Source organism: Falsiroseomonas sp. E2-1-a20 (assembly GCF_051433195.1).
Taxonomy (GTDB): Bacteria; Pseudomonadota; Alphaproteobacteria; order Acetobacterales; family Acetobacteraceae; genus Falsiroseomonas.
Window position 1 is genome coordinate 1 of the sequence record NZ_JBHMFT010000011.1, and the last position, 54699, is coordinate 54699.

A 54699-nucleotide genomic window follows, 5' to 3' on the forward strand; every position below is an offset into this window, starting at 1 on the left:
TGTGCGGCATCACCCCGTGTGGAAGCGCGCCCATGTCGAGAAAGCTGGTTGCGGAGTTCATCGGCACCTTCTGGCTGGTGCTGGGCGGATGCGGCAGTGCCGTGCTGGCCGCGAAGTTTCCGGAGGTCGGCATCGGCCTGGTCGGCGTCGCGCTGGCCTTCGGCCTCACCGTGCTCACCATGGCCTACGCCATTGGCCACATCTCCGGCTGCCACCTGAACCCCGCGGTGACGCTCGGCCTGGTCGCCGCCGGGCGGTTCCAGGCGAATGAGGCGGTGCCCTACATCCTGGCGCAGGTGGCAGGCGCCACCATCGGCGCCTTCCTGCTCTGGGCCATCGCCTCCGGCGCACCCGGCTTCGACCTCGCCGGCGGGCTTGCCGCGAATGGCTTCGGCGAGGCCTCGCCCGGCCGCTACAGCCTGCTCGCCGGCTTCACGACGGAGGTCGTGATGACGCTGCTGTTCCTGCTCATCATCCTTGGCGCCACCTCCGCCCGCGCGCCGGCCGGCTTCGCGCCGATCGCCATCGGGCTAGGGCTGACGCTGATCCACCTGATCAGCATCCCGATCACCAACACCAGCGTGAACCCCGCGCGCAGCACCGGGCCAGCCCTGGTTGTGGGCGGCGTGGCGCTGCAACAGCTCTGGCTGTTCTGGGTGGCGCCGATCATCGGCGGCGTCGTCGGCGGCCTGCTGCATCGCTGGCTGTCGACCGAGGAAGCGCTGGACCGCGCCGACCGCACCGCCGCCATCCGCGCCGCCGCCAGCACCGCCGCCGAAGCACTCGCCCCCGCCCCGGCGCGGGAGCCGCGTTGAGAGGGGCCTACCCGCCGGCCGCGAGGATGCGCGCCAGCCCCTCGCGGTAGGTCGGGCAGCGCCAGGTGATGCCGAGCGCCGCCCGGGTCGCGCCGCTCGCCACGCGCCGGTTCTCGGACCAGAAGGACAGCGCCATCGGCGACATGCCGGCGCGCGCGACCTCGAACGGAATCTCGGGCGGCGGCGCCACGCCCAGCAGCCGCGCCGCCTCCGCCACCACCTCCGCATTGCCCGCCGGTTCGTCATCGACCAGGTGCAGCACGCGCACGCCCGCCGGGTCCTGCCGGGCTGCGGCCACCACGGCCAGGGCGATGTCGTCCACATGGATGCGGCTGAAGGAATGCCCGGGCTTCACCACCCGCCGCGCCGTCCCCGCGCGCACATCCTCCAGCGCGCTGCGGCCCGGCCCATAGATGCCGCCGATGCGGAACAGGTCGAGCGCCCGTCCCGCCGCCGCCACGCGCCACGCCGCCTCCGCCGCCAGCCGGCGCTGGGACCGCGCCTGGCCCGGCGCCGGCGGCGTCGCCTCATCCACCTCGGCGCCGCCGCGGTCGCCATAGACCCCGGTGGTGGACAGGTAGCCGATCCAGCGCAGGCCGGTTGCGGCGCCCACCGCACCCGCATGGGCGGCGAGCACCGGGCACCCCTCCGCCTCCGGCGCCGCCGTCACCACCAGGTGCGTCGCTTGCGCAATGGCCCCGCCCGCCTCGTCGAAACGCACCATCGCAACGCCCTCCGGCGCCGCCGCGCGGCCCGGATCGCGCGCCGTGCCGGTGACGGCAAAGCCCGCCGCCACGGCCTCCGCCGCGATGGCGCTTCCGGCATAGCCCAGCCCCGCAATCACCATCCGCATCCCGGCACTCCTCCTACCGCCGCCGCGCGAACTGGCGCGGCGACCCCGCGATGCGTAGGATCACCCGGCATGCGACGCCAGCCCCGCCCCCTCCTCCTCGGCGCCCTCGCCGCCACCGTCACCCTGGCTGGCCTGGCCGGCTGGCTGGGCGTGACCCCGCGGGAAGCGCTGACCGCCGAGACTCCCCCTCGCCTCGCCGCCGGACCGGCCTTCGAACGCTGCGTCGGCCTGCTGCGCCGCGACCCACAGGCCGCCCTGGCCCATGCCGACCAATGGGCGCGGGAGGGTGGCGGCGAGGGTGCCGCGCATTGCCAGGCGCTCGCGCTGCTCGGCTTCGGCCAGCTCGACCAGGCGGCGCAGCGGCTGGAGACCCTGGCCAGCCAGTCCCGCGCCGCCAACCCCGCCCGCGCCGCCATCTACGCCCAGGCGACGCAGGCCTGGCTGCTGGCCGGCGAGATCAACCGCGCCTTCGCCAGCGCCACCCTCGCCCTGACCCTGGCGCCGGACGATGTCGATCTGCTGGTCGACCGCGCCGTGGTGAACGGCAACCTGTCCCGCTACGGCGAGGCGATCGAGGATTTGGACCGCGCCCTGACCCTCGACCCGACCCGCGCCGAGGCGCTGGTGTTCCGCGCCGCCGCGCATCGCCACCGCGACGAGAAGGTGCTGGCCGCCCGCGACATCGACCTCGCCTTGTCGCTGCAGGCCGACAATGCGGAGGCGCTGCTGGAACGCGGCATCCTCCGCCAGTTGCAGGGCGATGCGGCCGGCGCTCGGGCGGATTGGGAACGCGCGGTGCGCGTCGCCCCAGGCTCGCCCAGCGCCGACCTCGCCGCGCAGAACCTGGCGCTGAACGAGGCCGGGCTGAACGAGGCGGGACCGGCGCGGCGCTGATGCGGCCTGTGCGATGACCGGTGCCATCACCGCGCTGCTCGCCTGCCAACTGGCGGGCGAGGTCCTGACCCGAAGCCTGTCCCTTGCCATCCCCGGCCCCGTGATCGGCATGGTCCTGCTGCTGGCCGTGCTGCTGCTGCGCGGCCGCCCGGCGCCGGCGCCACTGGCGGAGGTCTCGGACGGGCTGCTGAACAATCTCGGCCTGCTGTTCGTGCCCGCCGGCGTCGGCGTGGTGCTGCACCTGCCGCTGCTGGCGCGGGACTGGGCGCCGCTGTCACTGGCCATCCTCGCCGGCACGCTGCTCGCCATCGCGGCGACCGGCCGCCTCGCCCAGGCCCTGCTGCGGCGCTTCGGGTGACCGACCTCGCCGAGATCTGGGTGTACCTGGCGCGGGAGCCGCTGGCTGCGCTGACGGCGACGCTGCTCGCCTGGCTCGCGGCCCTGCGGGTGCAACGCTGGTTCGGACGGCATCCGCTGGCGAACCCGGTGCTGATCTCGGTGGCGCTGCTGGCCGGCGGGCTGCTCGCCACCGGCATCGAGTACCGGGACTATTTCGCGGGCGCGCAGTTCGTGCATTTCCTGCTCGGTCCGGCGACCGTCGCGCTGGCCATCCCGCTGCACCGGCATTTTGCCAGTGTCCGCAAATCCGCGGTCGCCATTCTGCTGTCGGTCGGCCTGGGCGGCGCCTTCGCGGCGGCCGCCGGCGTCGGCATCGCGCTCGCCTTCGGCGCGGCGCCGGAGGTCGCGGCGAGCCTGGCGCCACGCTCCGTCACCACCCCCGTCGCCATGGGCATCGCGGAGCGCATCGGCGGCCTGCCCTCGCTGACCGCCGTGGTGGTGATCCTGTCCGGCATCACCGGCGCCGCGCTCGGCCCGCTGGTTCTGAACCTGGTGCGGGTGCGGGACTGGCGGGCGCGGGGCCTCGCCATCGGCACGGCCTCGCACGGCATCGGCACGGCGCGCGCGCTCAGCGTGGATGCAACGGCGGGGGCCTTCAGCGGGCTGGCGATGGGGCTGAACGCGATTGCCTCGGCGCTGCTGGTGCCGCTGCTGTGGCGGATATTTGTCGGCTAGAAATCCAGGTCGTCGTAATGCGCCGGCGGCACCACGCCCGTCACCCGGTCGCCCAGCAGCGGCCGGAAGGAAGGCCGCGACTTCACCCGGGCGTACCAGTCCTTCGCCGCATCCGACAGGCTCCAATCCACGTCGCCGATATAATCCAGCGACGAAAGCTGCGCCGCGGCCGCGAGGTCCGCCAGACCGAGCTGCGGCCCCGCGAGCCAGGCGCGCGTTTCCGCCAGCCAGCCGATGTATTCCAGATGCGGCTTGAGGTTCGCGTAGCCGGCGCGGATCGCCGTGGCATCCGGGTTGCCGCGGCCGAACAGCCGCTTCATCTGCTTCTCGAACACCAGGTTGCGCGTGACCTCGGCGTAGAATTTCTGGTCGAACCAGGCGACCAGCCGCCGCACCTCCGCCCGTTCCCCCAGCGTCCGCCCGAGCAGCGGCAGGTCGGGATAGGCTTCGTCCAGGTATTCGCAGATCGCGTAGGAATCGGCGATGGACAGCCCGTTCGATTCCTGCAGCAACGGCACCGTCCCGGCCGGATTGATCGCCAGGAACTCCTCCCGCCGCTCCCAGACGCGCTCGATCCGCAGGTCGAAAGGCAGGCGCTTCTCGGCGAGTGCGAGACGGACCTTGCGTGCGAAAGGAGACAGGGGAAGGTGGTAGAGGGTTCGCATGCAGGCCTAGATCTGAGACGCCCGGGAATATCGCACGCGCCGCCCCCAGGGCCAAGCGGCGGCGCTCAGCCCCGCACCGGGGCTGCATCCAATGCGCCGGCAATGGCCGCCCACATCGGCTTGCGCCGCAGCGCCTCGTCGAAGGGCAGCGGCCTGGCCTGCGTGCCGTCGCGCCGCCGATGCTCCGGCAGCCGCCCCTGCCGCACCCAGGAGTCACGATCGCTCAGCCCCCAGGCGACCACCGCGCGCACCGCCGGCTCGGCCAGCGTCGCATCCAGGAACCGCCGCACCAGCGCCGCCGCGGCCTGGTCCCGCGCCGCCACCGCCGCCGGCAGCGCGGCATCGTTCACGTCGAGCTCCGTCACCTCGATGGTCAGGCCGAGCGCGGCGACTTCCGCCAGGAAGCCGCGCCACTCCCGCGCCTCGAAGGGCTGCCCGGCCTGGAGATGCGCCTGCATCCCCAGCACATGCACCGGCACGCCGGCGCGCAGCAGGCCGCGCAGCAGCGCCAGCACGCCCACGCGCCGCCGCCGCGACCAGAAGGTCGCGTGCTCGCAGCCGAAGTCGTTATAGGCCAGCCGCGCCGCCGGGTCCGCCGTATGCGCCAGGTGAAACGCAAGCGCGATATGATCCGGCCCGAGCCGTTCCAGCAGAGGGGTGCGCCGCAGCCAGTCCGGCCGCCCATCCTCCGGCGCCACCGCCTCGTTCACCACGTCCCAGGTGCCGATCGCGCCGCGCCAGTGCCGCACCGTGGCATCGACATGCACCGCCATCGCGGCTGCCGTCGCCCGCGCATCCAGCCCGCCGAGCCAGGCCGGCTCGCTCTCATGCCAGACCAGCGTGTGCCCGCGCAGCGCCATGCCATGCCGGCGGGCGAAGGCCACGAGGATATCGGCGCGCCGGAACCGCCGGTCGCCGGCCTGCGGTTCCAGCTCGGCCCATTTCATCTCGTATTCCGCGACGAGCAGCCCGCATTCGGCGCGGATGAGGCTTTCCATCGCCGGATCGACAAGCTGGCGGGTGCTGACGGCCGCCCCGAAGGCCAGCCCCTTCGCCGCGGCGCGTTGATGCAGGCCCGCACCATCGATGCCCACCGGCATCGCCGGCACCGGCTGCGCCGTAGCGCAGCCGGTCGCCGCGCCGGCCGCAAGCGCCAGCGCAGCCCGCCGTCGCAGCGTCACTCCGCCGCGACGGCCAGCGCGTCTTCCATCGGCTGCGGCAGGTAGCGGGCATAGTCCTTCGGCACGATGTGCCAGAACTTCGCCGCCTCCGACGCCCAGTCGTTCAACAACCGCGAGGCGAAGGGGCTGCCCGTCTCCTCCACATGCCGCTCGACATGCTCGCGCAGCGCCGCCGCCCAATGCGCGGAGGCGCCGACGCGGCACCAGCGCAGCGATTCCGGATTCACCCGCTGCTCGAAGGTGTTCTCGGCGTCGTAGAGGAACGCCATGCCGCCGGTGAAGCCGGCGCCGAAATTGTCGCCGACCGGGCCGAGGATGACGATGGTGCCGCCCGTCATGTACTCGCAGGCATTGGCGCCGGCGCCTTCCACCACCGCGAGCGCGCCGGAATTGCGCACCGCGAAACGCTCCCCCGCCTGGCCCGCCGCGAACACCGCACCGCTGGTCGCGCCGTACAGGCAGGTGTTGCCGATGATGGTGTTCTCGTTCCAAACAAGCGTGGAGGACGGCGCCGGACGCACCACGATGGTGCCGCCCGAAAGCCCCTTGCCGACATAGTCGTTGGCGTCGCCGAACACCTCCAGCTTCAACCCGCGCACCGCGAAGGCGCCGAGCGACTGGCCGGCGGACCCGCGCAGCCGCACCGTCAGGTGGCCGCGCTGCAGACCCTCCATGCCGAACTTGCGGACGATCTTGCTGCTGATCTTGGTGCCGATGGCGCGGTGCGTGTTGCGGATGTTGTAGGCGAGCTGCATCTTCTCGCCGCGCTCGAACAGCGCCGCCGCGTCGCGGATCATGTCGGCATCCAGCGTCTCCGGCACCTCGTTCCGGCCCTCCATGGTGCAGTAGGCCGGATGCGCGCCGGCATCCGCCTTCACCAGCAGCGGGTTCAGGTCAAGGTCGTCCAGGTCCTCCGCACCCCGGCTGACCTGGCGCAGCAGGTCGGTGCGCCCGATCACGTCGGTCAGCTTGCGGAAGCCGAGGCTGGCGAGGATTTCCCGCACTTCCTCCGCCACGAAGCTGAACAGGTTGATGACCTTCTCCGGTGTGCCGGCAAACTTTTGGCGCAGCGCATCATCCTGCGTGCAGACGCCGACCGGGCAGGTGTTGGAATGGCACTGGCGGACCATGATGCAGCCCATGGCGACAAGGCTCGCGGTGCCGATGCCGAATTCCTCGGCGCCCAGCATCGCCGCGATCACCACGTCCCGCCCGGTCTTGAGGCCGCCATCGGTGCGCAGCTTCACGCGGTGCCGCAGGCGGTTGAGCATCAGCACCTGGTGCGTCTCGGTCAGCCCCATCTCCCATGGCAGGCCGGCATGCTTGATCGACGACACCGGGGATGCCCCCGTGCCGCCGGAATGCCCGGAGACCAGGATCGCATCCGCCTTCGCCTTGGCAACGCCCGCCGCGATGGTGCCGATGCCGGACCGCGCGACGAGCTTCACGCAGACGGTGGCTTCCGGGTTGATCTGCTTCAAATCGTAGATGAGCTGCGCCAGATCCTCGATGGAATAGATGTCGTGATGCGGCGGCGGGCTGATCAGCATGACGCCCGGCGTCGAATGCCGCAGCTTCGCGATCAGTTCCGTCACCTTGAAGCCGGGCAACTGCCCGCCCTCCCCCGGCTTGGCGCCCTGCGCGACCTTGATCTCGATCTCGCGGCAGTTGTTCAGGTACTCCGCCGTCACGCCGAAGCGGCCCGAGGCGATCTGCTTGATAGCGGAATTGGCGTTGTCGCCATTGCGCCGCGGCCGCGCACGGATCGGGTCCTCGCCGCCCTCGCCGCTGTCGCTGCGCGCGCCGATGCGGTTCATCGCGATCGACAGCGTCTCATGCGCCTCCGGGCTCAAGGCACCCAGCGAGATGCCAGGCGCCACCAGCCGCTTGCGGATCTCCGTGATGCTCTCGACTTCCTCGAGCGACACGGCCACGCGGCCATCGGCACGGAAATCCAGCAGGTCGCGCAGCGCCACCGGCGGCAGCTTCCGCACACCCTCGGAATAGCGCTTGAAGGTCTGGTAGCTGTCGCTTTCCACCGCCTTCTGCAGCGTGTGGATCAGGGACCCGTCGAAGGCGTGGTTCTCGCCACGCTTGCGCAGCTTGTACAGCCCGCCGACCGGCAGCGTCACCGCATCCGCATCCCACGCCTTCGCATGCAGCGCGAGGACGCGCCGCGCGATGCCCGAAAGCCCGATGCCCGAAATGCGCGAGGCGATCCCGGGGAAGAACTCCGCCACCAGGGCGCGGGATAGCCCGATGGCCTCGAAGTTCATGCCGCCGCGGTAGCTGCTGATGACGGAGATGCCCATCTTGGACATCACCTTCAGCAGCCCCTTGTCGACCGCCTTCTTGTAGCGCGCCACGCAATCCTTCAGCGACAGCTCCGGGAACAGCCCGCGCCGGTGCCGGTCCGCGATGCTCTCCTGCGCCAGGTAGGCATTCACCGTGGTCGCGCCGGCGCCGATCAGCACGGCGATGTAGTGCACGTCGATGGATTCGGCGCAGCGCAGGTTCAGGCTGGTGAAGGTGCGCAGGCTGTTGCGCACCAGGTGCGTGTGCACGCCGCCGACCGCCAGGATCATCGGGATGGCGGCCCGCGCCGGCCCCTGCTCGGCATCCGAGAGGATCACATGCGCGCAACCGCTGCGCACGCCTTCCTCCGCCTCCCGCTTGATGCGCTCGATCGCGTTGCGCAGCCCCGCCTCACCCTCCGCCACGGCGAAGGTGCAGTCCACCACGCAGGCGGTGTCGCCCATATAGGCGCGCATCGCGGCGAATTCCGCGTTGGACAGCACCGGGCTGTCCAGCATCAGCATGTCGCACTGCGTCGGGTCCTCGTCGAGGATGTTCCCGAGATTGCCGAGCCGCGTCTTCAGCGACATCACCCGCGTCTCACGCAGGCTGTCGATCGGCGGGTTCGTCACCTGGCTGAAATTCTGCCGGAAATAGTGGTGCAGCCCGCGGTACTGGGTGGACAGCACGGCGATGGGCGTGTCGTCGCCCATGCTGCCGATCGCCTCGCTGGCTTCCTCCACCATCGGGTGCAGGATCGTCTCCAGCTCCTCCAGCGTGTAGCCAACCGCAAGCTGCCGGCGGCGCAGTGCCTCCCCGCTCAGTTCCGCCTGCTCATCGGCGCCGGCCTTGACGATGCCGTCGATGCGCGTGGTGCGGCTGGTCCAGTCGCCGAACGGCTTGCGCGACGAAAGCGCATCCTTCAATTCCGTGTCGCCGTAGAAGCGCCCGGTCGCGAGTTCCACGCCGACGCACTGCCCCGGCCCGACACGGCCCTTCGCCCGGACGCGGTCCTCCGCGATCTTCACCATGCCGGTCTCGGAGCCGATGACCAGGATGCCGTCCTGCGTGATGGTGTAGCGCATCGGCCGCAGCCCGTTGCGGTCCAGCCCGCCGATCACCCACTTGCCATCCGTCGCCGCGATCGCCGCTGGCCCGTCCCACGGCTCCATCACCGCGTTGCAGTACAGGAACATCTCGCGATGCGCCGCCGGCATCGTCGCGTTGCTGCCGAGGCTTTCCGGAATCAGCATGGACTTCGCCATCGGCGCGTCGCGGCCGCCGCGCACCAGCAGCTCGAACACGTTGTCCAGCGTCGCGGTATCAGACCCACCCGCCTGCACCACCGGCTTGATGTCATCCATCGCGGCATCCAGCAGCGGATGCGCCAGCCGCGTCTCGTGCGACTTCATCCAGTTGATGTTGCCGTGGACGGTGTTGATCTCGCCGTTATGCGCCAGCATCCGGAACGGCTGCGCCAGGCGCCAGGTCGGGAAGGTGTTGGTGGAATAGCGCTGGTGGTAGATCGCGAAGCGGCTGGTGAAGCGCGCATCCAGCAGGTCCGGATAGAAATCCGCCAGCGACGCCGCCAGGAACATGCCCTTGTAGACGATGGACCGGCAGGACAGGGAGCACAGGTACAGCTCCGGAATCTGCGCCGCGATCGCCTGCTTCTCGATCCGCCGGCGGATCACGTACATGTCCCGCTCGTACAAATCCTCGTCGACGCCGCGCGGGTTCCACAGCAGGATCTGCTCGATCTCCGGCCGCGTCGCATTGGCCTTCTCGCCGATGCACGCGACATCGATCGGCACCTGGCGCCAGGAATAGATGTTGTAGCCGGCGGCCAGGATCTCGGTCTCGACGATCTGCCGGCAGCGCTCCTGCGCGCCGAGGTCGGTCTTCGGCAGGAACACCATGCCGACCGCGATCCGCCCCGGCCGCAGCCGGTCGCCGCCGCGCTCCACCACCTCGGCGAAGAAATCCTGCGGGATCTCGATATGGATGCCGGCGCCGTCGCCGGTCTTGCCATCCGCATCCACCGCGCCGCGATGCCACACCGCCTTCAGCGCATCGATGCCGGCCTGCACCACCTTGCGGTGCGCCTTCCCATCCAGCGAGGCGACGAGGCCGACGCCGCAGGCATCGTGTTCCGTCAGGTCGATATGCCCGGCATCGCGCAGCGTCGCGGTGTTGGCCAGGTGGTCCGCCACATAATCCTGCATCGCCGTCACTCCGCCGCCACGGCGAGCGTGCTCGCCTTCTGCTCGATGTAGTGGTGCATGGTCTCCGCCGCGTCGCGCCCGTCGCGGATCGCCCAGACCACCAGGCTGGCGCCGCGCACGATGTCGCCGGCGGCGAAGACGCCGGGCAGCGCCGTCATCATGGTGCGATGGTCCACCTTCAGCGTGCCCCATTTCGTCACCGGCAGCGCCGGCTCGTTGAAGGCCGCCGGCAGATCCTCCGGATCGAAGCCCAGCGCCATGATGACGAGGTCGGCCGGCAGGTCGAACTGGCTGCCCGCGATCGCCTCCACCTGCTGCCGCCCCGTCGCATCCGGCAGGCCGAGATGCATCCGGTGCGCGCGGACGGCGGTGACGGAGGCATCGCCGAGGAAGGCCTCCGGCGCGCCGAGCCACTCGAACACCACGCCTTCTTCCTCGGCGTTGTACACCTCCCGCATCGAGCCGGGCATGTTCGCCTTGTCGCGCCGGTACAGGCAGGTGACGGAGGCAGCCCCCTGGCGCACCGCGGTGCGCACGCAATCCATCGCCGTGTCGCCGCCGCCGATCACCACCACGCGCTTGCCGGCCGCGTTCATCGCGCCGGATTCCATCGCCGGCACAACCTCGCCGAGGCCGGCGCGGTTCGACGCGGTCAGGAATTCCAGCGCCGGCACGATGCCGGGCAGGCCGATGCCGGGCGCCGCCATGTCGCGCGCCTTGTAGACGCCGGTCGCGATCAGCACGGCGTCGTGCTTCACGCGCAACTCCTCGAGCGTCACGTCGCGGCCGACCGCGATGTTCAGGTGGAAGTGGATGCCACCTTCCTCGAACTGCTTCGCGCGCCGCAGCACCACCTCCTTCTCCAGCTTGAAGTTGGGAATGCCGTAGATCATCAGGCCGCCGACGCGGTCGTAGCGGTCGTAGACATGCACCTGGTAGCCGCGCACCCGCAGCCGCTCCGCCGCCGCAAGCCCGCCCGGGCCGGCGCCGATGATGCCGATGCTGCGGTCCAACTCGCGCCGCGGCTTCGGCGGCTTCACCCAGCCCTGCGCCCAGGCATTGTCGGTGATGTACTTCTCGACCGAGCCGATGGTGACGGAACCGAAGCCCTTCTCGATGACGCAGTTGCCCTCGCAGAGCCGGTCCTGCGGGCAGATGCGGCCGCAGATCTCCGGGAAGGTATTGGTCGCCGCGGCAACCTCATACGCCTCCTCCAGCCGGCCTTCCGCCGTCAGCTTCAGCCAGTCCGGGATGTTGTTGTTGAGCGGGCAGTGCACCTGGCAGAACGGCACGCCGCACTGGCTGCACCGGCTGGACTGTTCCGCCGCCGCCTTCGGCGCGAACTCCTCATAGATTTCACCGAAATCCTCGCGGCGCAGCGTCGCCGGCCGCTTGTCCGGCTGGTGCTGGTCGAGGCGCACGAATTGCAGCATCCGATCGGCCATGGCGGCGCGAAGCTCCCTGGGGCGGACGCCTCCCTACACCACGACTTTTCCAGATGCGAGTCCATTTTGCGATGCAAGGACAGCCATGCTGTCCTTTATCCGGGATTGTCCTTCCGAAAGGTTACCGTCCCCAACCCCGATAAGGCCAGATCGGGCCGATGTGGCCCTTCAGGCCGCCGCCACATCCCGACGGCCGCCGCCGACCCGGTAGCGCCGCAGATAGGCCGGCACCACGGACTCCACCGACTTGGGCTCGATGCCCAGCGCGTCCAGGCCAGGATGCTGGCCGGACACCACGTTGTCCTTGCCCAGCAGCAGCAGCTGGTCGCTGGTGAGCGCCGGGTTCGGCAGCTTTTCCAACAGCCGCGCCTGGAAGCGCATGAACCCCATCGGCATCTCGACCATCCGGCGCCGACGTCGCGTGGTGTCCAGGATGAAGCGCAGCACCTCCCGCATCGTCATCGCGCGCGGGCCGCCCAGTTCGTAGGTCGCGCCCTGCGCCTCATCCCGCTCCAGCGCCGCCATCACCGCATCGGCCACGTCGCCCACATACACCGGCTGGAAGCGCGACCCGCCGGAGACCACCGGCATGAAGGGCAGCATCTGTGCCATGCTGGCGAAGCGGTTGAAGAACTGGTCCTCCGGCCCGAACACCACGGAAGGCCGCAGGATGGTCGCATGCGGAAAGGCCGCCAGCACCGCCGCCTCCCCCTGCGCCTTGCTGCTGGCATACAGGCTCTCGCTGCCCACATCCGCGCCGATCGCCGAGACATGCACCATCCGCCGCACCCCGGCCGCCGTCGCCGCCTGCGCGATCAGCCCCGGCGCCTCCCCCTGGATGCGCCGGAAGTCGCCGGGCCGGCGTTCGTAAAGGATGCCCACCAGGTTCACCGCCACATCGCCCCCCTCCAGGGCGCGCGCCAGCGCCGGCGCGTCGGTCACGGAAACCGCCAGCGGCACGATCTGCCCGACGCGTCCCTGCGTGGTGAGGAACCGCGTGCCGGCCGGGTCCCGCGTCGCCACCCGCACCACGTAGCCCTGCGCCGCCAGGCGCTGCACCACGTAGCGGCCGATGAAGCCGGCGCCGCCGAACACCGTGGCCAACCTGCGATCCCGCCCCACCTGCATCATCCGCACTCCATCCGCCGTTGCGCGGAACATATGGGCGGCCGCAGCGCCAGCCAAGGCGAGCTTCGGTGCCTGGTCACGGCATTGCAAGAAACCGCCGCGACCCCGCTTGACGCGTCACGCCCCCCCCCGTAAATCCCGCGATGTCGCAGGACGCCCCCATTGCCCAGGTGGCGGAATTGGTAGACGCGCTGGCTTCAGGTGCCAGTGACCGCAAGGTCGTGAAGGTTCGAGTCCTTTCCTGGGCACCACTCCTCCAGACTATCCGCAGGCAGCACGGATATATCCCGCGGGATGCGCGCGTCCCGCCGACGCAAGCCTACAGCCCCAACGCGTCGCAGGCACCGTTCAGCGCCGGAATGTCGATCAGGAATGCGCTGTTGTTGGGATCCTGCCGCGCCAGGAAGCAATCCCCCACCACCTGCGCCGCCCGCAGGTCGAGAACCGGCGCCGCCGTGTCCAGGCCCGTGCGCCAGTAGGCCGTCGACGTCAGGCTGAGCACGCGGGTCCCGGGTGCCGAAAAGACGCAGTTCAGCAATCCGCCGCCATACAGGCCAGCAACCGCCTCGGCGGATCGGAAAACCTCCACCTGTTCCGCGGCGGAAAGCTGGTCCGGCGCGATGGCGCGGAAGCCGCGCGCGGCAAGCTGTTCGAACACCTCCTGCTCGTTCAGCAGGTTGCGGAACCAGGCCTTGATGCCGATCCTCCGGATGTACAGCCGGTTGCCCGCCACCGGCTGCGCCGGCGCGCGCCCGACATCGGCGGCCTGGCGCAGCGCCGTCATGACCGGACGGTGCAGCCAGCTCGGGCTCTGCGCCACGAAGATGCGGTCGACGCGAATCCATCCCCTCGGCGGCACCGGCACAAGATCGCCCTCCGGCACACCCAGCGCGACCAGGAACCTGCCGAATGTCGCGTGCACCGCCTCCGACACCAGGATCTTCGGCCGCGGCGCCGGCAGCGCGAAGTAGAAGGCCAGCTTGGGCAGAAGTTCGAACATGAAATGCGTGTAGTTGTGGTCGCGCGCGTTGATCAGGTGGAACACCGGCTCCCGCAGGTGAAGCGCGGGCGCCCCCCGGTCCCCGCCCCTGCGCCGCAGCCCCTCCGGCCGCAGGGTGAGGCCATGCTGGGACAGCACGGCGGGATGGTCCTGCGGCGCCGCCGCGAAAGCCTCGGGCCGATCGACGATGCTCGTGACCAGCAGGCGCCCGTCGCGGTCGATCACCTCGCCCCGGCCCATCACGGCAGCGTCCGACAGTGCCGTCAGGTGGATCTCGGGCCAGCGCAGATCGAAGCCGCGCAGGGCTTGCGGCGCAGGCCCATGGCGGAAGGTCGGCAGGCGCGTTGCCGGCTGCTCGATGGCAGGCGCGACCGACAGGCTGCGGTGGCTGCCCTGCAGAAGCGTGGCCAGTTCGGCAACCGGCTCGATGGCGTCCATCGGCAGCAGGCGCAGCACCTGCGGAAGCCTCATGACCGGACGGCCAGCGTGAAGTCCGGAAACGCATGATGCTGCACCGCCGCCGCGGCGATCCGAGCGCCGGCCGGCAACAGCGCGCACAGCAGCAGCGGGCCATCGAGGCCGGACAGGTCCAGGAAACCGGATGGCGGATTACCTTCGAAGAAGGCGGCGGCCAGGGTGCGTCCTTCCGGAAGCGGCGCAGGGTCGCCCGACAATCCGGCGCGCGCCTCGCAATGCAGGTCGGGGTGCGTGTTCCGGAAGGCATTGTCGAAGACCAGGCTGTCGCCGCAGCTCCAGCCGATGGCCGCCATCCGTCGCGTCGCGAATTTGTGGTTCAGCCGGTGCATCGCCGCGTGGGCCAGGGCGGCCAGGGCGAAGCGGGGCGCCTGCCGGCGGAGATCCTCCGCGAACAACTGGCTGAAATAGCGATCCAGGGTCGAGGTCGGCATGCGGAGCCCGGCGGCTTCCAGCCTGAGTCCGGCCGCGAACTGCGACAAATCCAACGCGATCTCCAACGCGGACGCCGCCGCCCGAAAGCTTGTGTAGCCAGCCTGGTCGCGCACCCGCAAGCCCCACGCCGCCGCCCGGCCGGCGCCCCCTGCCGGTTGCCACATCGCGTCCCCATGCCCTACTCCCAACCGCGGTCCGCCCATTTCCGGCGCGACGCCACCTGCGGCCCCAGCCGGGACCGCAACCTGTTCAACCGGTTTTTCAGGGGTCAGGGCGCACGTGTCTGACAGAATCGGCCCGTCCTGGGCGCCACCGACTGGGGTTTCCGCGACGTGGGCTGCACCCTGTTCTCCCGAAACGCCGTGATCCGCCTGCATCGGCACGACCTGCCGGAGGGCCTGAGCTTCGGGTCCTCCGTCGCCATCGACACGGAAACCATGGGCCTCGACCCGCGGCGGGACCGGCTTTGCCTGGTGCAGCTCTCGGACGGCAACGGCACCGCGCATTGCGTCCAGATCGTGCCGGAGCGCCTCGGCGGCCGTGGCGCGGACTGCCCCAATCTCAAGCGCCTGCTGGCGGACCCGGAGGTGCTGAAGATCTTCCACTTCGCCCGCTTCGATGTCGCCGCGCTGTACAACGCGCTGGGAATCATGGTGGCCCCGGTCGTCTGCACCAAGATCGCCTCCAAGCTGGTGCGCACCTACACCGACCGGCACGGCCTCAAGGACCTCTGCCGCGACCTGCTCGGCGTCGATCTGTCCAAGCAGCAGCAGACCAGCGACTGGGGCGCGGCAGAACTGAGCCCCGAGCAACTGAGCTACGCCGCGTCAGACGTGCTGCACCTGCACGCGCTGTGGGCCCGCCTGAAGGCGCTGCTGGAACGGGAGGGCCGCCTGGACATCGCCATGGCCTGCTACCACTTCCTCCCCATGCGCGGACGCCTCGATCTGCTCGGCTACGAAGACCCGGATATTTTTTCGCACTGACCTTTTACCTCCGGGTTTCCTTGGCACGTTTCTTGTCCGCCGGCCGGCGCGGGCGCATCTTCGCGTTGACCCTCTGCCCAGTGAGGCCCATAGGACTCCCGTGAGATTGCCGCCGCCCATTGCCGTCCGGCCCACCGACACGCCGAGCGCCGCCGCCCGCGCCGCGGCGCGGCGGGTGCTGGCGCCATCGCGCGCCCGCCGTGCCCCGAGCGCCGGGCAGCTCGCGCGCCGGCGCATCCTGGTCAGCATCGCCAAGCGCGTCCTGCCGCTGGCGGCCGTCGGCCTGCTGGCGGCGGTCGCCCTGTGGCCGGAGCTGGACCAGGCGGCGGACAACGCCCGCGTCTCCTTCCGCCGCGTGCTGCAGGCGGCACCGGACGCGCTGCGCATCGTCGACCCGCGCTACCAGGGCGTCGATGACCAGGATCGCCCCTACACCGTCACCGCCAGCGTCGCCACGCAGGGCGGCACGGAGAATGTGGTGGCGCTGGACGCGCCGCGCGCCGACCTGCTGATGGGCGACGGCGCCTGGGTGTACCTCGAATCGCGGGAGGGCCGTTTCGACCGCCCGACCAACAAGCTCGACCTTGCCGGCCGTGTCACCGTGCACCACGACGATGGAACACAGTTCGTGACGGACCGTGCCGCCGTGGACCTGAAGGGCGGCTCCGCCACCGGCGATGATCCCGTCGCCGTGCAGGGGCCGTTCGGCACCCTGACGGCGGAGGGCTTCCGGCTGTACGAGCGTGGCCAGGTGGTGCTGTTCACCGGCCGCGCCCGCGCCGTGCTGGAAGGCGGCCAATGAAGCGGCTCGTCCTTCTTCTCGCCCTGCTGGCCTCGCCGGCCGTGGCGCAGAACCTCGACCTGAACCAGGGCGGTCCGGTCGAGATCACCGCGAATGACGGCATCGAATGGCGCCAGCAGGACCAGGTGGTGATCGCCCGTGGCAATGCCCGCGCGGTGCGCGGCGGCGTCACGGTGGATGCCGAGCGCCTGATCGCCCGCTACCGGCCACGCGGCACCGCGCAGGGCGGCTCGCCCCCCGCCGCCGGCCCGGCCGGCGACAGCCCGCTGTCGGGCGGCGAGATCTGGCGCCTGGAAGCCGAGGGCAACGTCCGCGTCACCAGCGCCACCGAACGCGCGGAAGGCCAGCGCGCCGTCTACGACATGGACCAGGCCGTCATGGTCCTGTCCGGCCGCGGCCTGTCCCTGACCACGCCGGAACAGACCATCACCGCCCGCGACAGCCTGGAGTATTGGCCGCAGCGCCGCATGGCCGTGGCGCGGGGCGGCGCCGTGGTGGTGACGTCCGACGATCGCCGAATCGCCGCGGATACGCTGGTCGCCTACTTCCTGGATGCGGCACCGGCCGCGACGCAGGCTGCTGCACCCGCCGCCCGGCCGCCCATCGCCGGGCTGCCGGCCGCCAACGAGGGCAGCCGGATCGACCGCGTCGAGGCCTATGGCGGCGTCGACATCCGCACGGCGGACGAGATCGTGCGCGGCGACCGTGGCGTCTACAGCCCGCAGACCGGCCTCGCGCGCCTGGTCGGCGGCGTGCGAATCACCCGCGGGGAGAACCAGTTGAACGGCCAGGAAGCCATCGTGAACCTGCGCACCGGCGTCTCGCGCCTGGTCTCCGCGCCGGGCACGCGCGTGCAGGGCCTGATCCTGCCGGGCCAGCAGCAGCCGGCGCAGGCGGAGGTCCCGCAGCCGCAGCGCCCCGCCGCGCGCCGCCCGGCGCCGCCGCCTGCGCGCGGAGCGTCACCCCAATGAACAGCTTCGACCGCAACGCGGACCTCAAGCCCTCCCCCGTCCGGCTCGCCGCGGAAAGCACCGGCCTGGTCGCGACCGGCCTCGGCAAGCGCTACAAGAAGCGCCCGGTGGTGCGCGGCGTCTCGATCAGCCTGCGGCGGGGCGAGGCCGTGGGCCTGCTCGGCCCGAACGGCGCCGGCAAGACCACCACCTTCTACATGATCACCGGCCTGGTGCAGCCCGACGAAGGCACCGTGACCATGGATGGCCACGACGTCACCTTCCTGCCGATGTACCGCCGTGCCCGCCTCGGCCTCGGCTACCTGCCGCAGGAAGCCTCGATCTTCCGCGGCCTGTCGGTGGAGGACAACATCCGCGCGGCGCTGGAGGTGGTGGAGCCAGTCCGCGACCGGCGGGAACAGATGCTGGACAGCCTGCTGGCCGAGTTCGGCATCGGGCACCTGCGCCGTGCCCCCGCCCTGGCGCTGTCGGGCGGCGAGCGCCGACGGGTCGAGATCGCCCGCGCCCTGGCAACGCAACCCTCCTACATCCTGCTCGATGAGCCGCTGGCCGGTATCGACCCGATCGCGGTGGGCGAAATCCGCGACCTGGTCAAGCACCTGAAGAACCGCGGCATCGGCGTGCTGATCACCGACCACAACGTCCGCGAGACGCTCGAGATCATCGACCGCGCCTACATCCTGCACGACGGCCAGGTTCTGATGGAAGGCAACCCGCGGGACGTCGTGGCGCATGAGGGCGTGCGCCGCGTCTACCTCGGCGAGAGGTTTTCGCTCTGAGGCGCACTCGCACAGGGCCGGGCCGGCTGGCGGCGTGATTCGCGCGCCAGAACAAAAGGCTAGGCCAGGGTCGGCGCTTCTACCGGCGCGGATCCTGGGCTAGACTCGGGATATGCAACGGATCGCGCATTCCAGGGACGGGGGCTGAGGGTCGTGGCGCTCGGCCCACGCCTGGACCTGCGGCAGTCCCAGTCCCTGGTGATGACGCCGCAGCTGCGCCAGGCGATCAAGCTGCTGCAATCCAGCAACGTCGAGGTCACCGCCTTCGTCGAGGAGGAGCTGGAGCGCAACCCGCTGCTGGAGCGCGACGAGCGCACCGACCCCCGCACCGTCGCCGATGAACGCGCCCCGGAACCCGCCGCGCCCGAACCCGCGGACAGCCACGCCGCCGCCACCTCCGGCGATATGCCGGCCGAGGGCGCGGCGCCGCTCGATGCCGATTGGGGCAACGTCTATGACAGCGACGGCGGCGGCGGCTTTGTGGAAGGCGGTGGCCGCGGCGGCGCCACCGGCTTCGACGACACGCTGTCCGACATCGAGGATCTGGCGGATGGCCGGAAATCGCTATGCGAGCATCTCGGCGAACAGGTCCGGCTGAACATCGGCGACCCGCAGGACCGCCTGATCGCGGCGCAGATGCTGGCGCTCGTGGACCCCGCCGGGCGCATGACCATCACGGATCTGCAGATCGCCAATGCCATGGGCTGCGCCGAGGGGCGCGTCGCCGCGGTGCGCGCGCAGCTGCAACGCCTCGACCCCGTCGGCATGTTCTGCCGCGACCTGCGCGAATGCCTGGCCGTGCAGCTGGCCGACCGCAACCGCCTCGACCCCTGCATGGACCGGCTGCTGGACAATCTGGACATGCTGGCCCGCCGCGACCTGCGCGGCCTGATGCGGGTCTGCGAGGTGGATTCGGAAGACCTCGCCGACATGATCGCCGAGCTCAAGCGGCTCGACCCCAAGCCGGGCGCGAGCTTCGATGCGCCGCCGGCGATGCCCGTGGTGCCCGATGTGCTGATGCGGCGCATGCCCGATGGCGGCTGGGCGGTGGAACTCAACCCGGAAACCCTGCCCCGCGTGCTGGTCAACCGCGGCTTCCACGCGCGCGCCGTGGTCGGCGCCAAGTCGCGCGACGACCGCGCCTTCATCGCGGACCGGCTGCAGACCGCGACCTGGCTGGTGAAGTCGCTGGAACAGCGCGCCAACACCATCCTGAAGGTCGCCGCCGAGATCGTCCGCCGGCAGGACGCCTTCTTCCGCCTCGGCGTCGGCCACCTGCGGCCGCTGATCCTGCGCGACGTAGCCGAATATGTCGCCATGCATGAAAGCACCGTGAGCCGCGTCACCGCGAATAAATACATTGCCACACCGCGCGGCACCTTCGAGCTGAAGTATTTCTTCACCACGGCGATTGCCGGAACGCTGGGCGGCGAGAGCCATTCCGCCGAGGCGGTGCGCTTCCGCATCCGCGAGATGATCGGCGCCGAAACCACCGAAGATGTGCTGTCCGATGACGCCATCGTCGAACGTCTGCGCAAGGAGGGAGTGGACATCGCCCGCCGAACGGTGGCCAAATACCGGGAAGCGTTGCGCATTCCCTCATCGGTGCAACGCAAGCGGGAGAAGGCCGTCCCGGCCTGATCCGCGGCACGGACTTCGCCGCCTTTCCCTCCGGGCGCGGCCTTCCCAACACGGGAAAGGAGCGAGGCTCGCATGCATATCACCGTCGCAGGCAAGCAGGTCGAGACCGGGGAAGCGCTGAAGACCCATGTGCGGGACGGGCTGACGACAATATCACGCAAGTATTTCGACCACGCGGTCGAAGCCAACGTGACGTTCAGCCGCGACGCCAAGGGCCACGCCTTCCTCTGCGACATCAACCTGAAGGCCGGCCGCAACCTGTTCCTGCGTGGCGAGGGCGAGGGCGCCGATGCGCACCGGGCCTTCGAGGTCGCGGCCGAACACGTGGCCAAGCGCCTGCGACGCTACCGCCGCCGCATGAACGACCACGCCCGCAGCCTGGCCTCGGAACGCAACCCCGAGCAGGGCGAGCCCGCCCGCCAGGTCGTGCTGCGTCCGGAGGAGGATGAGGAAACCGCCGACCCGGCGATGGCCGAGGGCGGCGACAGCCCGGCTGTGGTGGCGGAAACGCCCGCGGTGATCGACCGCCTGACAGTGGGCGAGGCCGTCATGCGCATGGATTTGGCGCATGTGCCGGTGCTGATGTTCCGCAACCGCGCCACGAACGGCCTGAACGTGGTCTACCGCCGCGGCGACGGCAACATCGGCTGGATCGACCCCAAGACCACCTGACCTGAAGGCCCTCTCCCCCCTGGGGGAGAGGGTTGGGGTGAGGGGGTCCCCCTCAGTGAACCAGCATCGGCTCCATGTCATGCTGCCGGATCGCCGCCGCGGCCAGCGCCGCATCCGGGGCCGCCCCGATCGGCGTGCCATCCGCCGCATGGATCGAGAAGGCGAGCGCGCCGTTCAGCACCACCGGCCGCAGATAGGCAACCGCATCCGCGCCAAGGCGGGCGAAATCCAGGTTGGACAGACTGCGCAGGCTCGCAGGGGTCAGGGTCACGCGGCCCTCTTCGGCGCCGCCATCGAAGTCGGACATGATCTTCTCCTTTCGGCGCGGCCATCATGGCCCGCACCCGTCAACGCACGAAACGGCTCAGCTTTCCTTCACCCGGGTCTCGCCGGCCACCTGCCCCACCACCGGACGCTGCGGCCCGTTGCCGCGGGTGGCGATCTGGATGGTCTTCACCCGCACCTCCGGCACCGGCCGGCGCAGGTCGACATGCAGCAACCCGTTGTCGAGCCAGGCACCCTCCACCTCGATGCCCTCCGCCAGCACGAAGGCGCGCTGGAACTGCCGCGCGGCGATGCCGCGATGCAGGAAGATGCGACCTTCGGAATCATCCCGTTGCCGGCCGCGAATCACCAGTTGGTTGTCCTCCTGCGTGATCTGCAGATCATCCATGGAAAACCCGGCGACCGCGAGCGTGATCCGCAACCGCGTCTCCGCCGTCTGCTCGATATTGTAGGGGGGATAGCCATCGGCGCTTTTCTGCACCCGGTCGAGCATCTGTTCGAGATGATCGAAGCCGAGGAACAGGGGCGAACCGAACAGGGATGAACGTGACATCGGACTCGGGTGCCTCCTCGCTCAGGAGCGAAGCCTTGGTTGCAGGGCCCAAAGGCACCCCGCGTGTTACCAATTTTGGCAAGGCCGGCCGCCGTTGCAAGGGGTGGCGGCGGGGGCTACCTCTCGGCCCTGTCCATCCCCGCCGCGGCGGGTCAGCAGGTAAGATGACGCTCCAGACCGAATTGCTGCCCATCCTGTTCGTCCCCGACCCCCGCCTGCGCGCCAAGGCCCGGCCCGTCGCGCCCGACGACCAGCGCATCGCCGACCTCTCCGCCCGCATGCTGGCCACCATGTACAAGGCCCCCGGCATCGGCCTGGCGGCACCGCAGGTGGGGGAAATGCTGCGCCTGGTGGTGCTCGACCTGCATGAGAACGACGTCCCGGCGCCCATGGTGCTGGTGAACCCGCAGGTGATCGCCAGCACGGACGAGCTGGCGGCGCGGGAGGAAGGCTGCCTGTCCCTGCCCGGCCAGTTCGCCGAGGTGACGCGCCCCGCCCGCGTCAAGGTCCGCTACCAGGACCTCACCGGCGCCAGGAAGGAAATCGAGGGCGACGGCCTGCTCGCCGCCTGCCTGCAGCACGAGATCGACCACCTGGACGGCGTGCTGTTCGTCGACCACATCTCCCCGCTCAAGCGCAACATGCTGCTGCGGAAGCTGGCCAAGGAGCTGAAGCTGAAGGCGCAGGAAAAGGCGTGACCGCCGGCCGGCCGCTCCGCCTTGCCTTCATGGGCAGCCCCGAGTTCAGCGTCCCTGCGCTGCGGGCGCTGCACGCGGCGGGGCATGAGGTGGCCGCCGTCTACACCCAGCCGCCGAAGCCCGCCGGGCGCGGCCAGCGCGAAACCCCCTGCCCGGTCCACCGCGCCGCGCTGGAACTGGGCCTGCCCGTCCGCACCCCGGCCCGGCTGCGGCGCGACGCCGCGGAACACGCGGCCTTCGCGGCGCTGGGCCTCGATGTCGCGGTGGTCGCCGCCTATGGCCTGATCCTGCCCAGGCCGATGCTGGACGCACCGCGCCGCGGCTGCCTGAACATCCATGCCTCGCTGCTGCCGCGCTGGCGCGGCGCCGGCCCGATCCAGGCGGCGATCCTGGCCGGCGACGCCGAGACCGGCATCACCATCATGCAGATGGAGGAAGGGCTGGACACCGGCCCGATGCTGCTGGCCGAGGCGAGCCCGATCGGCCCGCGCACCACCACGCCCGAACTCCACGACGCCCTGGCCGGGATCGGCGCCCGGCTGATCCTGCGCGCCCTGGCGGAAAACCCGCCGGCCGTTCCGCAGCCCGAGGCGGGCGTGACCACCGCGCCGAAGCTGGCGAAGGCCGATGGCAGCCTGGACTGGACGCAGGACGCCGTGGCGCTGGACCGCCGCATCCGTGCCCTGACCCCCTGGCCCGGCTGCTTCTTCCAGGCCGGTGCCGAGACCCTCCGGGTGCTCGCCGCCGAACCCGCCGAGGGCAGCGGCCCACCCGGCACCCTGCTGGATGCGCAAACCGTCGCCTGCGGCACCGGCGCACTCCGCCTGCTGCGCCTGCAACGCCCCGGCCGCGCCGCGCAGCCCGCCGCCGAGTTCCTGCGCGGCTTCGCCCTGCCCACCCACCTCGCCTGATGCCCCGCTACGCCCTGCTGCTGGAATTCGACGGCACGAATTTCTGCGGCTGGCAGCGCCAGGGCGCGCTGCTGTCGGTGCAGCAGGTCCTGGAGGAAGCGGCCGCGCCGCTGAACCACGGCATCACGCCCACCGCGACCGGCGCCGGCCGCACCGATGCCGGCGTGCACGCCGAAGGCGCCGTCGCCAATCTCGACCTGGCGCTGGACCTGCCGCCCGAACGCGTGCGCGACGCGCTGAATTTCCGAACCCAGCCCCACCCGGTGGTGGTGCGGGCGGTGGCGCGGGTGGCGCCGGACTGGTCGGCGCGCTTCGATTGCCTCGGCCGCGGCTACCGCTACCGCATCCTCAACCGCCCCGCCCGCCCGGCGCTGGCCGCGGCCAAGGCCTGGCACGTCAAGCGCCCGCTGGACGCGGCGGCGATGCATGCGGCGGCGCAGACCCTGGTCGGCCGCCACGATTTCTCCGCCTACCGCGCCGCCGCCTGCCAGGCCAAGTCCGCGCTGCGGACGCTGGACGTGCTGGACGTGGCACGGTGCGGGGAGGAGGTGGTGATCACCGCCGAAGCCCGCAGCTTCCTGCACCACCAGGTCCGCAACCTGGTCGGCACGCTGGTCGAGGTCGGCCAGGGCCGCCGCCCCGTCCCCTGGCCGCGCCAGGTGCTGGAAGGCCTGGACCGCGCCAGGGCCGGCCAGACGGCCCCCCCGGACGGCCTGACCTTCCGCTTCGCCCGCTATGACCCGGAACCGGCCTGGTCGAGATAGGCAGCGGCTGATCCACGCGCGGGCCTTTGCATTGAAGTCATGGCCAGGCCAGCGCACGTCAAAGTGTGCGAAAGCATATTGACTGAATACTGTATGGAGCGTAACGCTCTACAACCAGAGGTCGTTGAACAACCGCCAGCACCCATCAGGCGCAGGCGATTGTCCCCGGGGTGCAACCCCATCATGACAACCCGAGGTGGCATGGCCCGTGCAAAAGCCGGCCGGCCTCGCCTTCACCCGAACAAGCCCCACAGCCCTGGCACCCGCCATGGCCGCAGACCATCACGGCGCACGCGGTTCGGGGATTCAGTCATCTCTTCGCCGTCTCCGCTCAGGAGACACCCATGGCCATTCTCACGGTCGGTCCGACCTCGACCTATGCCTCCATCGCCGATGCGATGGTCGATGCCCTTGCCGGCGACACCCTCTCGATCGAGGCCGGCTACGGCACCGAAACCGCGACGATTTCCACGAACAACCTGACGGTCGACGGCACCGCGACCTCCACCGGCATCGTCCTGCAGCTCGGCGCCGGCGTCGCGCTGTTCGCCCTGACCGGCGACGCGCCCATCGCCATCCTGGACGGCCCGGACGGCACCGACATCGTCGGCAATGACGGCGACAACGTCATCACCGTCTCCTCCGGTGTCGATGCCGTCAATGGCGGCGCCGGCGTCGACAGGCTGATCGTCGACTACAGCCTCGCAACCGGCGACGTCACCGGCAACTCGACCTCCAACTTCACCGAGGCCGGCGGCGGCGGTCGCTCCGTCGTCATCACCGACGGCACGATCGAGAATTTCACGGTCCTGACCGGCGCTGCCGCGGACACGCTGACCACGGGCGACGGCGATGACATCATCGACGCCGGCGACGGCGCCAACACCGTCACCGCGGGCGAAGGCAACAACACGCTGACCGGCGGCGCCGATGCGGATACCTTCACCGTTGGCGACGGTGACAACCTGATCAATGCCGGCGACGGTGCCAACACGATCATCGCCGGCCAGGGCGTCAACACCATCGTCGCCGGCGACGGGGTCAACACGATCACCGCGCTGGATGGCGGCAACACCATCACCGGCGGCGACGGCACCAACATCATCACATCCGGCGCGGGCGCCGATGTCATCACCGCCGGCAGGGGCCCGATGACCATCGTGGCCGGCAGCGGCTCGGACCTGATCACGGTCAAGGCCCCCCTCGGCGGGACCATCAATGCGGGCGCCGATGATGACCGCCTGGTCCTGGATCTCCGGGATGAGGACACGAGCATGTTCGTCGTCATCGAAGGCGGGACCCTCGCGACGGGCTACAGCGGCTATCTCGGCAATACGGGTCAGGTCTACGTCGAGTTCGTCGGCGTCGAGAACTTCACCTACCTGGGCGGTTTGTCCAACGATAGCGTCATCAGCGGCGACGGCATCGACATCCTGGAAGGCAACGGCGGCAACGACTCCCTGACCAGCGGCGGTGGCAATGACAGCTTCACCGGCGGCGCCGGCAACGATGCGCTGAACGGCGGCGCGGGCATCGATACCGCCTTCTATTCCGGCGCCCGCAGCGACTACACCATCACCTTCGACATCGACGGCAACCCGACGCAGGTCGTCGACAACCGCATCGGCACCCCCGACGGCACCGATACGCTGATCGACATCGAGATGCTCAACTTCGCCATCAACAGCCTGCCCAGCGGCGAGGTGCTCATCAGCGGCTTGCCGACCGAGGACCAGACCCTCACCGCCAGCAATACCCTGGTCGATCCGGACGGCCTGGGCCCGGTCAGCTACCAGTGGCAGTCGGGCGGCACCAACATCGCCGGCGCCACAGGCGAAACGCTGACGCTGGGCCAGGCACAGGTCGGCACCGTCATCACCGTCATCGCCAGCTACACCGATGGCCAGGGTGCCAGCGAGAGCGTTCCGTCCACCGCCACCACCACGGTCCTCAACGTCAACGACCTGCCCATGGGCGTGGTGACCATCATCGGGACCCCGGCGGAAGGCCAGACCCTGACCGCCACGGGGGAGCTGGACGATGAGGACGGGATGGGCGCGATCAGCGCGCAGTGGCGCGCCGACGGCGTCGACATCGCCGGCGCCAACGGCGAAACCTTCACCCTGACCCAGGCGCAGGTCGGGACGGTCATCGACCTGGTCCTCAGCTACACCGATGGCCAGGGCACGCCAGAACAGGTCTTCTCCACCCAGACAGCCGTGGTCGGGAACGTCAACGACGCGCCGACCGGCACGGTGACCATTGCCGGCACACCGACCGAGGACCAGGTGCTCACCGCCAGCAACACCCTGGCCGATGCAGACGGCCTGGGCCCCGTGTCCTACCAGTGGCGGTCGGGCGGCATCGACATCATCGGTGCCACCGGCTCCACCCTCATCCTGGGCCAGGCCCAGGTCGGCACGACCATCACCGTCGTCGCCAGCTACACGGACGGCCAGGGCACCGACGAAAGCCTCGCCTCCATCGCCACCGACCCCGTCGCCAACGTCAACGACCTACCCACCGGCGCGGTCACCATCACCGGCACCCCGGCCGAGGGCGAGATCCTCACCGCCAGCAACGCGCTGGCCGACGAGGACGGCATGGGCACCGTGACCTACCAGTGGCGCGCCGATGGCACCGATATCGCCGGCGCCAACAGCGCCACCTTCACCCTGACGGCGGCGCAGCTCGGCAGCGCCATCACCGTCCTGGCCAGCTACACCGACCAGCAGGGCACGGATGAGGCCGTCGCCTCGCTGCCGACCCCGGTCGCCGCGCCGCCGCCCGTGCCCTTCTTCCAGTTCACCATGACGGAGACCGATGTCGCCGGGCAGACCCAGGCGGTTGCCTATGCCGGCCCCGTCGCCGGCCTGACCTACGCCTTCACCGGCAGCGCGGCGAACGAGGCGGTGTTCGGCACCGCCTCCAACGACTTCATCCACCTCGGCGCCGGCGACGATGCCATCAACGGCGGCGACGGGGACGACGTGCTGGATGGCGGCACCGGGTCCAACTTCCTGACCGGCGGCGCCGGGCGGGACATCTTCTTCCTGGATGGCCGCAACGGCGAGACCACCTGGTCCACCATCACGGACTGGCAGGGCGGGGAGGAACTCGCCTTGTGGGGCTGGGTCAATGGCGTCAGCCAGGCGACCTGGCTGGAGAATGCCGGAACCGAGGGCTACCGCGGCGCGACGCTGCACGCGGACCTCGACAACAACGGCGTGATCGACACCTCCGTCACCTGGGCCGGGCTGACCCAGGCGGACCTGCCGACCCCGTCGCAGCATGATGGCCTGCTCTGGTTCGCCTGAGCCGTCCGACGCCTTCCGCAGGCCAGGCTGGCGCCCTTCCGGGTGCCAGCCTGGCCGCGGGCTTCAGCGCGTGGTGGGCAGGTCCAGCCCGAAACGCGCCGCCAGCTTCTCCAGCGCCTCCGGAATTCCCGGATGCAGCACGACACCCTCCGCCATCGCCGCAGCCTTGCGCGCCATCGCCCGCTCCCCCGGCAGCCGCGGCGCCGGCCAGCCGGGCCGCGGCGGGTTCGTGTGCACGGCCTCCGCCATCCATCCCGTCTCCCGCAGGAAGGCGGCGGTGCCGCCGAAGCGGGCCGGGTCGATCACCATGACCAGCACGGAAGCCCCCCAGCCGGTCGGCGCATCCGCCCGCCCGTGGCCGGCCAGCGCGCTGGTCAGCACCTCCACCAGCAGGCCGAGCGCGAAGCCCTTGTGCCCCGACTCCACCCCGCCGAGCGGCAGCAGCGTGCCGTCCTGCCAGAACACGTTGGGATCGGTGGAGGGCTCCCCCGCCCCGTCCAGCAGCACCGGATGGTCGAATGGCGCACCCTGGGCGCGCTTGCGCGCCGTCATGCCGTTGGTGGTGATGGACATGGACACGTCGATCAGCACCGGCCCGTCCGGCGTCGGCCAGGCGGCGGCCAGCGGGTTCGGCGTATAGACCCGCCGCGTGCCGCCCCAGGGCGCAACGGACCCCGTCGCCGGATCCGAGCAGGTCAGCAGCAGCATCCGCCCCGCCGCCGCCACCGGCGGGCCATAGGCGGCGAGCGCGCCGATATGGTGGCAGCGGCCGATGCTGACCACGCCGATCCCCATCTCCTGCGCGGCCGCCTCGGCCTTGGCGATCGCCTGCCGCACCAGCCACGGCCCCGGCAGCTTGCGGCCGTCCCAGGTCTCGGCGACGGCGGTCACGGCCATCACCTCCGGCGCCCCCTCCGCCCGCATGTCACCGGCGGCCAGGGCATCCAGGTAGGGCGTCAGCAGCGCCAGGCCGTGCGTGTCGTGGCCCATCAGGTCGCCCTCGACCAGCACCTCCGCCACCGCCGCGGCCTTGTCCGCATCCAGGCCCGCGGCCTCGCAGGCGGCGGTGGCGAAGCGCGTCAGCGCCGCCACGTCGTATCGCTTGTCCATGTCCTGCCCTGTCCCCTCAGCCGATCGAAAGCCGCTGCACGAAGCCGGCGATGAACAGGCCCAGCCCCAGATCCAGCACCACCAGCCCCGTCGCCCGCCGGCCCGATATGCCGAGCGCGGCGCGCGCCATGAACCATTCCAGCCACAGCGAGTAGCCCACCACCACCAGCGTCACCACCTGCGCCAGCATCCCCGGCAGCCCGAGCATCAGCAGCACCGCGAGGGCGATCTGCAACAGGTACTGCACCACGCTGATCCAGTTCCACGCCGACAGGAAGCGCGGCCACTGCGCCGCCCGGCCCCAGCCCGCGATCACCGGCAGGCTGACCAGCGCGAACAGCACCCAGCCATAGACATAGCCGGTCAGCTCCGCGAACAGCGGCCGGGCCAGCGCCTCCGGCGGTGCCTCCGTGGTGGACCAGGACAGCAGCCGCAGCGCCACGAAGGCGGGCAGGCAGATCGCCGCGGCCGCGAAGGACCGCAGCGCGCCGGCCGGCGTCGCCTCCATCAGCGCCATCCCTTCCGCCCGCCCACGGCCGAGCAGGAAGGCACCCAGGATGCCGGCCGTGATGGTCAACCGCAGCGGCGGACCCGGCGGGGGATTGGGCGCGGGATCGGGCGGAGGGTCGGGCGGGCCGCTCAGCCGGAAAACTCCTCGATCACCCGCGCATAGAGCCTGGCCAGCGCCCGCAGTTCCTCGACCGGGGTCGATTCATCCGCCTGGTGCATGGTGGCGCCGACCGCGCCGAGTTCCGCCACCGGGCAGTAGCGCGCGATGAACCGCGCATCGGAGGTGCCGCCGCCGGTATCCAGCGCCGCCTCCCGCCCGCATTCCGCCCGCACCGCCCGCTCCAGCGCCGCGACGAAGGGTCCGGGTTGCGTCAGGAACGCCTCGCCCGAGCAGACGACGGCCAGCTCATGCCGCGGCGCCTCCCGCGCCAGCACCTCCCGCAGATGTGCGGTCAGCGAGGCTTCGGTATGCCGGTCGTTGAAGCGGATGTTCAGCCGCGCCGTGGCACTGGCCGGAATCACATTAGTGGCCGTGTTGCCGACATCGAAGCTGGTGACCTGCAGGGTCGAGGGCTCGAAGAACGCGGTACCCCCGTCCAGCGCCTCCGCCGTCAGCGCCCCCAGCACGCGCACCAGGCGGTGCACCGGGTTGTCGGCGCGCTGCGGATAGGCGCTGTGGCCCTGCGTGCCCTGCACCGTGATGGCGGCGTTCAGGCTGCCGCGCCGGCCGACCTTGATGGTGTCGCCCAGCGCCACCTTGCTGGTCGGCTCCCCCACCACGCAGGCATCCGGGATTTCGCCGCGCGCCGCCAGCCACTCCAGCACCCGCACGGTGCCGTCGGTGGCGGGGCCTTCCTCGTCGCCGGTGATCAGCAGGGACAGGCTGCCCGGCCGCCCCGGCTGGCGGGTGAGCACGTCGGCCAGCGCGGCGACCCAGGCGGCGACTCCGCCCTTCATGTCGGTGGCACCGCGGCCGAACAGCAGGCCGTCGCGCACCTCCCCACCGAACGGGTCGACGTTCCAGGCCGCGGCGCCGGGTGGCACCACGTCGGTGTGCCCGGCGAACATCAGATGCGGGCCGCCGGCGCCGCGGCGGGCATACAGGTTCTCCACCTCGCCGAAGCGCAGCCGGTGGCAGGCGAAGCCGAGCGGCGCCAGCGCCGCCTCCAGCACCGCCAGTGCGCCATCATCGGCCGGCGTGACGGACCGGCAGCGGATCAGCGCCTGCGCCAGCGGCACCGGGTCCGGCGTGTCGTTCCTCATCCGGCGGCTTCAGCCATCGGCCCGGCCACGGCGCCATTCCTCCGTCAGCTTGCCGGCAAAGCCCCAATCCTGCTCCGCGATCTCCTGGATGACGATGTGCGTATGCTCCGGCTTCTTGCCGAGCACGCGCACCAGGGTGGCGGTGAACTCGCGCACGATCTCCGCCTTCTGCTCGCGTGTCGCGCCCGCGGTGATCTGCAGGTTGATGTAGGGCATGGCCTTCAGTCCCGCAGCAACTCGTTGATCGAGGTCTTCGACCGCGTCTGCGCATCCACCCGCTTCACGATCACCGCGCAGTACAGGCTCGGCCCCGGCGAGCCATCCGGCAACGGCTTGCCTGGCAGGCTGCCAGGCACCACCACCGAATAGGCCGGCACCCGGCCCATGAAGACCTCGCCCGTCGCCCGGTCGATGATCTTCGTCGAGGCCCCGAGGAACACGCCCATGGACAGCACGCTGCCGCGCTCCACGATCACGCCCTCCGCCACCTCGGACCGGGCGCCGACGAAGCACTCATCCTCGATCACCACCGGGTTGGCCTGCAACGGCTCCAGCACCCCGCCGATCCCGGCACCGCCGGAGATGTGGCAGTTCTTCCCGATCTGCGCGCAGGACCCGATGGTGGCCCAGGTGTCCACCATGGTGCCGGAATCGACATGGGCGCCGAGGTTCACGAAGGACGGCATCAGCACCACGCCCGGCGCGATATAGGCCGACCGCCGCACGATCGCGCCCGGCACGGCGCGGAAGCCGGCTTCCTTGAAGCGGTTCGCACCCCAGTCGGCGAACTTCAGCGGCACCTTGTCATAGGCCCCGGTGCCGACCTCCATCGGCGCGCTGTCGGTCAGCCGGAAGCTCAGCAGCACCGCCTGCTTCAGCCACTGGTTCACCACCCAGGCGCCCTCCGCGCCCGGCTGGGCGACGCGCGCCTGGCCCGAATCCAGCAACTCCAGCGCCGCCTCCACCTGGTCGCGATCGGCGCCCTGGGTCTGCGCGTTCACCTGGTCCCGCCGTTGCCACAGCGCCTCGATACCGGCCTGCAAACGCGTCATGTCCATGGCGGGGGTCGTGTCCTGGTTCTGCCGGGTTGAGACTGTGCTGCCTTGTGCGTGTCCTGCCGCGCCCCGTCAACGACACCCGCCACGCTAACCGTGCCTTCATCGCCGTCCCATAGAATCGCGGCATGGACGGCCACATCCCCCCCGCATCCGCCGCAGCGCCCGGTCCCCCGCAGGCCGGCACCGCGCCGCTTTCCCTGGCCCTGGTCGAAAGCCGCGCGCGCTGGCGCGACTTCGCCCTGCTCGCCGCGGACCTGGTCTTCGAACTGGATGCGGAGGGCCGCTTCGCCTTCCTCGCCCCGGAGGAGGTCCTGGGCCATGCGGCGGAGGCGCTGCTCGGCACGCCGGCCGCGGCGCTGCTGGCCTCCCCCGGCCCCGGTCCCTTCGCCAGCGTCGGCCGCCGGCGCAACGCCAGGGCCCGTCTGCGCCGCGCCGACGGCACCGAGGCCTGCCTCGACTTCTGCCTGATGCCGCAACCCGACGGCACGCTGCGCGGCGTCGCGCGGGATATCACCACGCTGGAACGGCAGGGGGAGGTCGCGGCCCGCGCGCTGCGCCGGGCCAACGCGCTCGGCAGCCTGCTGCGCCTCGCCGCGCGGCAAGGCAGCACGGAGGCGTCGCTGGACGCCATCCTCGCCGCCCTGCCCGCCGCGCTCTCGGCGGAGGGTGCCGCCCTGCTGCTGCCCGAGGACGGCGGCTGGCGGGTCGCCCACACGGTGAATGCCCGCCCGCCGCTGCACGCCCTGCCGCCGCCCGGCATCCCGGCCCCGCCCGGCCTGCACGCCATGGCCGCCGCCGAATCCGGCCCCTGCCTGGTGGTCTGGCGGGCGGCCGGCCAGCCGCCACTGGAGGCCGATGACCGCGACCTGCTGGCGGCCCTCGCGCTGCCGGTCGCGGCGCTGCGCGCCAAGGCCCTGCACGAGCGCGAGCTCACCGATGCCGCGGATGGCGATGCGCTGACCGGCCTGCTGAACCGCCGCGGCTTCACCGACGCCCTGGCCCGCCGGCTCTGGTCCACCTGCCGCCGGCCCGGTGGCGCCCTGGTGTTCCTCGACCTCGATGGCCTGAAGCCGCTGAACGACCGGCTGGGACACGAGGTGGGCGATGCCGCCTTGCGGGCCATGGCCGCCCGGTTGCGCAGCGTCGCCACCGGCCAGGACCTGGTCGGGCGCCTGGGCGGCGACGAGTTCTGCCTCTGGATGGACGGCGTCGATGCCGCCCAGGCCGCCGACCGCATCCGCCATGTCGGCAATCCCGGCCCCCTGCCCGGCATCCCGGAAGCCGGGCCCGCCGCGCTCCGCGCCAGCTTCGGCATCGCCCTGCCGACGCCGGAGGAGGAAGTGGGGGCGCTGCTGTCGCGCGCCGACGCCGCCATGTACGTCGCCAAGCGCGCCAATGCCGGAGAGCGTCGCCGATGACCGACAGCGCCGCCGCCATCCACGTGGCCCGCCACGGCGACGACGAATCCCGCGCCGCCGTCGCCCGCCAGCCCGACATCTCGCCGGAGCTGCTGACCTTCCTGTCCGCCGACCCGGTGGCGGAGGTCCGCCAGGCCGTCGCGGCGCATCCCGGCACCCCAGCCGCCGTCGCGCGCCTGCTGGCCGAGGATGCCAATGCCGAAGTCCGCCGCGTGCTCGCCGCCCGCATCGCCACACTGGCGCCCAGCCTGGACACCAGGGCCCGCACCCGCGTCACCCGGCTCACCGCCGCCACCCTGGCCCTGCTGGTCGAGGACACCGAGGTCGAGGTGCGCGCCGCCATCGCCAATGCGGTGCGGGAAATGCCCGACGCGCCGCGCGAGCTGATCCTGCGCCTGGCGCGCGACGCGGCCATGCCGGTGGCGGAACAGGTCATCCGCCTGTCGCCGATGCTGACCGAGCAGGACCTGCTGGAGCTCATCGCCGACCCGCCCGCCCCGGCCACCCGCCGCGCCGTCGCCCGCCGCCCGGCACTGACCGAGCCGGTCACCGAGGCGATTGCCGCAACGGCCGACACGCCGGCCATCGCCGCCCTGCTGGCCAACCCCTCCGCCGCAATCCGGGAGGCGACGCTGGACCACCTGGTGGCCGGCGCCGGCCAGCACACCAGCTGGCAGGCCGCATTGGTGCGCCGTCCCCGGCTTCCGGCCAATGCCGCCCGCCTCCTGGGCGAGATGGTCGCCTCGCACCTGCTCGGCGTGCTGGCGGCCCGCAGCGACCTGCCGGCGGAACTGACGCAGAGGCTGCGCGACCAGGTCGCGGCGCGCCTGGCGGCGGAGCAGGCGGATGCCGATGGCGAGGCGGAGCTGTTCTACGCCGCCCGCACCGGCGACCGCGACCTGCTGCTGCAACGCCTGGCGGAGGCCGCCGGCGCCACCGAGGCGCGGGTGGAAGCCGCCCTCGCGCTCCGCAGCGGCCGCGCCATCGCCGGGCTGTGCCACAGCGCCGGCTGGTCGGCGCCCCTGGCGGCGGAGGTCCAGACGGTCCTCGGCGGCCTCAGCCCGCCCGAGGTCGTGCGGCCGACCCCGGAAGGCCGCTGGTCGCTGGGCGAGGCGGAACTGCTGTGGCAGGCGGAACTGCTGGAAGGCCTGCCCGCCTGACGCGCGCGCGCCCTAGGGCCGTTTCACCTGCGCCATGCACAGGTGAAACGGCCCTAGCTGTTGATTTGGCGCATTTTCCGAGCCGTCAGGCGTATCCGCCTGACTTGAAAATGCTTTAGGGCCGGATCAGCGTGCCGGCGCCCTGCCCGGTGAACAGCTCCAGCAGCACGGCGTGCGGCACCCGGCCATCGACGATGACCGCCCCCTTCACGCCGCGCTCCACCGCGTAGATGCAGGTCTCGACCTTCGGGATCATGCCGCCGGAAATCCAGCCCGCCTCGATCCCGGCGCGCACCTCCGCCACCGTCATCTCCGGGATCAGCGTGCCGTCCATGCCCAGCACGCCACGCACATCGGTCAGCATCAGCAGCCGTTCCGCGCCCAATGCGCCGGCGATCGCCCCCGCCACCGTATCCGCGTTGATGTTGTAGGTCTGGCCATCCGCCCCGACGCCGACCGGCGCCACCACCGGCACGATATCCGCGCCGATCAGCAGTTGCAGCACGCGCGGGTCGACATGCTCCGGCTCGCCCACGAAGCCGAGGTCGAGCACCTTCTCGATGTGGCTGTCCGGGTCGCGGTAGGTGCGGGTCAGCTTCCGCGCCTGGATCAGCCCGCCATCCTTGCCCGAGATGCCCACCGCGATGGCGCCGGCGCGGGTGATGGCGCTGGCCACCTGCTTGTTCACCGGACCGGCGAGGACCATCTCGACCACGTCGAGCATTTCCTCATCCGTCACGCGCAGGCCCTGCACGAAGTTGGACTTCACGCCAAGCCGCTTGAGCATGGCGTTGATCTGCGGCCCGCCGCCATGGACCACCACCGGGTTGACGCCAACCTGTTCGAGCAGCGCGATGTCGCGCCCGAAGCGCAGCGCCGTCTCCTCCTCCCCCATGGCGTGGCCGCCATACTTCACCACCACGATCTGGTCGTCGTAGCGCTTCAGGAAGGGCAGCGCCCCGGCGAGGATCGCCATCTGGTCGAGCGCGTCGTCGGTCATCGGCAAAAGTCCCCGTGCCACGGGCCTTCCGCCGCGGGCGGCGCGGTTTGGGGCCAGTCGCGGAACGGGTCAAGTGCGCGGGCGATGACGCCGCCCGCGCCGCGCAGCTTCAGCGCGCCTCGATGCCGCGACGCGTCGCCACGATCTCCGACGCCTCGCAGATGTTCACCCGCATCACCTCGGCATTCTCGCCATTCGCCCAGACCACCTTGAAGTCATAGGCGCCACCACGCCCGCCCGGCGTATAGGTCACCGACCGGCCCGGCGGCAGCACATTCTCGCCGAGGCGGTCACGGCCCCAGTTTTCGCGGAGGGACCGAAATAGAATTCGTTCACCTGCTGGCCGGAGTCGTTGCGGAGCGTGAAGCGCGTGTCGCACTGCGCGGCGGCGGGCGCGATGGCCGCCCCGAGGAGAAGGGCGGAAAATGCGGCGGTCAGGGCAAGGCGGCGGAACATGGACGTATCCTCGTGGGACCGGCGGCACCGCGGGTTGCGATGCGCCGGTTGCATTCTGCGCCACGGGATTTAACTTTATATTACGTCGGCGGTAAGGCCAGCGCCGCAAGCTCCGCGCGCAGTTCCGGGATTCCCTGCCCGGACTCGCTGCTGGTGATCAGGATCAGCGGGTGCGCCGCCGTCCGCTTCTTCACGATCTCCTCGACCTCCGCGATCCGCTTGTCGAGCTGCGCCGGCTTCACGTCATCCGCCTTGGTGATCACCAGCTGGAAGGCGACGGCGGCATCCGACAGCAAATCGATCGCGGCGCGGTCGGCGGGCTTCGTCTCCACCCGCGCATCCATCAGCAGCAGCACCCGGCGCAGCGTCGTCCGGCCGCGCAGGAAGTCGAACATCAGCCCCTGCCAATCCTCCTTCAGCAGCTTGGAGGCCTTGGCGTAGCCGTAGCCCGGCATGTCCACCAACGTCAGCCGGCCCTCGTCGCAGGCGAAGAAGTTGAGCTGGCGCGTGCGCCCCGGCGTGACGGACACCCGCGCCAGCGCCTTCTGCCCGGTCAGCGCATTCAGAAGGGAGGATTTGCCGACATTGGACCGCCCGCAGAACGCCACCTCCGGCCCCTTCGCCTCGGGCAACTGCGTGATGGCCTGGGAGGCGTAGAAGAACTCGCAGGGCCGCGCGAACAGCAGCCGCCCGGCCTCGAGCAGCGCCGCGCGCTCCTCCTCCGTCGTCGCCTCGGCAAGCCCGCCGGCCGGGAGCGAGGGGGGAGGCAGGCTCACCCCTTCTTGCCCTTGGGCGCCGCGACCTTGGCGACCGCGGCCGGCTTCGGCGGCGGCGGCGCGGCCGGCGTGCGGGCCTGGCGCTTCTTGTCCATCTGCATGATCCAGTACTGCTGCGCGATGGAAAGCAGGTTGTTCCAGGTCCAGTAGATCACCAGGCCGGCCGGGAAGCTGGCCAGCATGAAGGTGAAGATCAGCGGCATCCAGGCGAAGATCTTGGCCTGGATCGGGTCCGGCGGCGTCGGGTTCAGCTTGAACTGCAGCCACATCGTGATGCCCATCGCGATGGCCCAGGCCGGCATGTGCAGGAAGCTGGACAGCTGCATCGGGTCGTAGGGCAGCAGGCCGAACAGGTTGAACAGGTTCGTCGGGTCCGGTGCGGACAGGTCGCGGATCCAGCCGAAGAACGGCGCGTGCCGCATCTCGATGGTGACGAACAGCACCTTGTACAGCGCGAAGAACACCGGGATCTGCAACAGGATGGGCAGGCAGCCGGAGGCCGGGTTGACCTTCTCCGACCGGTACAGCGCCATCATCTCGGCCTGAGCCTTGGCCGGGTCGTCCTTGTAGCGCTCCCGCACCTCCGTCATCTTCGGCGCCAGCACCTTCATGCGGGCCATGGAGATGTAGGCCTTGTTGGCCAGCGGGAAGAACGCCGCCTTCAGCGCCAGGGTGAAGATCAGGATGGCGACGCCGAAATTGCCGAAGATCTGGAACAGCCAGTCGATCGCGTAGAAGAACGGCTTGGTGATCCAGTAGAACCAGCCGAAGTCGATCGCCTTGTCGAAATCGACAATGCCGAGGTTGTCCCGGTAGGCATCGAGCAGTCGCACTTCCTTGGCACCCGCGAACAGCCGCGTCGCCAGCCCGGCCTCCGCACCCGGCGCCACGGCCTGCGGCGCGGGCGGCGCCATGTCGATCTGCCAGCGATCCTGCCCACCCTCGGCGGAATGCCGATAGGCGGCCCGCACCGCGGTCGCCTGGTCCACCGGGGTCAGTGCCGTCAGCCAGTACTTGTCGGTGAAGCCGACCCAGCCGCCGGTGCTCTCCTGCTCGAAGGCCGGGCCGCGGCGGCGCTGCGCCTCCTCCTTCGCATCCGAATAGGTCCATTCGGACAGGCGGCCGTTCAGCACGCCGGTGAAGCCTTCATGCAGGATGAAGAAGCCGGCGGTCTGCGGCGTGCGTTCGCGGCGCACCCGCGCCCAGGGCAGCACCTGCACCGGCTCCGCGCCGGTGTTGCGCACGGTCTGGCGCGCCGTCAGCATGAAATCCTGGTCGACCTCGAGCTGGATGCGGAATTCCTGGCCCTGGCCATTGTCCCAGCGCAGCGTCACCGGCGCGCCCGGCGCCAGCGCGGTGCCGTCCGCGGTCCAGTCGGTATCCGGCCCCGGCACCACCGTGCGGCCATCCGCCGCGGTCCAGCCCCACTGCGCGAAATACGGGTTGGCATCGCTGCGCGGCGCCAGCAGGCGCACCAGCGCACTGCCCGGCTGCACCGTCTCCCGGTAGCCACGCAGGATGGCATCGTCCAGCCGCGCGCCGCGCAGGCTGATGCTGCCCTGCAGGGCCGGATTCTCCAGCCCGACCCGCTGTTCCGGCGGCAGGCCCGGCGTCGGCGCCGCCGCACTGGCCGCGCCACCCGGGAGGGCCAGCGGCGCGCCACCGCTCGGCATCGGCACCGGCACGGCGGCATCCGGCGCGGCCGCGCCGGTTGCCGGCACCTGCTGGGCCGCGATCTCGGCCTGGCGGCGCTGCTCCGCCTCCCGCGTCGGGCGGTTCCACAGGTCGAACAGCAGCAGGATGCCGACCGAGAGGGCGATGGCGGCGAGGAGACGCTTCTGGTCCATGACGGCCTGATTCAGCCTTTCGTCGGGCGCGGTTCGGCAAGCGGCGCCGATGCGGGGACGTTCTGGGTAAGTGGCGGAACCGGGTCATAGCCACCCGGGTGCCACGGGTTGCAGCGCAATACACGGCGAGCGGTCAACCATCCACCGCGCATCGCGCCATGGGTGGCCACCGCTTCCAGCCCGTACTCGCTGCAATGCGGATAGAATCGGCAGTTGCAGCCGATGAACGGCCGCAGGGTGAGCTGGTAGGTGCGAATCGCCCCACGCAGCAGGTGCTGCTGCGGCGTCATGGCTCGCGGTCCGGGACGGGAACCCCGCCCTGCTTCAACGCGCCGCGCAGGTCGCCGAGCAACTGGCGGAATTCGCGCTTCGCCGTACCATCGCGGCCGATCATCACCAAGTCGAAGCCCGGTGGCGCGTCCTGCCCCAACAGCAGACGCGCCGCTTCCCGCAGACGCCGCTTGGTGCGGTTGCGGATCACGGCGTTGCCGACCTTCTTGGTAACCGTGAACCCGACGCGCAGCGGCGCACCGGTGTCCCTCAACACCTGAAGCACGAGTCCAGGGCGCGCCGCACGCTGGCCGCGCGCGGCCACGAGCTTGAACTCGCGCCGAAGCTTCAACCGTGGCGGGCGCGCCGGCATGGCACAGCTCAGGCCCGCCCGGCGCTCAGGCCGAGAGCTTCTTGCGGCCCTTGGACCGGCGATTGGCCAGGATCCGGCGCCCGCCGACGGTCTCGGTGCGGGCACGAAAGCCGTGGCGGCGCTTCCGGACGAGCTTCGAGGGCTGATAAGTACGCTTCACGACACACTCCCGTGGGCTCCGGTTCCAGGCGGGTCAGGGGAAACCCCTGTCCGCCGATGCCCGGCTGGTATCTAAAGGAAACGCCGGCGGCCGCCCAGGATCGAACCTGGACCGCCCCGGCAAGGCCCGGACGTATAGGGAGACGCCACCCCTGCCGTCAACCGCGGGGATGAGGCACAAGGCGCGGATTGGCAGAGTGGGGACGACAGGATGCCCGATTTCGACGTCGTGGTGATCGGGGCCGGGGCGGCCGGCCTCTCCACCGCCGCGATATCCGCAGGCCTCGGCCTGAAGGTGGCACTGGTGGAGCGTGGCGTCATGGGTGGCGACTGCCTGAATTACGGCTGCGTCCCCTCCAAGGCCCTGCTCGCCGCCGCCCACGCTGCCGCCAGCGCCCGTCGCGCCGGCCGATTCGGCATCCGCCTGCCGGAGCCGGAGATCGACTGGCAGGCGCTGCGCGCCCATATCCGCGGCGCCATCGACGCCATCGCCCCCATCGATTCGGAGGCCCGCTTCCGCGGCATGGGGGTCGAGGTCATCCGCGCCCCCGCGCATTTCGTGGCCCCCGACACGGTGGAGGCCGCCGGCCGCCGCCTGACCTTCCGCCGCTGCGTGATCGCCGCCGGCAGCCAGGCCATCGTCCCCGACATCCCGGGACTTGGCCCGGTGCCGTGGCTGACCAACGAGACGATCTTCGAGCTGGAGGACCCGCCGGGACACCTCATCATCCTCGGCGGCGGCCCGATCGGGCTGGAGATGGCGCAGGCCCACGCCCGCCTCGGCTGCCTCGTCACCGTGATCGAGGCCGGCCGCATCGCCGGCCGCGACGACCCGGAACTGGCCGATGGCCTGCGCCGCGCCCTGACCCGCGATGGCGTGACGCTGCTGGAAGGCGCCAGGCTCGCCCGCGTCGTCTCCGCCCGCGCCGAGGATGGCGGCCCCGGCCTGACGGCGGTGCTGGAGGATGGGCGCGAGATCGGCGGCACCCACCTGCTGCTGGCCGTCGGCCGCGCGCCGCGCCTGGCGGGACTCGACCTCCAGGCCGGCCAGGTGCAGGCGACGAAGGCGGGCATCGCGACCGATGCGGGGCTGCGCTCGCTCACCAATCGCCGCGTCTTCGCGGTGGGCGACATCGCCGACCCGCGGGGCATCGGCCCGCGCGCCTTCACCCACGTCGCCTCCCAGCATGCCGGCATCCTGGCGCGCCGCATGCTGTTCCGCCTTCCGGCCAGGGTGGACTACGCCGCCCTGCCCCGCGTCACCTACACCGACCCCGAACTCGCCCAGATCGGCCTGACCGAGGCCGAGGCGCGCGACGCCGGCCACGAGGTCAACATCCTGCGCTTCCCCGTCGCCGAGACCGACCGCGCGGTGGCGGAGGGCATTGGGGAAGGCCTGGTGAAGCTGGTGGTGACGCCGAAGGGCCGCCTGCTCGGCGCCGGTATCCTGGCCCCCCATGCCGGGGAAATGGCCGGCACCTTCGCCCTGATGATCGGCCGCAAGCTGCCGCTCTCCGCCCTCGCCGGCCTGGTGCTGCCCTACCCCACCCTGGCGGAGGCGGCGAAACGGGCGGCGGGCGATTTCTACGCCCCGAGATTGCTCTCCCCGGCCGTGAAGCGCGTTGTCGGCTTGCTCAAGCGCCTGCCGTAGGCGACCTTTGCTGCAATGCAGAAGGATTTTCGCATGACAAGCACGCGGAAGCTGGAGGGCCGGGTGGCCCTGGTCACCGGCTCGACCTCCGGCATCGGCCTCGCCATCGCCCTCGGCTTCGCCGAGGCCGGCGCCAAGGTGATGCTGAACGGCTTCGGCAGCGCCGCCGAGATCGCCGCAGCGCGCCAGAAGGTCGGCGCCGCCATGGGCGTGGCGGAGGCGCCCTATTCGCCAGCCGACATGTCGAAGCCCGAGGATGTGCGCGGCATGGTCAAGGCCTGCGAATCCGAGCTCGGCGCCTGCGACATCCTGGTGAACAACGCCGGCATCCAGTTCGTCTCCCCGGTCGAGGACTTCCCCGAGGACAAGTTCGACCGGATCATCGCCATCAACTTCACCTCCAACTTCCACGCCATCAAGGCGGCGCTGCCGGGGATGAAGGCGCGGGGCTTCGGGCGCATCGTCAACGTCGCCTCGGCACACGGCCTGGTCGCCAGCCCCTACAAGACGGCCTACGTTTCGGCCAAGCACGCCGTCGTCGGCCTGACCAAGTCGGTGGCGCTCGAAGTCGCGCAGGGCCCCGTCACCTGCAACGCCATCTGCCCCGGCTTCGTCCGCACCCCGCTGGCGGAGGCGCAGGTCAAGCCGCTCGCCGAGAAGCACGGCGTCTCCGAGGACAAGGCGCTGACCGACTTCCTGCTGGAACGTCAGCCGACCAAGCGTTGGGTCGAGGTCGAGGAAGTCGCCGAGATGGCGCTGTTCCTGTGCGGCCCGAACAGCGGCAGCATCAACGGCACCGCCATGTCCATCGACGGCGGCTGGACGGCGCAATGAGGCCAGCCATAAGCCCTCTCCCCCTTGGGGGAGAGGGTTAAGTGAGGGGGTCCGCGCAACCCAGGTATCGCCTGAGCCCCTGCCGCGCACCCTCCCCGCAAGCCCCCCCTCACCCAACCCTCTCCCCCCAGCGGGTGGAGAGGACTAGCCCGCAAGGCGCGAACCCCGCCCCATGATCGAGAACGAGTTCCGCTCGGAAGCCGCCGACACCCTCGGGGCCGCCGGCGCCGCGCCCGGCCCCCTGCCCCGCCCCGCCCGCAACGCGCCGACCACGCGCCGCATCAACCTGGCGCTGCAGGGCGGCGGCACCCACGGCGCCTTCACCTGGGGCGTCCTGGAACGCCTGCTCGAAGACGAACGCCTGGAGTTCGAGGCCGTCTCCGGCACCTCCGCCGGCGCCATGAACGCCGCCATCTTCGTCCAGGGCCTGTGCGACGGCGGCCGCGACGGCGCGCGGCGGGCGCTCGACCGCTTCTGGCGCAACGCCGCCGGCCGCATGGCGAACAGCCCCCTGCAGAACACCCCGCTGGAGAAGGCGATCTGGGGCCACGACCTGACCTGGTCCTTCGCCTACCAGGCCTTCGAGACGCTGACCCGCGTCATGTCGCCCTACCAGCTCAACCCCACGCCCTACGAGTTCAACCCGCTGCGCCAGGTGCTGGACGAGGAGATCAAGCCGGACATCCTGCGCCATGGGCAGGGGCCGAAGCTGTTCATCTCCGCCACCTCCGTCCGAACCGGCAAGCCGCGGGTCTTCGCGCGCAACGAGGTGACGGTGGATGTGCTGCTCGCCTCCGCCTGCCTGCCGCAATTCTTCAAGGCGGTGGAGATCGACGGCGAGCCGTTCTGGGATGGCGGCTACCTCGGCAACCCGGCGCTGTGGCCGCTGTACGAACAGGGCGGGCCACCGGACATCGTGCTGGTCCAGCTCAACCCCATCGTCCGCGACGAACTGCCGACGCGGCCGACCGAGATCGTCAACCGCCTGAACGAGATCAGCTTCAACGCCTCCCTGATGGCGGAAATGCGCGCCATCGACTTCGTGCAGCGCCTTCTGGAAGCCGGCCGCCTGGAACAGCCGCGCTACCGCCGCCTGTTCATCCACTGCATCGAGGACGAGGCACGGATGCGCGACTTCAAGCTCAGCACCAAGCTGAACGGCGATTGGGACTTCCTGATGACGCTGAAGCGCTACGGGCGGGAGGCGGCGGAGGGCTGGCTCGACACCCATTTCGACAAGCTGGGCCGCGAGAGCAGCGTCGATATCCGGGAACGCTTCCTTTAGCCGCAACACAACCTATTGGCGAGTACCGCCAAGGCATGATAGTTGCCGTACCGACCCGATACGACTGAGGATCCGATGCCAACCCTGCCTGACGGCCCCGTCCTGGATGCCCGGGCCGCCTGGCTCGTCGGCCTCCGCGCCGGCACGGCCCGGCCGGCCGGCAACGACAATGGCGGCGCACCCTCCGGCACCTACCACTGGCGCCGCGGCGATGGCGACGACACGGTGATCGGCGGCGGCGGCGGCGACCGGCTGCGACTGTGGAACACCCTGCTGACCCTGCCCGACCTGCTGCGCACGATCCGCGTCGATCCCGGCCTGCCGCGCCCGGTGCTGACCACATGCGGCGGCATCGACCTGCGCGGCGTCACCGGCCGCATCGTGCTGGGGCGGGAGACCGTCACCTTCCACGGCCTGGACGAGTTGGTCCTCGGCAACGTCATCCTCCCCGACTGAAGTCGGCGCACATCGCCTGAGCCTATGGCCCCCAAAGGGCCTTCGGATTGGAGGCGACACCCCCCGCCGCGCTTTCCTGCCCCCTGCAACGACAGGCGGAGCAGGCAGCGATGAGCGACAAGGACAAGCGGTGCAACGGCTGGGACCTCGACATGGTCATGCCGGAACTGCCCGCCCAGGGCCGCTGGCGCGGCGGCCCGATGACCCGGCGGCTGCGCGCCGGCCCGGAAACCCTGGTCTGGCACCCCGGCGAAGGCGACCGCACCATCGCGCTGGGCGATGGCGTGGCGACCCTGCGGCTGGAGGATACCGACCTGACCCTGGCGCAGATCCACGCCGCGATCGAGGCCGACCCCGCCGGCGCCGCGCCGCGTCTCGGCCTGGGCGAGATCGTCACCCAGGGCGTCAGCGGCCGCCTGCGCCTCGGCGCCGAGACCCTCCGCTTCGAAGGCCTCGCCCGCATCGTCATCGGCGGCTTCAGCCCCTACCCCGCGCGCCGACCGGAGTGAGACAGGCAGGCGGCCAGCCGGGCGGGACGGCCCGCCGCCACCACCACGATCGCCCATTGCCGGAACCGTCGCCCCAGCACGCGGAGCCGGCGCGGATCGCCGCGCAGCAGCAGATGATGCTCCGCCCACCCCGCACCGCGTCCGAAGCCCTCGGCCAGCACCCGCCCGCGCGCCGCCTGCCGCAGCCGGTCCTGCGTCCGCAGGTTCCAGCCCTCCGGCATCCGCCGGCTGCGCGGGTTCCAGGCGGTGACGAAACCCGCCTGCCGCACGCCATGCCGCGCCAGCAGCGCATCCATGGCGGCACTGCGCCGCCCGATCCGCACCGCCACGCCGGGAACCTCGTAGCGGGTGCGCAGGAAGGCGCCAATCGGCGGCGTCATGCCAGGTGCAGCAGCAGCCCCTTGAGGTAGGCGCTCTCGGGCAGCGCCGGATGCACCGGATGGTCCGGCCCGGCGCCGACACTGGCCAGGATGCGGCACTCCCGCCGGGCCTTGTGCACGCCCCAGGCCACCGCCTCCGCGAAGTCGCCGGGTGCCACGTGATGCGAGCAGGAGGCGATGAACAGGATGCCGTCCGGCGCCACCAGCCCCGCCGCCAGCCGCGCCAGCTTTGCATAGCCGCGCAGCGCCGCCGGCTGGTCCTTCCGCGTCTTGGCGAAGGCCGGCGGGTCCGCCACCACCACCTCGAAGCGCCGCCCGCTGGCGGTCATGCGTTCCAGTTGCTCCAGCGCCTCCGCCTTCAGCGGCACCACGCGGTCCGCGAAGCCGGCCAGCCGGGCGCCCTGCATCGCCAGGTCCAGCGCATGCTCGCTGCGGTCCAGCAGCGTCACCTCCCGTGCGCCGGCCGCCGCCGCGGCCAGGCCGAAGCCGCCGGTGTGGCAGAAGGCGTCCAGCATGGACCGCCCCGGACACAGCCGCGCCACCATCGCCCGGTTGGCGCGCTGGTCGAAGAACCACCCGGTCTTCTGCCCGCCGAGCAGGTCCACCGGGAAGCGCAGCCCGGCTTCCTCCACCGTCGCGGTGCCATCGCCATGCAGGGCCGTGACGGATTCGGCCAGCCCCTCCAGCTTGCGCACGGCGCTGTCGTTGCGGGCGATGACCAGGCGCGGCGCGAACAAGGCGTGCAGCGCCTCCAGGATCAGGGGCGTCGCCGCCTCCATCCCCGCGGTATTCGCCTGGATCGCCACCGCATCGCCGTAGCGGTCGATGATCAGGCCGGGCAGGCCATCGGCCTCGGCATGCACCAGGCGGTAATGCGGCGTGTCGAACAGCCTCTCCCGCAGCGCCAGGCAGGCACCGAGCCGCGCCCGGAACCAGCCGGCATCGATCGGCGCCTCCGGGTCAGCATCCAGCCGTCGCGCCGCGATCAGGCTGTGCGGGTTGAAGTGCCAGGCGCCGTGCCGCACGCCGTCATCGCCCTCCAGCCGCACCACGCTGCCGGGCGGCAGGGCACGCAGCGCCGGGGTCATGGCGATCTCGTTGGAGAAGGCCCAGGGGTGGCCGGCCTTGACGCGACGGTCGGCCCCGGGGGCGAGGCGGATCTGGGTATGCATGGCACGCCTATGCCCCGATCAGCCGCGCACCGCCAGCACGACCCCCGAAACGGTCAGCGACAGCGCCACCACCTCCCGCACCCCCAGCGCCTCGCCGAGGAAGATCGCCGCCGCCGCCACCCCCACCACCGGCGTCAGCAGCGTGCCGGCCGAGGCCGCCGCCGCCGGCAGCCGCCGCAGCGCCGCGAACCAGGCGAGGTAGCACAGCCCGAGCGGCCCGATGCCCGCATAGGCCATCAGCGCCCAGGCCTGCGGCGACAGCGCTGTGAAGTCCGGCGCCTCGAACAGCAGCGCGCCGAGCAGCAGCGGCACGCAGCCCAGGCTGAGCTGCCAGGCCGCCCCGGCATTCGGCGGCAGCGCCAGCGGCCAGCGCTTGGTCACCACGGTCCCGAGCGAGAACAGCACCGCCGCCGCCAGCGCCACCGCGACGCCCGGCAGCTTCGCCACCCCGACCTCCACCCCCGACCCCAGCACCAGCACCGACAGCCCGCCGAGCCCCAGCACCAGCGCCAGCACCCGCCGCAGCCCCGGCGGCTCGCCCAGGATGATCCAGGCGAAGATCGAGGCCCAGACCGGCATGGTGTAGCAGACGATGGTCGCCTCCCCCGCCGCCAGCCACAGCAGCGAGAATGCCGCCAGCCCCATCCAGGCCGAGACGTTGAGGAAGGACACCACCACCAGCCGCGGCCACAGCGCGCGCGGCACCACCAGCGATTCGCGCCGCGCCAGGGCGATGCCGAACAGCAGCGCGATGCCGAGCGCGCCGCAGGCGGTGCGCATGCTGAGCACCGGGATCTCGGCCAGCAGCAGCTTCATCGCCGGCCAGTTCAAGCCCCAGCCGAACACCGTCACCAGCAGCAGCAGCAGGCCGCGCGGGTCGAGGCGTGCGGGGCTGCTTCTACCTGATCCCATGCCGCACGCCCTGCGCCCGCCGCAGGCGGGTGAGCGCCCGGATGGGCGCCGCGACACCTGTCGCGAAGCCAAGGAAACCGGAGGTTTCCGCCTGGCGTCTGAAGGCCAAGCTATGGCTCAAGTCAGAAAGTCCGGCTCCTCCTTCGCCAGGCGGCGCTTGATGCTCTCCAGGTGCAGCACCGCGCTCTCGCCGTCGCCTTCGCGCATCTGCTCATAGGTCTTGCGGGCCAACTCCGGCGGCACCGGCTTCAGCGTGCGGCCGGTGGACAGCGCGAGCCGCTGCGCCTCCGCCGCGCGCTCCAGGTAGTACAGATCGTCCCAGGCGGCGGCGGCGCTGGGGCCCACCACCATCACGCCGTGGTTCTTCATGAAGACGATGTCGGCCTCGCCGATGCTGGCCGCGATGCGGTCGCCCTCGCGCTCGTCCAGTGCGAGCCCGTTGTACTCCTCGTCCACCACCGTGCGGCCGTAGAACTTCAGCGCGGACTGCCCGGCCCAGGCCAGCGGCGGGCCTTCCAGCATGGCGAGTGCCGTCGCATTCGGCATGTGGGTGTGGAAGGCGGCACGCGCGCGCGGGACGTTCTTGTGGACGCGGGCATGGATGTAGAAGGCCGTCGCCTCCGGCACCCCCTCCCCCGCCACGACATTGCCGGCGAAGTCGCAGACCAGCAGGCGCGACGCGGTGATTTCCGCGAAGGCCCAGCCATAGGGGTTCACCAGGAACAGGTCGTCCCGGCCCGGCACCACGAGCGAGAAGTGGTTGCAGATGCCCTCATGCATCCCGAGCCGCGCCGCCATGCGGAAGCAGGCCGCGAGGTCGACGCGGGCCTGGCGCACCGCATCGGCGTCGAGCTCCGAATTGCGCAGGATGGCGGGGGCGGCGTTCAGCGCATGGGCCATGGCGGGCGTCCTCGATGTTCCCGCGATGATTCGCAGGACACCCCGCCCGCCGCAAGCACCGCATCTGGCCAAATGTCCCGATCCGGCGCAGATCGAAGCGGCAAAGACGGGGGCTCGGCCGATGAGCGGCACCAACCAGCGGATCGACGGCAAGCGGCTGTGGGACAGCCTGATGGCCATGGCCCGGCACGGCGCGACGCCCAAGGGCGGCGTCCGCCGCCTGACGCTGACCGACATCGACCGCGCCGCCCGCGACGATTTCCGCACCCAGTGCGAGGCGCTCGGCCTGACGGTGCGGGTCGATGCCATCGGCAACATGTTCGCCCGCCGCGCCGGCCGCGACCCGTCCCGCCTGCCGGTGCTGTTCGGCAGCCACCTGGACAGCCAGCCCTCCGGCGGCAAGTACGATGGCGCGCTGGGCGTGATGGCGGGGATGGAGGTGATGCGCACCCTGCACGACCTCAACATCACCACCGAGGCGCCGCTGGAGCTGGTGAACTGGACCGACGAGGAAGGCAGCCGCTTCGGCTATTCCCTGATGGGCAGCGGCACCTGGGCCGGAATCTACCCGCTGGCGCAATCCTACGCGCTCCGCGACATCGAGGGTGTCTCGGTGGAACAGGCGCTGGATGCCATCGGCTACCGCGGCGCCGAACCCGCCGAGCCCTTCCCCGCCGACTCCTACTTCGAGCTGCATATCGAGCAGGGCCCGATCCTGGAACGGGAGGGCCGTCAGATCGGCATCGTCACCGGCGCGCAGGCGCAAATCTGGTGGGATGCCCGCATCACCGGCCAGGACAGCCACGCCGGCACCACCCCACCCTCCACCCGCCGCGACGCCCTGGTCGCCGCCGCCCGAATCATCGAGCTGGTGGACCAACGGATGCGGGAGGCCGGGGAGGATGGCCGCGGCACCGTCGGCTTCCTGCACGTGCTGCCGAACAGCCGCAACGTGATCCCCGGCGAGGTCTCCTTCAGCATCGAGTTCCGCCACCCCGACAGCGCCCGCATCGCCTGGCTGGCCGAGACCTTCCCGGCCGAGGCGACAGCCCTGGTCGCCGCCACCGGCTGCACGCTGGAGCTGACCGAACTTCTCCGCTTCGCCGCCCAACCCTTTGATCCGGAATGCGTCGCCCTGGTCGAACAAGCCGCCACACGTCTCGGGTATCCATCCCGGAAAATGGTCTCCGGCGCCGGCCACGATGCCGTCTACGTCGCCCGGCGCATGCCGGCCGCGATGATCTTCACCCCCTGCAAGGACGGCCTCAGCCACAACGAGGCCGAGAGCATCGAGCCGGCCGAGGCCGAGGCCGGCTGCCAGGTGCTGTTCGAGGCCGTGGTCGCCCGCGCCAACCGCAGCACGTAGATCGCGTTGCAACTTTCGCGGCACCGGGGCGCTTCCGGGGAGGTCCCTGCCAGCCTCGCCATTGGAGCGCCCGCGCATCATGAACCCATCCCTCTGGCCGCGCCCCGCGCAGGTCGCCTCCGCCCTGCTGCTGCTTCTGGCCCTCATCGGCTGGATCACCGTCATCACCCTGAACGGCGACGTGCGCGAGGCGCGGGAGCAGGCGACTCAGGTCGCGACCGAGCGTTCGCAGTTGCAGAACACGCTCGACGCCGAACGGGCCGCCAGCGGCGCCCTGCCCGCCATCGAGGCGCGCGCCCAGCAGGCCGAGCAGGCCCTCGCCCAGGCCGAGGCGCGCGCCCGCGACCTCACCGCCCAGGCGAACGAGGCCGAGCAGCGCCTCGCCGCCCTGCGCCAGCAGTCCGAGACCGGCGCGCAGGCACAGCGGGAGGCCGAACAGGCGGTGCAGACCGCGACCGAGGCCCGTGGTGCCGCCGAGGCCGAGACGGAGCGGCTGCGCGCCCGGGGCGCCGAGTTGACCGACCAGGTGGCCCAGGCCGAGGCGCGCCTCGGCGAACTCACACGGTCCGTGCAGGAGGCCGAGGCCGAGCAGGCCCGCGCCGCCGAGACCCGTGATTCCACCGCCGACGCCGTGCGCAGCCTGCAGGCCCGCGCCTCCGAGCTGACGGCCGGTGTCCAGGCCGCCGAGCAGCGCCTCGCCGCGCTGTCGACCGAAACCGGCCAGGTGCAGGAGGCGCTGACCACGCGCGCCGCCGAACTGGCCGGCACCGACCAGCGCCTGCGTGGCCTGCGCGACCAGGCCGCGCTGCTGGAGACCGACCTCTCCGCCCGCCGCGCCGCGCTGGCCGAGGTGCAGACCCAGCTCGAGCGCGCGACCCAGGGCGCCGAGCAGGCCGCCACCCGCCTGACCGGCACGCAGTCCGAGATCGCGGGCGCGACGCGCGAGGCCGGCGAATTGCAGCAGCGCCTGGCCGCGCTGCGCAACGAGGCCGCCGCCGCCGAGACGCAGCGCGACGCGCGCCGCCAGGAGGCGGAGCGCGCCCAGGCCGAGGCCGCCCGCCTCGCCCAGGCGCGCGACGCCGCCGCCCGCGACGCGCAGCAGGCCGAGACGCGCCTGGCCGACCTCACCGCCCGCGCCGAGGCGGCCGACCAGCGCCTGTCCGGCCTGACCCGCAACCTCGAGAGCCAGGAATCCCGCCTGACCGAACTGCGCCAGTCCGTCGACCAGGCCGGCGAGCAGCTTCAGGAGCGCCAGCGCGCCGCCGCCGAGGCCGCCCGCCAGGTCCAGGCGCTCAGCGAGCAGTCGCGCCAGGCTGAGGCGACCCTGTCCCGCCTGCGGCAGAACGTGCAGGAGGCCGAGACCCGCCTTCGCGCCGCCCAGCCGCCGCTGACCGGCGGTGCGAATACCGCGCCCGCGACCCCGGATGCCGGGCAGCAGGGCGGCGGCAGCCCGGCGCCGAACTGAGGCGCGCGGGCGCCCCGGCCCGTCAGGCGACCAGCCGCGCCACCAGCGCGGCCACGCCGGCCGCCGCGGCACCGATACCCAGCACGCGCAGCGCCTGCCCCGCCGGCGGCAGGCCATCGCCGCGGGCGCGGAGCCAGCCCAGCCCGACCAGGCCCATCCCCGCCACCAGGCAGGACCAGCCGGTCGCGCTGCCGGGCGCCACCACATAGGGCAGCAGCGGCAGGATGCCCGCGCCGCCTTGCGCCAGGGCGCGAACCAGCGCCGCACGGCCGGTGCGGGCGGTATCGGGCTCCGACAGGTCCAGCTCGAAGCGCATCATGAAGTCGACCCAGCGCCGCCTATCCGCCGCCACCGCCTCCACTGCCTGGCGCAGCACATCGCCGCGCACGCCGTAGCGGTGCAGGATCGCCGCCACCTCCCACTTCTCGCGCTCGGGATAGAGGTGACTTTCCTCCTCCTCCCGCAGCCGCTCCGCCGCATAAAGCGCCGCCTCGGCCCGCACCGCGCGCACGCGTTCCAGCGCGCCGGCGACACTGAAGGCCGCCAGGCTCGCCAGGCCGCCGGCCAGGACCGCCGGCGTGGCCATCCCGGCGAGCGACAGGGCCGCGGCGACCGCGGTGCCCGGCACCAGGCCCTCCGCCGCGCCGGCCACCACCTGCCGCATGGTCTCCCCGGCGGCGAAGTGGCGCTCCTCATGCGGCGGGCCGGGGGGCATGGGCGGCAGGCCGTCGCGGGTCGGCTCGGCGAGGGTGGCGGTTGGCATGGCCGGAGACTACCGCCGCGCCCGGCCCCGAGTCACGCCCCACGCGCACCGCAAGGTGTTGGGATTGCTGCACAATCTGGAATGCGACGCATCCTCAACCCGGGCGATGCCCGCCCCGCCGCCGCCGCCCGGGTTGTCGCGTGACCGAGGCGCCTCTATAGGCTCGCGCTTGCGGAGAACTGCCTTGGCCACGACGGAACCCGATACCCAACCCCGCGCGGAGCCCACGCCCGCCCAGGCCGCGCAAGCCCTGCTGCTGGCACGGCCCGCCAGCGAGGAACGCCGCATGGCCGATGCCATCCGGGCACTCGCGATCGATGCGGTGGAGCAGGCGAAGTCCGGCCACCCCGGCATGCCGATGGGCATGGCCGATGTCGCCACCGTGCTGTTCACCCGCTTCCTGAAATACGATGCCGCCGACCCGCGCTGGCACGACCGCGACCGCTTCGTGCTGTCCGCCGGCCACGGCTCCATGCTGCTCTATGCCCTGCTGCACCTGACCGGCGCCGGCATGGGCATCGAGGACATCAGGAATTTCCGGCAATTGCACTCCCCCGCCGCCGGGCACCCCGAATACGGCGAGCATCCGGGCATCGAGACCACCACCGGCCCGCTCGGCCAGGGCCTCGCCACCGCCGTCGGCATGGCCTTGGCGGAACGCATGCTGGCGGCGCGCTTCGGCAAGTCCCTGGTCGACCACCGCACCTGGGTCATCGCCTCCGACGGCGACCTGATGGAGGGCATCAGCCACGAGGCGGCGTCCTTCGCCGGCCACATGCAGCTCGACCGGCTATGTGTGCTGTACGACGACAACAACATCTCGATCGATGGCGACACCTCCATCTCGCTGTCGGACGACGCGCTGCGCCGCTTCCAGGCCTATGGCTGGGCGACCCGCCGCGTCGATGGCCACGACCACGAACAGGTCGCCGCCGCGATCGCCTGGGCGACACGCAACCGCAAGCCGACGCTGATCGCCTGCCGCACCATCATCGGCTTCGCCGCGCCGACCAAGGCCGGCACCGCCGCCAGCCACGGCGCCCCGCTCGGCGCCCAGGAAGCCGCCGCCGCCAAGGCCGCGATGGGCTGGAACCACGGGCCGTTCGAGGTGCCGGACGGGCTGAAGGCGCGCTGGGAAGACGCCGGCCGCCGCGGCGCCGGCACCCGCCGATCCTGGCTCAAGCGCCTGGCGAACCACGCGCAGAAGGATGAGTTCGACCGCGCCATGGCCGGCCGCCTGCCGGAAGCCTGGCACGAGCCGCTCGCCGCGCTCCGCGCCAAGCACGCCGAGGACCGCCCGAAGATCGCCACCCGCATCGCCAGCCAGCGCGCCCTGGAAGCGCTGGTGCCGGCGGTGCCGGAGATGGTCGGCGGCTCGGCCGACCTGACGGGTTCCAACAACACCAACGTCAAGGGCATCCCGGCCGTCTCCCCCGGCAACTACGCCGGCCGCTACATCCACTACGGCGTGCGGGAGCACGGCATGGCGGCGGCGATGAACGGCATGGCGCTGCATGGCGGCATCATCCCCTATTCCGGCACCTTCCTGGTCTTCGCCGACTACCTGCGCCCGGCGCTGCGCCTGGCCGCCCTGATGCGCCAGCGCGTCATCCACGTGCTGACGCATGACAGCATCGGCCTGGGCGAGGATGGCCCGACACACCAGCCGGTCGAAACCCTCGCCTCGCTCCGCGTCATCCCGAACCTCGCGGTGTTCCGCCCGGCGGATGCGATGGAAACGGCGGAATGCTGGGAACTGGCGGTGAAGCGCGCCGATGGTCCCTCCGTCCTCGCCCTGTCGCGGCAGAACCTGCCGGCGCTGCGGTTCGACCATGGCGAGAACCGCTGCGCCCGCGGCGGCTACGTGCTCGCGGAACCCTCCGGCACCCGCCGCGCTACGCTGATTGCCACCGGCTCCGAAGTGCACCTGGCCATCGCGGCGCGCGCGCTGCTGGAGGCCGAGGGCATCCCGACCGCGGTGGTGTCGCTGCCGAGCTGGGAGCTGTTCGCGCTGCAGGACGAAAGCTACCGCGCCCAGGTCCTGGGCGACGTGCTGCGCGTCGGCATCGAGGCGGCACTGCCCTTCGGCTGGGACCGCTGGCTCGGGCCGGAGGGCATCTTCATCGGCATGCAGGGCTTCGGCGCCAGCGCGCCGGCGGATGAGCTGTACCGGCATTTCGGCATCACGGCAGAGGCGACGGTCGCCGCCGTGAAGAAGCGTTTGGGTTGAACACTCCGAAGGGGATTGGACGAAAATGGCTGTGAAGGTCGCCATCAACGGCTTCGGGCGCATCGGGCGCCTGGTGCTGCGGGCCATGATCGAGAGCAACCGCACCGACGTGGAATGCGTCGCGATCAACGACCTCGGCAGCGTCGAAGCGAACGCCCACCTGTTCCGCTACGACAGCGTCCACGGCCGCTTCCCCGGTGAGGTCGCGGTGGACGGCAACAAGCTGCTGATCACGGCCAATGGCCGCAGCTACGCGCCGATCGTCGTCAGCAGCGAGCGTGACCCGACCAAGGTGCCGTTCCAGGGCGTCGACGTCGCCATGGAATGCACCGGCATCTTCACGGCGAAGGACAAGGCCTCCGCCCTGATCACCGCCGGCGCGCGCAAGGTGCTGATCTCGGCGCCGGGCGAGAACGCCGATGCCACCATCGTCTATGGCGTGAACCACCAGGTGCTGACGAAGGAGATGACGGTCGTCTCCAACGCCTCCTGCACCACCAACTGCCTGGCGCCGATCGCCAAGGTGCTGCACGACAATTTCGGCATCGTGCGCGGCTACATGGTCACCATCCACGCCTATACCGGCGACCAGAACACCGTCGACACGCTGCACAAGGACCTGCACCGCGCCCGCGCCGCCGCGGTCTCCGCCATCCCGACCAGCACCGGCGCCGCCAAGGCCGTGGGCCTGGTGATGCCGGAGCTGAAGGGCAAGCTGGACGGCACCGCCATCCGCATCCCGACGCCCAACGTCTCCCTCGTCTCGCTCGACTTCGTGCCGGGCAAGGTTGGGCTGACGAAGGAGGAGATCAACGCGGTGATGAAGGCGGCCTCCGAATCCGGGCCGCTGAAGGGCATCCTCGGCTACAACACCGCGCCGCTGGTCAGCATCGACTTCAACCACGACCCGCACAGCTCCACCTTCGATGCGACGCAAACGCAGGTGGTGGATGGCGCGCTGGTGCGCGTGATGTCCTGGTACGACAACGAGTGGGGCTTCTCCAACCGCATGAGCGACACCGCCGCCCTGTTCGGCAGCCTCTGACGCCTGAGCCCTCTCCCCCTTCTCAGGGGGAGAGGGTTGGGTGAGGGGGTTCGCGCCCCCTCAGAACAACCGCAGCCGCGTCCGCGAAAACTCGAACCCCTGCCCCGCCGCATTGGCACATCGCAGCATCGCCTGCGTCGCCGTGCCGGTCAGCCCCGGCCCCTGCCAGGCGGTCCCATAGGGCAGCCTGCGCGCACCTCGGTTCACCACCGTATCCCCGCCGCACAGCAGCCGCGCAGCCCCCGTCGGCCCGACAGCCACCGAATGGCCCCAGTCGAATTCGCAGTCGCGCGGCTTGGGCGGCGGCGCGTAGCTGTAGTTCACGATGTCGCAGCGGATGGCGCCTTCCTCCATCTCGCAGAAGATGTTCCCGGACGGCAACTGGAAGCCCTACTGCGCCGATGCTACGATCGGCAGGCAGACCAGGGCCGCGACAAGCCAGCGCATCGCTTCGTTTCCTCCCGGCCGCCATCCCGAATCAGGAGTGCCTCCTCGATGCCGTTCCGCACCATCGACTCGCTGGACGCCCATGGCAAGCGCGTGCTGCTGCGCGCCGACCTGAACGTGCCGGTCCGCGATGGCCGCATCACCGACCGCACGCGGATCGAACGCCTGGCGCCGACCATCCGCGAGCTGGCGGACAAGGGCGCGCGCGTCATCGTCTGCAGCCATTTCGACCGGCCGAAGGGAAAGGTGGTTCCGGAAATGTCGCTGGCCCCGATGGCGGAGGCGCTGTCCGCCGCCCTCGGCCGCCCCGTCGCCTTCGCCGCGGACTGCATCGGCCCGGTCGCCGAACAGGCCGCAGCCGCGCTGGCGGAGGGCGAGGTGCTGCTGCTGGAGAACACCCGCTTCCACGCCGGCGAGGAAAAGAACGACCCAGCCATGGCCGCCGCCCTTGCGAAGCTGGCCGAGGTGTTCGTGAACGATGCCTTCTCCGCCGCCCACCGCGCCCATGCCAGCACGGAGGGCGTCGCCCACCTGCTGCCCGCTTATGCCGGCCGCCTGATGCAGGCGGAGCTCGAGGCGCTGGACGCGGCACTTGGCAATCCGGCCCGACCGGTCGTCGCCATCGTCGGCGGCGCCAAGATCTCCACCAAGCTCGAACTGCTCGGCAACCTCACCCGCCGGGTCAACGTGCTGGTCATCGGCGGTGCCATGGCCAACACCTTCCTCGCCGCCCAGGGCCACGCCATGGGCAAGTCGTTGCAGGAAGCCGAGATGCACGAGATGGCGCGCACCATCATGGCCGAGGCGCAGGCCGCCAATTGCGAGATCCTGCTGCCGGTGGACCTGGTTGTGGCCGGCGCCTTCGCCGCCAACGCACCGCACCGCACCGTGGCGATCGACCGGGTGCCCGAGGACATGATGGCCCTCGATGTCGGGCCAGAGACGGTGGACATCGTGGAAAACCGCCTGCGCCAGGCCTCCACCCTGGTCTGGAACGGCCCCTTCGGCGCCTTCGAGATCC

General features: G+C 71.3%; 55 protein-coding genes and 1 tRNA gene (1 of these 56 only partly in view). 27 read left to right on the forward strand and 29 right to left on the reverse strand.

The features are described 5' to 3' along the window. The first annotated feature begins 32 nt into the window (after positions 1 to 32). Positions 33 to 815 (forward strand): aquaporin Z, encoded by a 783-nt coding sequence (gene aqpZ / locus ACFHPP_RS14575; RefSeq protein WP_437163975.1) that lies wholly within the window; start codon positions 33 to 35, stop codon positions 813 to 815. 7 nt (positions 816 to 822) lie between these two features. Here the strand turns inward: aqpZ and ACFHPP_RS14580 are convergent, their stop codons facing one another. After that, positions 823 to 1668 (reverse strand): SDR family NAD(P)-dependent oxidoreductase, encoded by an 846-nt coding sequence (locus tag ACFHPP_RS14580; RefSeq protein WP_437163976.1) that lies wholly within the window; start codon positions 1666 to 1668, stop codon positions 823 to 825. Between the two features lie 69 nt (positions 1669 to 1737). On the opposite strand from ACFHPP_RS14580, the gene ACFHPP_RS14585 reads away from it, so the two are divergent. Genes ACFHPP_RS14585 through ACFHPP_RS14595 form a run of 3 tightly spaced genes read left to right on the forward strand, consistent with a single transcriptional unit; the run spans position 1738 to position 3636 of the window. Further along, a complete protein-coding gene (locus tag ACFHPP_RS14585; protein ID WP_437163977.1) occupies positions 1738 to 2562 on the forward strand; it encodes a tetratricopeptide repeat protein in 825 nt (274 codons plus the stop codon). 13 nt (positions 2563 to 2575) lie between these two features. Further along, positions 2576 to 2920, forward strand: coding sequence for a CidA/LrgA family protein (locus ACFHPP_RS14590; protein ID WP_437163978.1), 345 nt, complete (start codon positions 2576 to 2578; stop codon positions 2918 to 2920). Continuing rightward, a complete protein-coding gene (locus tag ACFHPP_RS14595; protein WP_437163979.1) occupies positions 2917 to 3636 on the forward strand; it encodes an LrgB family protein in 720 nt (239 codons plus the stop codon). Before ACFHPP_RS14590 ends, ACFHPP_RS14595 begins: the two co-directional genes overlap by 4 nt. Here the strand turns inward: ACFHPP_RS14595 and fzlA are convergent. The 5 genes from fzlA to ACFHPP_RS14620 all read right to left on the reverse strand — a co-directional run bounded on the left by fzlA (position 3633) and on the right by ACFHPP_RS14620 (position 12608). Further along, a complete protein-coding gene (gene fzlA / locus ACFHPP_RS14600; RefSeq protein ID WP_437163980.1) occupies positions 3633 to 4301 on the reverse strand; it encodes an FtsZ-binding protein FzlA in 669 nt (222 codons plus the stop codon). The genes ACFHPP_RS14595 and fzlA overlap by 4 nt on opposite strands. A 65-nt stretch (positions 4302 to 4366) precedes the next feature. Beyond that, on the reverse strand, positions 4367 to 5482 hold the full coding sequence (locus ACFHPP_RS14605; protein WP_437163981.1) for an endo-1,4-beta-xylanase: 1116 nt from the start codon (positions 5480 to 5482) through the stop codon (positions 4367 to 4369). Then, on the reverse strand, positions 5479 to 10002 hold the full coding sequence (gltB, locus tag ACFHPP_RS14610; protein ID WP_437163982.1) for a glutamate synthase large subunit: 4524 nt from the start codon (positions 10000 to 10002) through the stop codon (positions 5479 to 5481). The genes ACFHPP_RS14605 and gltB overlap by 4 nt, the downstream gene beginning before the upstream one ends. Positions 10003 to 10007: 5 nt before the next feature. After that, on the reverse strand, positions 10008 to 11447 hold the full coding sequence (locus ACFHPP_RS14615; protein ID WP_437163983.1) for an NAD(P)-dependent oxidoreductase: 1440 nt from the start codon (positions 11445 to 11447) through the stop codon (positions 10008 to 10010). Between the two features lie 168 nt (positions 11448 to 11615). Next, positions 11616 to 12608: a complex I NDUFA9 subunit family protein gene (locus ACFHPP_RS14620; RefSeq protein WP_437163984.1), complete on the reverse strand. Its 993-nt coding sequence runs from the start codon at positions 12606 to 12608 to the stop codon at positions 11616 to 11618. Positions 12609 to 12739: 131 nt separating this feature from the next. On the opposite strand from ACFHPP_RS14620, the gene ACFHPP_RS14625 reads away from it, so the two are divergent. Continuing rightward, positions 12740 to 12826: transfer RNA gene (locus ACFHPP_RS14625), tRNA-Leu, on the forward strand. Positions 12827 to 12894: 68 nt separating this feature from the next. Here ACFHPP_RS14625 and ACFHPP_RS14630 read toward each other — a convergent pair. After that, positions 12895 to 14046: a glycosyltransferase family 61 protein gene (locus tag ACFHPP_RS14630; protein WP_437163985.1), complete on the reverse strand. Its 1152-nt coding sequence runs from the start codon at positions 14044 to 14046 to the stop codon at positions 12895 to 12897. After that, positions 14043 to 14861 (reverse strand): hypothetical protein, encoded by an 819-nt coding sequence (locus ACFHPP_RS14635; RefSeq protein ID WP_437163986.1) that lies wholly within the window; start codon positions 14859 to 14861, stop codon positions 14043 to 14045. The genes ACFHPP_RS14630 and ACFHPP_RS14635 overlap by 4 nt, the downstream gene beginning before the upstream one ends. Here ACFHPP_RS14635 and ACFHPP_RS14640 point away from each other — a divergent pair. From ACFHPP_RS14640 to hpf, 6 genes are all read left to right on the forward strand, one after another. Beyond that, complete coding sequence (locus ACFHPP_RS14640) at positions 14817 to 15470, forward strand: ribonuclease D (RefSeq protein WP_437163987.1); 654 nt, start codon at positions 14817 to 14819, stop codon at positions 15468 to 15470. The two genes, ACFHPP_RS14635 and ACFHPP_RS14640, sit on opposite strands and share 45 nt — an antisense overlap. 106 nt (positions 15471 to 15576) lie before the next feature. Further along, positions 15577 to 16272: an LPS export ABC transporter periplasmic protein LptC gene (gene lptC, locus ACFHPP_RS14645; RefSeq protein WP_437163988.1), complete on the forward strand. Its 696-nt coding sequence runs from the start codon at positions 15577 to 15579 to the stop codon at positions 16270 to 16272. Next, entirely contained in the window at positions 16269 to 17243 is a 975-nt protein-coding gene (locus ACFHPP_RS14650; protein ID WP_437163989.1) for an LptA/OstA family protein, read from the forward strand. Before lptC ends, ACFHPP_RS14650 begins: the two co-directional genes overlap by 4 nt. Next, positions 17240 to 18022 carry an LPS export ABC transporter ATP-binding protein gene (lptB, locus tag ACFHPP_RS14655; protein WP_437163990.1) on the forward strand — a complete coding sequence of 261 codons (783 nt, stop codon included), beginning with the start codon at positions 17240 to 17242 and terminating at the stop codon, positions 18020 to 18022. The genes ACFHPP_RS14650 and lptB overlap by 4 nt, the downstream gene beginning before the upstream one ends. Before the next feature lie 153 nt (positions 18023 to 18175). After that, positions 18176 to 19663, forward strand: coding sequence for an RNA polymerase factor sigma-54 (gene rpoN / locus ACFHPP_RS14660; protein ID WP_437163991.1), 1488 nt, complete (start codon positions 18176 to 18178; stop codon positions 19661 to 19663). Between the two features lie 72 nt (positions 19664 to 19735). Further along, entirely contained in the window at positions 19736 to 20335 is a 600-nt protein-coding gene (gene hpf, locus ACFHPP_RS14665; protein WP_437163992.1) for a ribosome hibernation-promoting factor, HPF/YfiA family, read from the forward strand. A 52-nt stretch (positions 20336 to 20387) separates the two neighbouring features. On the opposite strand, the gene ACFHPP_RS14670 is transcribed toward hpf, so the two are convergent. Both ACFHPP_RS14670 and ACFHPP_RS14675 read right to left on the reverse strand, forming a co-directional pair. Continuing rightward, the gene (locus ACFHPP_RS14670; RefSeq protein WP_437163993.1) at positions 20388 to 20642 is read right to left on the reverse strand and encodes a hypothetical protein; all 255 of its coding nucleotides are present in this window, start codon (positions 20640 to 20642) and stop codon (positions 20388 to 20390) included. Positions 20643 to 20699: 57 nt separating this feature from the next. Continuing rightward, positions 20700 to 21173: an Hsp20 family protein gene (locus ACFHPP_RS14675; protein WP_437163994.1), complete on the reverse strand. Its 474-nt coding sequence runs from the start codon at positions 21171 to 21173 to the stop codon at positions 20700 to 20702. Between the two features lie 164 nt (positions 21174 to 21337). Here ACFHPP_RS14675 and def point away from each other — a divergent pair, with 164 nt between their 5' ends. The 4 genes from def (at position 21338) to ACFHPP_RS14695 (ending at position 26863) form a co-directional block, all read left to right on the forward strand. After that, positions 21338 to 21871 carry a peptide deformylase gene (gene def, locus ACFHPP_RS14680; RefSeq protein ID WP_437163995.1) on the forward strand — a complete coding sequence of 178 codons (534 nt, stop codon included), beginning with the start codon at positions 21338 to 21340 and terminating at the stop codon, positions 21869 to 21871. A gap of 29 nt (positions 21872 to 21900) precedes the next feature. Then, positions 21901 to 22782: a methionyl-tRNA formyltransferase gene (gene fmt / locus ACFHPP_RS14685; RefSeq protein WP_437164151.1), complete on the forward strand. Its 882-nt coding sequence runs from the start codon at positions 21901 to 21903 to the stop codon at positions 22780 to 22782. Beyond that, positions 22782 to 23546 (forward strand): tRNA pseudouridine(38-40) synthase TruA, encoded by a 765-nt coding sequence (truA, locus tag ACFHPP_RS14690; protein ID WP_437163996.1) that lies wholly within the window; start codon positions 22782 to 22784, stop codon positions 23544 to 23546. The genes fmt and truA overlap by 1 nt, the downstream gene beginning before the upstream one ends. A gap of 344 nt (positions 23547 to 23890) precedes the next feature. Further along, a complete protein-coding gene (locus tag ACFHPP_RS14695) occupies positions 23891 to 26863 on the forward strand; it encodes a beta strand repeat-containing protein (protein ID WP_437163997.1) in 2973 nt (990 codons plus the stop codon). A 63-nt stretch (positions 26864 to 26926) separates the two neighbouring features. Here ACFHPP_RS14695 and ACFHPP_RS14700 read toward each other — a convergent pair whose 3' ends face one another. From ACFHPP_RS14700 to dapD, 5 genes are all read right to left on the reverse strand, one after another. Continuing rightward, the gene (locus tag ACFHPP_RS14700) at positions 26927 to 27973 is read right to left on the reverse strand and encodes an Ldh family oxidoreductase (RefSeq protein WP_437163998.1); all 1047 of its coding nucleotides are present in this window, start codon (positions 27971 to 27973) and stop codon (positions 26927 to 26929) included. A 16-nt stretch (positions 27974 to 27989) separates the two neighbouring features. Continuing rightward, on the reverse strand, positions 27990 to 28550 hold the full coding sequence (locus ACFHPP_RS14705) for a hypothetical protein (RefSeq protein ID WP_437163999.1): 561 nt from the start codon (positions 28548 to 28550) through the stop codon (positions 27990 to 27992). A gap of 62 nt (positions 28551 to 28612) precedes the next feature. Beyond that, a complete protein-coding gene (dapE, locus tag ACFHPP_RS14710; RefSeq protein ID WP_437164000.1) occupies positions 28613 to 29746 on the reverse strand; it encodes a succinyl-diaminopimelate desuccinylase in 1134 nt (377 codons plus the stop codon). A 9-nt stretch (positions 29747 to 29755) separates the two neighbouring features. Then, a complete protein-coding gene (locus ACFHPP_RS14715) occupies positions 29756 to 29962 on the reverse strand; it encodes a tautomerase family protein (protein ID WP_437164001.1) in 207 nt (68 codons plus the stop codon). A gap of 5 nt (positions 29963 to 29967) precedes the next feature. After that, positions 29968 to 30804 (reverse strand): 2,3,4,5-tetrahydropyridine-2,6-dicarboxylate N-succinyltransferase, encoded by an 837-nt coding sequence (gene dapD, locus ACFHPP_RS14720; protein ID WP_437164002.1) that lies wholly within the window; start codon positions 30802 to 30804, stop codon positions 29968 to 29970. A gap of 125 nt (positions 30805 to 30929) precedes the next feature. Between dapD and ACFHPP_RS14725 the strand changes: the two genes are divergently transcribed. Both ACFHPP_RS14725 and ACFHPP_RS14730 read left to right on the forward strand, forming a co-directional pair. After that, positions 30930 to 32222 carry a diguanylate cyclase domain-containing protein gene (locus ACFHPP_RS14725; RefSeq protein WP_437164003.1) on the forward strand — a complete coding sequence of 431 codons (1293 nt, stop codon included), beginning with the start codon at positions 30930 to 30932 and terminating at the stop codon, positions 32220 to 32222. Next, positions 32219 to 33382 carry a DUF2336 domain-containing protein gene (locus tag ACFHPP_RS14730; protein WP_437164004.1) on the forward strand — a complete coding sequence of 388 codons (1164 nt, stop codon included), beginning with the start codon at positions 32219 to 32221 and terminating at the stop codon, positions 33380 to 33382. The genes ACFHPP_RS14725 and ACFHPP_RS14730 overlap by 4 nt, the downstream gene beginning before the upstream one ends. Positions 33383 to 33497: 115 nt before the next feature. Here ACFHPP_RS14730 and argB read toward each other — a convergent pair whose 3' ends face one another. The 8 genes from argB to rpmH all read right to left on the reverse strand — a co-directional run bounded on the left by argB (position 33498) and on the right by rpmH (position 38264). Then, positions 33498 to 34382 carry an acetylglutamate kinase gene (argB, locus tag ACFHPP_RS14735; protein WP_437164005.1) on the reverse strand — a complete coding sequence of 295 codons (885 nt, stop codon included), beginning with the start codon at positions 34380 to 34382 and terminating at the stop codon, positions 33498 to 33500. Positions 34383 to 34491: 109 nt separating this feature from the next. Next, positions 34492 to 34635 (reverse strand): hypothetical protein, encoded by a 144-nt coding sequence (locus tag ACFHPP_RS14740; RefSeq protein WP_437164006.1) that lies wholly within the window; start codon positions 34633 to 34635, stop codon positions 34492 to 34494. Further along, positions 34632 to 34838: a hypothetical protein gene (locus tag ACFHPP_RS14745; protein WP_437164007.1), complete on the reverse strand. Its 207-nt coding sequence runs from the start codon at positions 34836 to 34838 to the stop codon at positions 34632 to 34634. The genes ACFHPP_RS14740 and ACFHPP_RS14745 overlap by 4 nt, the downstream gene beginning before the upstream one ends. A gap of 80 nt (positions 34839 to 34918) precedes the next feature. Beyond that, complete coding sequence (gene yihA, locus ACFHPP_RS14750) at positions 34919 to 35542, reverse strand: ribosome biogenesis GTP-binding protein YihA/YsxC (RefSeq protein ID WP_437164152.1); 624 nt, start codon at positions 35540 to 35542, stop codon at positions 34919 to 34921. 68 nt (positions 35543 to 35610) lie between these two features. Then, positions 35611 to 37461: a membrane protein insertase YidC gene (gene yidC / locus ACFHPP_RS14755; protein WP_437164008.1), complete on the reverse strand. Its 1851-nt coding sequence runs from the start codon at positions 37459 to 37461 to the stop codon at positions 35611 to 35613. Positions 37462 to 37472: 11 nt separating this feature from the next. Next, positions 37473 to 37751: a membrane protein insertion efficiency factor YidD gene (gene yidD / locus ACFHPP_RS14760; protein WP_437164009.1), complete on the reverse strand. Its 279-nt coding sequence runs from the start codon at positions 37749 to 37751 to the stop codon at positions 37473 to 37475. Next, a complete protein-coding gene (gene rnpA / locus ACFHPP_RS14765; protein WP_437164010.1) occupies positions 37748 to 38104 on the reverse strand; it encodes a ribonuclease P protein component in 357 nt (118 codons plus the stop codon). Before rnpA ends, yidD begins: the two co-directional genes overlap by 4 nt. A gap of 25 nt (positions 38105 to 38129) precedes the next feature. After that, entirely contained in the window at positions 38130 to 38264 is a 135-nt protein-coding gene (rpmH, locus tag ACFHPP_RS14770; RefSeq protein WP_083813583.1) for a 50S ribosomal protein L34, read from the reverse strand. A gap of 210 nt (positions 38265 to 38474) precedes the next feature. Here rpmH and ACFHPP_RS14775 point away from each other — a divergent pair, with 210 nt between their 5' ends. The 5 genes from ACFHPP_RS14775 (at position 38475) to ACFHPP_RS14795 (ending at position 42998) form a co-directional block, all read left to right on the forward strand. Next, a complete protein-coding gene (locus ACFHPP_RS14775) occupies positions 38475 to 39914 on the forward strand; it encodes a dihydrolipoyl dehydrogenase family protein (protein WP_437164011.1) in 1440 nt (479 codons plus the stop codon). 33 nt (positions 39915 to 39947) lie between these two features. Further along, a complete protein-coding gene (locus tag ACFHPP_RS14780) occupies positions 39948 to 40748 on the forward strand; it encodes a 3-hydroxybutyrate dehydrogenase (RefSeq protein WP_437164012.1) in 801 nt (266 codons plus the stop codon). A 172-nt stretch (positions 40749 to 40920) separates the two neighbouring features. Next, entirely contained in the window at positions 40921 to 42033 is a 1113-nt protein-coding gene (locus ACFHPP_RS14785; RefSeq protein WP_437164013.1) for a patatin-like phospholipase family protein, read from the forward strand. Between the two features lie 75 nt (positions 42034 to 42108). After that, on the forward strand, positions 42109 to 42489 hold the full coding sequence (locus tag ACFHPP_RS14790) for a hypothetical protein (protein WP_437164014.1): 381 nt from the start codon (positions 42109 to 42111) through the stop codon (positions 42487 to 42489). Between the two features lie 110 nt (positions 42490 to 42599). Continuing rightward, positions 42600 to 42998, forward strand: coding sequence for a hypothetical protein (locus ACFHPP_RS14795; RefSeq protein ID WP_437164015.1), 399 nt, complete (start codon positions 42600 to 42602; stop codon positions 42996 to 42998). Here the strand turns inward: ACFHPP_RS14795 and ACFHPP_RS14800 are convergent. From ACFHPP_RS14800 to ACFHPP_RS14815, 4 genes are all read right to left on the reverse strand, one after another. Then, the gene (locus tag ACFHPP_RS14800; RefSeq protein WP_437164016.1) at positions 42974 to 43378 is read right to left on the reverse strand and encodes a DUF3293 domain-containing protein; all 405 of its coding nucleotides are present in this window, start codon (positions 43376 to 43378) and stop codon (positions 42974 to 42976) included. The two genes, ACFHPP_RS14795 and ACFHPP_RS14800, sit on opposite strands and share 25 nt — an antisense overlap. Continuing rightward, complete coding sequence (locus ACFHPP_RS14805) at positions 43375 to 44550, reverse strand: class I SAM-dependent rRNA methyltransferase (RefSeq protein WP_437164017.1); 1176 nt, start codon at positions 44548 to 44550, stop codon at positions 43375 to 43377. Before ACFHPP_RS14805 ends, ACFHPP_RS14800 begins: the two co-directional genes overlap by 4 nt. 18 nt (positions 44551 to 44568) lie before the next feature. Then, positions 44569 to 45462, reverse strand: coding sequence for a DMT family transporter (locus ACFHPP_RS14810; RefSeq protein WP_437164018.1), 894 nt, complete (start codon positions 45460 to 45462; stop codon positions 44569 to 44571). A gap of 117 nt (positions 45463 to 45579) precedes the next feature. Next, complete coding sequence (locus tag ACFHPP_RS14815; RefSeq protein ID WP_437164019.1) at positions 45580 to 46362, reverse strand: aldolase; 783 nt, start codon at positions 46360 to 46362, stop codon at positions 45580 to 45582. A gap of 121 nt (positions 46363 to 46483) precedes the next feature. Between ACFHPP_RS14815 and ACFHPP_RS14820 the strand changes: the two genes are divergently transcribed. Together ACFHPP_RS14820 and ACFHPP_RS14825 are read left to right on the forward strand one after the other, a co-directional pair. Then, positions 46484 to 47728 carry a Zn-dependent hydrolase gene (locus tag ACFHPP_RS14820; protein WP_437164020.1) on the forward strand — a complete coding sequence of 415 codons (1245 nt, stop codon included), beginning with the start codon at positions 46484 to 46486 and terminating at the stop codon, positions 47726 to 47728. A gap of 79 nt (positions 47729 to 47807) precedes the next feature. Then, positions 47808 to 49193: a hypothetical protein gene (locus ACFHPP_RS14825; protein WP_437164021.1), complete on the forward strand. Its 1386-nt coding sequence runs from the start codon at positions 47808 to 47810 to the stop codon at positions 49191 to 49193. A 22-nt stretch (positions 49194 to 49215) separates the two neighbouring features. On the opposite strand, the gene ACFHPP_RS14830 is transcribed toward ACFHPP_RS14825, so the two are convergent. Continuing rightward, positions 49216 to 49956, reverse strand: a complete 741-nt coding sequence (locus ACFHPP_RS14830; protein ID WP_437164022.1) for a VIT1/CCC1 transporter family protein — start codon at positions 49954 to 49956, stop codon at positions 49216 to 49218. 184 nt (positions 49957 to 50140) lie between these two features. On the opposite strand from ACFHPP_RS14830, the gene tkt reads away from it, so the two are divergent. Next, positions 50141 to 52186 carry a transketolase gene (tkt, locus tag ACFHPP_RS14835; RefSeq protein WP_437164023.1) on the forward strand — a complete coding sequence of 682 codons (2046 nt, stop codon included), beginning with the start codon at positions 50141 to 50143 and terminating at the stop codon, positions 52184 to 52186. A gap of 25 nt (positions 52187 to 52211) precedes the next feature. Further along, positions 52212 to 53231 (forward strand): type I glyceraldehyde-3-phosphate dehydrogenase, encoded by a 1020-nt coding sequence (gene gap, locus ACFHPP_RS14840; RefSeq protein WP_437164024.1) that lies wholly within the window; start codon positions 52212 to 52214, stop codon positions 53229 to 53231. A gap of 60 nt (positions 53232 to 53291) precedes the next feature. On the opposite strand, the gene ACFHPP_RS14845 is transcribed toward gap, so the two are convergent. Further along, positions 53292 to 53612, reverse strand: a complete 321-nt coding sequence (locus ACFHPP_RS14845; RefSeq protein WP_437164025.1) for a DUF6636 domain-containing protein — start codon at positions 53610 to 53612, stop codon at positions 53292 to 53294. Between the two features lie 114 nt (positions 53613 to 53726). Between ACFHPP_RS14845 and ACFHPP_RS14850 the strand changes: the two genes are divergently transcribed. After that, a protein-coding gene (locus ACFHPP_RS14850) for a phosphoglycerate kinase (protein ID WP_437164026.1) crosses the window boundary here: on the forward strand, positions 53727 to 54699 show its 5' portion. The gene runs 218 nt beyond the window's last position; only the first 973 of its 1191 coding nucleotides appear in the window; the start codon lies at positions 53727 to 53729; its stop codon lies beyond the right edge, outside the window.

Excerpts from the sequence above, each read along its gene's own strand:
- yidD (WP_437164009.1), bottom strand. The coding sequence starts at position 37,751 with ATGACGCCGCAGCAGCACCTGCTGCGTGGGGCGATTCGCACCTACCAG.
- ACFHPP_RS14810 (WP_437164018.1), bottom strand. The coding sequence starts at position 45,462 with ATGGGATCAGGTAGAAGCAGCCCCGCACGCCTCGACCCGCGCGGCCTG.
- truA (WP_437163996.1), top strand. The coding sequence starts at position 22,782 with ATGCCCCGCTACGCCCTGCTGCTGGAATTCGACGGCACGAATTTCTGC.
- lptB (WP_437163990.1), top strand. The coding sequence starts at position 17,240 with ATGAACAGCTTCGACCGCAACGCGGACCTCAAGCCCTCCCCCGTCCGG.
- rnpA (WP_437164010.1), bottom strand. The coding sequence starts at position 38,104 with ATGCCGGCGCGCCCGCCACGGTTGAAGCTTCGGCGCGAGTTCAAGCTC.
- ACFHPP_RS14815 (WP_437164019.1), bottom strand. The coding sequence starts at position 46,362 with ATGGCCCATGCGCTGAACGCCGCCCCCGCCATCCTGCGCAATTCGGAG.
- argB (WP_437164005.1), bottom strand. The coding sequence starts at position 34,382 with ATGACCGACGACGCGCTCGACCAGATGGCGATCCTCGCCGGGGCGCTG.
- def (WP_437163995.1), top strand. The coding sequence starts at position 21,338 with ATGACGCTCCAGACCGAATTGCTGCCCATCCTGTTCGTCCCCGACCCC.
- ACFHPP_RS14830 (WP_437164022.1), bottom strand. The coding sequence starts at position 49,956 with ATGCCAACCGCCACCCTCGCCGAGCCGACCCGCGACGGCCTGCCGCCC.
- ACFHPP_RS14780 (WP_437164012.1), top strand. The coding sequence starts at position 39,948 with ATGACAAGCACGCGGAAGCTGGAGGGCCGGGTGGCCCTGGTCACCGGC.
- yidC (WP_437164008.1), bottom strand. The coding sequence starts at position 37,461 with ATGGACCAGAAGCGTCTCCTCGCCGCCATCGCCCTCTCGGTCGGCATC.
- ACFHPP_RS14775 (WP_437164011.1), top strand. The coding sequence starts at position 38,475 with ATGCCCGATTTCGACGTCGTGGTGATCGGGGCCGGGGCGGCCGGCCTC.
- dapE (WP_437164000.1), bottom strand. The coding sequence starts at position 29,746 with ATGAGGAACGACACGCCGGACCCGGTGCCGCTGGCGCAGGCGCTGATC.
- ACFHPP_RS14715 (WP_437164001.1), bottom strand. The coding sequence starts at position 29,962 with ATGCCCTACATCAACCTGCAGATCACCGCGGGCGCGACACGCGAGCAG.
- ACFHPP_RS14695 (WP_437163997.1), top strand. The coding sequence starts at position 23,891 with ATGGCCATTCTCACGGTCGGTCCGACCTCGACCTATGCCTCCATCGCC.
- ACFHPP_RS14585 (WP_437163977.1), top strand. The coding sequence starts at position 1,738 with ATGCGACGCCAGCCCCGCCCCCTCCTCCTCGGCGCCCTCGCCGCCACC.
- aqpZ (WP_437163975.1), top strand. The coding sequence starts at position 33 with ATGTCGAGAAAGCTGGTTGCGGAGTTCATCGGCACCTTCTGGCTGGTG.
- hpf (WP_437163992.1), top strand. The coding sequence starts at position 19,736 with ATGCATATCACCGTCGCAGGCAAGCAGGTCGAGACCGGGGAAGCGCTG.
- ACFHPP_RS14580 (WP_437163976.1), bottom strand. The coding sequence starts at position 1,668 with ATGCGGATGGTGATTGCGGGGCTGGGCTATGCCGGAAGCGCCATCGCG.
- ACFHPP_RS14725 (WP_437164003.1), top strand. The coding sequence starts at position 30,930 with ATGGACGGCCACATCCCCCCCGCATCCGCCGCAGCGCCCGGTCCCCCG.
- ACFHPP_RS14790 (WP_437164014.1), top strand. The coding sequence starts at position 42,109 with ATGCCAACCCTGCCTGACGGCCCCGTCCTGGATGCCCGGGCCGCCTGG.
- gap (WP_437164024.1), top strand. The coding sequence starts at position 52,212 with ATGGCTGTGAAGGTCGCCATCAACGGCTTCGGGCGCATCGGGCGCCTG.
- fmt (WP_437164151.1), top strand. The coding sequence starts at position 21,901 with ATGGGCAGCCCCGAGTTCAGCGTCCCTGCGCTGCGGGCGCTGCACGCG.
- gltB (WP_437163982.1), bottom strand. The coding sequence starts at position 10,002 with ATGCAGGATTATGTGGCGGACCACCTGGCCAACACCGCGACGCTGCGC.
- ACFHPP_RS14590 (WP_437163978.1), top strand. The coding sequence starts at position 2,576 with ATGACCGGTGCCATCACCGCGCTGCTCGCCTGCCAACTGGCGGGCGAG.
- ACFHPP_RS14805 (WP_437164017.1), bottom strand. The coding sequence starts at position 44,550 with ATGCATACCCAGATCCGCCTCGCCCCCGGGGCCGACCGTCGCGTCAAG.
- ACFHPP_RS14820 (WP_437164020.1), top strand. The coding sequence starts at position 46,484 with ATGAGCGGCACCAACCAGCGGATCGACGGCAAGCGGCTGTGGGACAGC.
- ACFHPP_RS14615 (WP_437163983.1), bottom strand. The coding sequence starts at position 11,447 with ATGGCCGATCGGATGCTGCAATTCGTGCGCCTCGACCAGCACCAGCCG.
- ACFHPP_RS14620 (WP_437163984.1), bottom strand. The coding sequence starts at position 12,608 with ATGTTCCGCGCAACGGCGGATGGAGTGCGGATGATGCAGGTGGGGCGG.
- ACFHPP_RS14670 (WP_437163993.1), bottom strand. The coding sequence starts at position 20,642 with ATGTCCGACTTCGATGGCGGCGCCGAAGAGGGCCGCGTGACCCTGACC.
- fzlA (WP_437163980.1), bottom strand. The coding sequence starts at position 4,301 with ATGCGAACCCTCTACCACCTTCCCCTGTCTCCTTTCGCACGCAAGGTC.
- ACFHPP_RS14635 (WP_437163986.1), bottom strand. The coding sequence starts at position 14,861 with ATGCAGGCGGATCACGGCGTTTCGGGAGAACAGGGTGCAGCCCACGTC.
- ACFHPP_RS14825 (WP_437164021.1), top strand. The coding sequence starts at position 47,808 with ATGAACCCATCCCTCTGGCCGCGCCCCGCGCAGGTCGCCTCCGCCCTG.
- ACFHPP_RS14630 (WP_437163985.1), bottom strand. The coding sequence starts at position 14,046 with ATGAGGCTTCCGCAGGTGCTGCGCCTGCTGCCGATGGACGCCATCGAG.
- ACFHPP_RS14745 (WP_437164007.1), bottom strand. The coding sequence starts at position 34,838 with ATGTTCCGCCGCCTTGCCCTGACCGCCGCATTTTCCGCCCTTCTCCTC.
- ACFHPP_RS14800 (WP_437164016.1), bottom strand. The coding sequence starts at position 43,378 with ATGACGCCGCCGATTGGCGCCTTCCTGCGCACCCGCTACGAGGTTCCC.
- ACFHPP_RS14675 (WP_437163994.1), bottom strand. The coding sequence starts at position 21,173 with ATGTCACGTTCATCCCTGTTCGGTTCGCCCCTGTTCCTCGGCTTCGAT.
- dapD (WP_437164002.1), bottom strand. The coding sequence starts at position 30,804 with ATGGACATGACGCGTTTGCAGGCCGGTATCGAGGCGCTGTGGCAACGG.
- ACFHPP_RS14795 (WP_437164015.1), top strand. The coding sequence starts at position 42,600 with ATGAGCGACAAGGACAAGCGGTGCAACGGCTGGGACCTCGACATGGTC.
- ACFHPP_RS14650 (WP_437163989.1), top strand. The coding sequence starts at position 16,269 with ATGAAGCGGCTCGTCCTTCTTCTCGCCCTGCTGGCCTCGCCGGCCGTG.
- ACFHPP_RS14730 (WP_437164004.1), top strand. The coding sequence starts at position 32,219 with ATGACCGACAGCGCCGCCGCCATCCACGTGGCCCGCCACGGCGACGAC.
- ACFHPP_RS14785 (WP_437164013.1), top strand. The coding sequence starts at position 40,921 with ATGATCGAGAACGAGTTCCGCTCGGAAGCCGCCGACACCCTCGGGGCC.
- ACFHPP_RS14700 (WP_437163998.1), bottom strand. The coding sequence starts at position 27,973 with ATGGACAAGCGATACGACGTGGCGGCGCTGACGCGCTTCGCCACCGCC.